The organism is Streptomyces blastmyceticus, assembly GCF_039521185.1.
GTDB lineage: Bacteria > Actinomycetota > Actinomycetes > Streptomycetales > Streptomycetaceae > Streptomyces > Streptomyces blastmyceticus.
Map to the genome: position 1 here is coordinate 1 of NZ_BAAABW010000013.1, position 57,671 is coordinate 57,671.

At 71.9% G+C, this 57,671-nt stretch carries 45 protein-coding genes; 28 read left to right on the forward strand and 17 right to left on the reverse strand.

Annotation, left to right across the window (positions count from 1 at the left end; genetic code table 11):
* Positions 1-124: 124 nt before the first annotated feature.
* Both aspA and ABD269_RS10300 read right to left on the reverse strand, forming a co-directional pair.
* A complete protein-coding gene (gene aspA / locus ABD269_RS10295) occupies positions 125-1,591 on the reverse strand; it encodes an aspartate ammonia-lyase (RefSeq protein ID WP_344117474.1) in 1,467 nt (488 codons plus the stop codon).
* 43 nt (positions 1,592-1,634) lie between these two features.
* Positions 1,635-2,642 (reverse strand): asparaginase, encoded by a 1,008-nt coding sequence (locus ABD269_RS10300; protein WP_344117475.1) that lies wholly within the window; start codon positions 2,640-2,642, stop codon positions 1,635-1,637.
* Between the two features lie 213 nt (positions 2,643-2,855).
* On the opposite strand from ABD269_RS10300, the gene ABD269_RS10305 reads away from it, so the two are divergent.
* Entirely contained in the window at positions 2,856-3,311 is a 456-nt protein-coding gene (locus ABD269_RS10305) for an Lrp/AsnC family transcriptional regulator (protein WP_344117476.1), read from the forward strand.
* 57 nt (positions 3,312-3,368) lie between these two features.
* Here ABD269_RS10305 and ABD269_RS10310 read toward each other — a convergent pair whose 3' ends face one another.
* Positions 3,369-3,899, reverse strand: coding sequence for a PadR family transcriptional regulator (locus ABD269_RS10310; protein WP_344117477.1), 531 nt, complete (start codon positions 3,897-3,899; stop codon positions 3,369-3,371).
* A 255-nt stretch (positions 3,900-4,154) separates the two neighbouring features.
* Here ABD269_RS10310 and ABD269_RS10315 point away from each other — a divergent pair, with 255 nt between their 5' ends.
* The 20 genes from ABD269_RS10315 (at position 4,155) to ABD269_RS10410 (ending at position 40,000) form a co-directional block, all read left to right on the forward strand.
* The gene (locus tag ABD269_RS10315) at positions 4,155-4,301 is read left to right on the forward strand and encodes a hypothetical protein (RefSeq protein ID WP_344117478.1); all 147 of its coding nucleotides are present in this window, start codon (positions 4,155-4,157) and stop codon (positions 4,299-4,301) included.
* 152 nt (positions 4,302-4,453) lie between these two features.
* The gene (locus ABD269_RS10320; RefSeq protein ID WP_344117479.1) at positions 4,454-5,824 is read left to right on the forward strand and encodes an aminopeptidase P family protein; all 1,371 of its coding nucleotides are present in this window, start codon (positions 4,454-4,456) and stop codon (positions 5,822-5,824) included.
* Positions 5,825-5,900: 76 nt separating this feature from the next.
* Positions 5,901-7,043, forward strand: a complete 1,143-nt coding sequence (locus tag ABD269_RS10325; protein ID WP_344117480.1) for an NAD(P)/FAD-dependent oxidoreductase — start codon at positions 5,901-5,903, stop codon at positions 7,041-7,043.
* Between the two features lie 36 nt (positions 7,044-7,079).
* The gene (locus ABD269_RS10330) at positions 7,080-7,394 is read left to right on the forward strand and encodes a (2Fe-2S)-binding protein (protein ID WP_344117481.1); all 315 of its coding nucleotides are present in this window, start codon (positions 7,080-7,082) and stop codon (positions 7,392-7,394) included.
* Complete coding sequence (locus ABD269_RS10335) at positions 7,375-8,826, forward strand: FAD-dependent oxidoreductase (RefSeq protein ID WP_344117482.1); 1,452 nt, start codon at positions 7,375-7,377, stop codon at positions 8,824-8,826. The genes ABD269_RS10330 and ABD269_RS10335 overlap by 20 nt, the downstream gene beginning before the upstream one ends.
* Before the next feature lie 31 nt (positions 8,827-8,857).
* Entirely contained in the window at positions 8,858-9,766 is a 909-nt protein-coding gene (locus ABD269_RS10340) for a dihydrodipicolinate synthase family protein (RefSeq protein WP_344117483.1), read from the forward strand.
* Between the two features lie 47 nt (positions 9,767-9,813).
* Entirely contained in the window at positions 9,814-10,818 is a 1,005-nt protein-coding gene (locus ABD269_RS10345; protein ID WP_344117484.1) for a proline racemase family protein, read from the forward strand.
* Positions 10,815-12,185 (forward strand): aldehyde dehydrogenase family protein, encoded by a 1,371-nt coding sequence (locus tag ABD269_RS10350; RefSeq protein WP_344117485.1) that lies wholly within the window; start codon positions 10,815-10,817, stop codon positions 12,183-12,185. The genes ABD269_RS10345 and ABD269_RS10350 overlap by 4 nt, the downstream gene beginning before the upstream one ends.
* Positions 12,186-12,317: 132 nt before the next feature.
* Positions 12,318-12,995, forward strand: coding sequence for a GntR family transcriptional regulator (locus ABD269_RS10355; RefSeq protein WP_344117486.1), 678 nt, complete (start codon positions 12,318-12,320; stop codon positions 12,993-12,995).
* 264 nt (positions 12,996-13,259) lie between these two features.
* Positions 13,260-14,822: a Na+/H+ antiporter gene (locus ABD269_RS10360; RefSeq protein ID WP_344117487.1), complete on the forward strand. Its 1,563-nt coding sequence runs from the start codon at positions 13,260-13,262 to the stop codon at positions 14,820-14,822.
* 190 nt (positions 14,823-15,012) lie between these two features.
* Positions 15,013-16,212 (forward strand): winged helix DNA-binding domain-containing protein, encoded by a 1,200-nt coding sequence (locus ABD269_RS10365; protein WP_344117488.1) that lies wholly within the window; start codon positions 15,013-15,015, stop codon positions 16,210-16,212.
* A 279-nt stretch (positions 16,213-16,491) separates the two neighbouring features.
* On the forward strand, positions 16,492-17,940 hold the full coding sequence (locus tag ABD269_RS10370; protein ID WP_344117489.1) for a glycosyltransferase family 39 protein: 1,449 nt from the start codon (positions 16,492-16,494) through the stop codon (positions 17,938-17,940).
* Between the two features lie 286 nt (positions 17,941-18,226).
* On the forward strand, positions 18,227-20,767 hold the full coding sequence (locus ABD269_RS10375; RefSeq protein ID WP_344117490.1) for an ATP-binding protein: 2,541 nt from the start codon (positions 18,227-18,229) through the stop codon (positions 20,765-20,767).
* 61 nt (positions 20,768-20,828) lie between these two features.
* Complete coding sequence (locus tag ABD269_RS10380) at positions 20,829-22,370, forward strand: amidase family protein (protein WP_344117491.1); 1,542 nt, start codon at positions 20,829-20,831, stop codon at positions 22,368-22,370.
* A gap of 253 nt (positions 22,371-22,623) precedes the next feature.
* The gene (locus tag ABD269_RS10385) at positions 22,624-23,364 is read left to right on the forward strand and encodes an acetoacetate decarboxylase (RefSeq protein ID WP_344117492.1); all 741 of its coding nucleotides are present in this window, start codon (positions 22,624-22,626) and stop codon (positions 23,362-23,364) included.
* A gap of 291 nt (positions 23,365-23,655) precedes the next feature.
* Positions 23,656-24,591: an alpha/beta fold hydrolase gene (locus tag ABD269_RS10390; RefSeq protein ID WP_344117493.1), complete on the forward strand. Its 936-nt coding sequence runs from the start codon at positions 23,656-23,658 to the stop codon at positions 24,589-24,591.
* A gap of 230 nt (positions 24,592-24,821) precedes the next feature.
* Complete coding sequence (locus ABD269_RS10395; protein WP_344117494.1) at positions 24,822-26,063, forward strand: cytochrome P450; 1,242 nt, start codon at positions 24,822-24,824, stop codon at positions 26,061-26,063.
* Complete coding sequence (locus ABD269_RS10400) at positions 26,060-27,700, forward strand: PfaD family polyunsaturated fatty acid/polyketide biosynthesis protein (RefSeq protein ID WP_344117495.1); 1,641 nt, start codon at positions 26,060-26,062, stop codon at positions 27,698-27,700. The genes ABD269_RS10395 and ABD269_RS10400 overlap by 4 nt, the downstream gene beginning before the upstream one ends.
* Positions 27,701-27,771: 71 nt before the next feature.
* Positions 27,772-33,873, forward strand: coding sequence for an SDR family oxidoreductase (locus tag ABD269_RS10405; protein ID WP_344117496.1), 6,102 nt, complete (start codon positions 27,772-27,774; stop codon positions 33,871-33,873).
* Positions 33,863-40,000: a beta-ketoacyl synthase N-terminal-like domain-containing protein gene (locus tag ABD269_RS10410; RefSeq protein WP_344117497.1), complete on the forward strand. Its 6,138-nt coding sequence runs from the start codon at positions 33,863-33,865 to the stop codon at positions 39,998-40,000. The genes ABD269_RS10405 and ABD269_RS10410 overlap by 11 nt, the downstream gene beginning before the upstream one ends.
* 496 nt (positions 40,001-40,496) lie before the next feature.
* Here the strand turns inward: ABD269_RS10410 and ABD269_RS10415 are convergent, their stop codons facing one another.
* From ABD269_RS10415 to ABD269_RS10425, 3 genes are all read right to left on the reverse strand, one after another.
* Positions 40,497-41,003, reverse strand: coding sequence for a carboxymuconolactone decarboxylase family protein (locus ABD269_RS10415; RefSeq protein WP_344117498.1), 507 nt, complete (start codon positions 41,001-41,003; stop codon positions 40,497-40,499).
* A 96-nt stretch (positions 41,004-41,099) separates the two neighbouring features.
* Positions 41,100-41,507: a septal ring lytic transglycosylase RlpA family protein gene (locus tag ABD269_RS10420; RefSeq protein WP_344117499.1), complete on the reverse strand. Its 408-nt coding sequence runs from the start codon at positions 41,505-41,507 to the stop codon at positions 41,100-41,102.
* Between the two features lie 226 nt (positions 41,508-41,733).
* Positions 41,734-42,822, reverse strand: coding sequence for a serine hydrolase domain-containing protein (locus ABD269_RS10425; RefSeq protein ID WP_425572868.1), 1,089 nt, complete (start codon positions 42,820-42,822; stop codon positions 41,734-41,736).
* Positions 42,823-43,080: 258 nt separating this feature from the next.
* Between ABD269_RS10425 and ABD269_RS10430 the strand changes: the two genes are divergently transcribed.
* Both ABD269_RS10430 and ABD269_RS10435 read left to right on the forward strand, forming a co-directional pair.
* Positions 43,081-43,716 (forward strand): hypothetical protein, encoded by a 636-nt coding sequence (locus ABD269_RS10430; RefSeq protein ID WP_344117501.1) that lies wholly within the window; start codon positions 43,081-43,083, stop codon positions 43,714-43,716.
* Positions 43,709-44,326, forward strand: a complete 618-nt coding sequence (locus tag ABD269_RS10435; protein ID WP_344117502.1) for a Fic family protein — start codon at positions 43,709-43,711, stop codon at positions 44,324-44,326. The genes ABD269_RS10430 and ABD269_RS10435 overlap by 8 nt, the downstream gene beginning before the upstream one ends.
* Positions 44,327-44,357: 31 nt before the next feature.
* Here the strand turns inward: ABD269_RS10435 and ABD269_RS10440 are convergent, their stop codons facing one another.
* The 5 genes from ABD269_RS10440 to nadE all read right to left on the reverse strand — a co-directional run bounded on the left by ABD269_RS10440 (position 44,358) and on the right by nadE (position 48,228).
* The gene (locus ABD269_RS10440) at positions 44,358-44,702 is read right to left on the reverse strand and encodes a hypothetical protein (RefSeq protein WP_344117503.1); all 345 of its coding nucleotides are present in this window, start codon (positions 44,700-44,702) and stop codon (positions 44,358-44,360) included.
* Positions 44,699-45,313 (reverse strand): RNA polymerase sigma factor, encoded by a 615-nt coding sequence (locus ABD269_RS10445; RefSeq protein WP_344117504.1) that lies wholly within the window; start codon positions 45,311-45,313, stop codon positions 44,699-44,701. Before ABD269_RS10445 ends, ABD269_RS10440 begins: the two co-directional genes overlap by 4 nt.
* 75 nt (positions 45,314-45,388) lie before the next feature.
* Positions 45,389-45,700 (reverse strand): hypothetical protein, encoded by a 312-nt coding sequence (locus ABD269_RS10450; protein WP_344117505.1) that lies wholly within the window; start codon positions 45,698-45,700, stop codon positions 45,389-45,391.
* 147 nt (positions 45,701-45,847) lie between these two features.
* Complete coding sequence (locus tag ABD269_RS10455; protein WP_344117506.1) at positions 45,848-47,272, reverse strand: alpha/beta hydrolase family protein; 1,425 nt, start codon at positions 47,270-47,272, stop codon at positions 45,848-45,850.
* Between the two features lie 125 nt (positions 47,273-47,397).
* Positions 47,398-48,228 (reverse strand): ammonia-dependent NAD(+) synthetase, encoded by an 831-nt coding sequence (gene nadE, locus ABD269_RS10460; protein WP_344117507.1) that lies wholly within the window; start codon positions 48,226-48,228, stop codon positions 47,398-47,400.
* Between the two features lie 376 nt (positions 48,229-48,604).
* On the opposite strand from nadE, the gene ABD269_RS10465 reads away from it, so the two are divergent.
* Positions 48,605-48,766, forward strand: a complete 162-nt coding sequence (locus ABD269_RS10465) for a hypothetical protein (RefSeq protein WP_344117508.1) — start codon at positions 48,605-48,607, stop codon at positions 48,764-48,766.
* 22 nt (positions 48,767-48,788) lie between these two features.
* Here ABD269_RS10465 and ABD269_RS10470 read toward each other — a convergent pair whose 3' ends face one another.
* Together ABD269_RS10470 and ABD269_RS10475 are read right to left on the reverse strand one after the other, a co-directional pair.
* On the reverse strand, positions 48,789-49,451 hold the full coding sequence (locus ABD269_RS10470) for a response regulator transcription factor (protein WP_344117509.1): 663 nt from the start codon (positions 49,449-49,451) through the stop codon (positions 48,789-48,791).
* Positions 49,403-51,346, reverse strand: a complete 1,944-nt coding sequence (locus ABD269_RS10475; protein ID WP_344117510.1) for a sensor histidine kinase — start codon at positions 51,344-51,346, stop codon at positions 49,403-49,405. The genes ABD269_RS10470 and ABD269_RS10475 overlap by 49 nt, the downstream gene beginning before the upstream one ends.
* Positions 51,347-51,585: 239 nt before the next feature.
* Between ABD269_RS10475 and ABD269_RS10480 the strand changes: the two genes are divergently transcribed.
* Together ABD269_RS10480 and ABD269_RS10485 are read left to right on the forward strand one after the other, a co-directional pair.
* The gene (locus tag ABD269_RS10480) at positions 51,586-52,251 is read left to right on the forward strand and encodes a VC0807 family protein (RefSeq protein WP_344117511.1); all 666 of its coding nucleotides are present in this window, start codon (positions 51,586-51,588) and stop codon (positions 52,249-52,251) included.
* A complete protein-coding gene (locus ABD269_RS10485) occupies positions 52,248-52,988 on the forward strand; it encodes an SDR family NAD(P)-dependent oxidoreductase (protein ID WP_344117512.1) in 741 nt (246 codons plus the stop codon). Before ABD269_RS10480 ends, ABD269_RS10485 begins: the two co-directional genes overlap by 4 nt.
* 27 nt (positions 52,989-53,015) lie before the next feature.
* On the opposite strand, the gene ABD269_RS10490 is transcribed toward ABD269_RS10485, so the two are convergent.
* The 4 genes from ABD269_RS10490 to ABD269_RS10505 all read right to left on the reverse strand — a co-directional run bounded on the left by ABD269_RS10490 (position 53,016) and on the right by ABD269_RS10505 (position 56,688).
* Complete coding sequence (locus ABD269_RS10490) at positions 53,016-53,327, reverse strand: putative quinol monooxygenase (protein ID WP_344117513.1); 312 nt, start codon at positions 53,325-53,327, stop codon at positions 53,016-53,018.
* Positions 53,328-53,483: 156 nt separating this feature from the next.
* A complete protein-coding gene (locus ABD269_RS10495) occupies positions 53,484-54,551 on the reverse strand; it encodes a FecCD family ABC transporter permease (protein WP_344117515.1) in 1,068 nt (355 codons plus the stop codon).
* The gene (locus ABD269_RS10500) at positions 54,548-55,522 is read right to left on the reverse strand and encodes a FecCD family ABC transporter permease (RefSeq protein ID WP_344117867.1); all 975 of its coding nucleotides are present in this window, start codon (positions 55,520-55,522) and stop codon (positions 54,548-54,550) included. Before ABD269_RS10500 ends, ABD269_RS10495 begins: the two co-directional genes overlap by 4 nt.
* 77 nt (positions 55,523-55,599) lie before the next feature.
* Complete coding sequence (locus ABD269_RS10505) at positions 55,600-56,688, reverse strand: iron-siderophore ABC transporter substrate-binding protein (protein WP_344117516.1); 1,089 nt, start codon at positions 56,686-56,688, stop codon at positions 55,600-55,602.
* A gap of 171 nt (positions 56,689-56,859) precedes the next feature.
* Here ABD269_RS10505 and ABD269_RS10510 point away from each other — a divergent pair, with 171 nt between their 5' ends.
* Both ABD269_RS10510 and ABD269_RS10515 read left to right on the forward strand, forming a co-directional pair.
* Positions 56,860-57,306 (forward strand): SRPBCC domain-containing protein, encoded by a 447-nt coding sequence (locus ABD269_RS10510; RefSeq protein ID WP_344117517.1) that lies wholly within the window; start codon positions 56,860-56,862, stop codon positions 57,304-57,306.
* Complete coding sequence (locus tag ABD269_RS10515) at positions 57,303-57,653, forward strand: ArsR/SmtB family transcription factor (RefSeq protein WP_344117518.1); 351 nt, start codon at positions 57,303-57,305, stop codon at positions 57,651-57,653. The genes ABD269_RS10510 and ABD269_RS10515 overlap by 4 nt, the downstream gene beginning before the upstream one ends.
* The last annotated feature ends 18 nt before the right edge of the window (positions 57,654-57,671 follow it).

A 57,671-nucleotide genomic window follows, 5' to 3' on the forward strand; every position in this document is an offset into this window, starting at 1 on the left:
GGTCCCGCTCGCGGGGACCTCCAGCCGGACCGTCATCGAGTACGAGACGCTTGGCGCCGTTGCCATCGGGGTGCTTCTTCTTTCTGGTGTGCGGTGTTGGATCGCTGCTGGGGCGGGTGTTCCGTCAGGAGCCGTTCGTGGTCGTCACCCGGGCGTGCGGGCGGGCGAGGCTGTCCGGGTGGAGGACCTGCCGGAGCCGCTCCGGGGTGAGCAGGCCCTTGGCCAGGACGAGGTCCTGCACCGAGGCGCCGGTGGTCAGCGCCTCCTGGGCGACGGCGGTGGCCTGCTCGTAGCCGATGTGCGGGTTGAGCGCGGTGGCCAGGCCGATCGACTCCCCGACGAGCTGGGCCAGATGATCGCGGTTGGCGGTGATGCCGTTGACGCACCGCTCGGCGAGGGTCAGACAGCCGGCCCGCAGATGCGTGAGGCTCTTGAGCAGGCTGTGCGCGATGACCGGCTCGAAGGCGTTGAGCTGGAGCTGGCCGGCCTCGGCGGCGAAGGTGACGGTCACGTCGTTGCCGATGACCTCGAAGGCGATCTGGTTGACCACCTCGGGGATCACCGGGTTCACCTTGCCGGGCATGATGCTCGAACCCGCCTGCACGGGCGGCAGGTTGATCTCGGCGAGGCCGGCGCGGGGGCCGCACGAGAGCAGGCGCAGGTCGTTGCAGGTCTTGGAGAGCTTGACGGCGATCCGCTTGAGCACGCCGGAGAGCTGGACGAACGCGCCCACGTCCTGGGTGGCCTCGACGAGGTCACCGGCGACGGTGAGCGGGATGCCGGTGATCCCGCCCAGGTGGGCGCAGGCCACCTCGGCGTACCTCGGGTGGCTGTTGAGGCCGGTGCCGATGGCTGTGCCGCCGAGGTTGATCTCGCGCAGCAGCGCGCGGGCCTCCTCCAGGCGCGCCCGGTCCTCGGCCAGCATGACGGCGTACGTCGCGAACTCCTGGCCCAGCGTCATGGGCACCGCGTCCTGGAGCTGCGTGCGGCCCATCTTGAGGACGTCCGTGAACTCCTCCGCCTTGGCCGCGAACGCCTGCCGCAGCACCTCCATGGCCTCCAGCAGGCGGCCTGCGGCGAGTTGCAGGGAGAGACTGACGGCGGTGGGGTAGACGTCGTTGGTGCTCTGCCCGGCGTTGACGTCCTCCAGCGGGTGCAGGTGCCGGTAGTCGCCCTTGTCGTGGCCGAGGAGTTCCAGCGCCCGGTTGGCGACGACCTCGTTGGCGTTCATGTTGGTGGAGGTGCCCGCGCCGCCCTGGATGACGTCGACGACGAACTGGTCGTGGAGCCGCCCGGCGCGGATCTCTTCGCAGGCCCGCACGATGGCATCCGCCTTGCGGCCGTCCAGCAGCCCCAGGTCGCGGTTGGCCTGGGCGGCGGCCTGCTTGACGGAGGCCAGGGCGACGACGAGGTCGGGATAGGCGGCGATCGGGGTGCCGGTGACGGGGAAGTTCTCCACGGCCCGCAGGGTGTGCACGCCGTAGTACGCGGCCGCGGGGACGTCCCGGTCACCGAGCAGGTCGTGCTCGGTACGGACCGGCGGGTGGTCGTGGGCCGGGGCGGGGGCGGGGGCGGGAACGGGGGCCGACATGGGAATCCGATCAGGTGCGTGGGGGGAGAGGGGGAGGGGAGTGTCAGGCCCGTGCGCCCGGCGCATCGGCCACGGGGCCGCCGAGCACGTGCCGCAGTGTGCGGGCGCGTTCGGCCGGGTCGGTGGAGGCGAGGGCCGCGGAGAGCACGGCGATCCGCGCCTGGCCGGCGCGCAGGGTGCCGGTCAGGACCGCTCCGGCGGCGGCGAGGTCCACCGCGCCGCCGTGGGTGTAGATCTCCGCGACCGGCCCGGTGGGCACACGCGTGGTCACGGCGACGAGCACACCGCGGGATATCGCGGCCTCGACGGCGGCGCTGATCTCGGGGGTGGCGTTTCCCGCTCCCGTGGCCACCAGGACGATGCCCTGGGCGCCCGCCTCGACGGCGGTGTCGAGGAACAGCGGATCCCCGTCGCAGTGGTGCATGACGACGTCGACCCGGGGCAGCGGCTCGGCGGCCGACGGCAGGGGGAGCGGTGCCGGGCGCTCGGGGCGGCGGTGGATGACGACTCCGTCGGCTCCCACGTCCGCGACCCGGCTGCCGGAGGGGTCGGCGAAGGCGTCGGCGGCCAGCGTCTGCACCTTCACCGTGCCGCGCGCGGCGTGCACCTGCCCGTCGAAGACCACCAGGACGCCGAGGTCGCGCACCGAAGCCGCGGTCAGCAGCGCGTCGTGGAGGTTGCGCGGCCCGTCACCGTCCGGCGCCTCGAGCGGGCGCTGGGCGCCGGTGAACACCACCGGCCGGGGGTCGTCGTGATGGAGGTCGAGGAGGAAGGCGGACTCTTCCAGCGTGTCCGTGCCGTGCGTGACGACGATGCCGTCCACACCGGGATCGGCCAGGACCTCGCGCACGGTGCGCAGGAGCGCCAGCTGGTGTGCGGTGGTGAGCCGGGCACTGTTCACGCTCATCAGGTCGACGACCCGCACGGATACGCCCTCGGGCAGGACGGCCGTGGCCATCACGTCCGTACCCCGGGCCTCCGCGGCGAATCCGGAACCCTGCCAGCGGCTGGCGATCGTCCCGCCCGTGCTGATGACGACGATCTGTCCCACGTCTGCTCGCTCCTCTGCCAGATGATCACTGCCGTGCGCGGCGACGTGTCGCACGGCGGGCGCCTCCCGCGCGTTGCGCTGCGGTCCGAGGCATGCCCCTCGTACGCCGGTTCCTGCGGCGGTCGGGGCGGGAGCAACCATAGGACGAATCGCGCGCAATCGGGTCGCCAGATCGGGCGTGCCCGACCCCGAAGCGTGGTGGATAATTGCGCCGTGGACCAGATCGACAGAAATATCTTGCGCGAGCTCCAGGATGACGGCCGGCTGACCATCCAGGAGCTGGCCCACCGGGTCGGCCTCACGTCCTCACCGTGCATGCGCCGCGTCCGCCAGCTCGAACAGGACGGCGTCATCCAGGGCTACCGGGCGATCATCGACCCCGAAGCCGTCGGGAGGAGCTTCGAGGTCCTGGTCTCCGTCGAGGTCAAACGCGACCGGGAGGCAGTCGAGGCCTTCGAGGCGGCGTTGAAGGACATACCTGACGTCATCGAGGCATACCGCCTCTTCGGCAGCCCCGGCTGTCTGCTGCGCATCGCGGTCGCCGACATCACCGCCTACGAGCGGCTGTGGATCGAGCACCTCACCACGCTGTCCGGCATCACCGAGGTCAACTCGCAGATCATCATGAAACGGATCAAGGAGCCGCGGGGCCTGCCGGTCGACGGCTGAGGACCCGTGGCCCGCGCCCGTCCCGCGGAGGGCGGGCGGTGGCGTGGGGCGCCTGGGCTATTCAGACCCCGTTCCGTTCGGTGCGTGGGCACCGGATGCGAGCGCATCGAGTTCTCGCCGGTTCCAGGTGAAGGATCCGTCCGCGAGCTCGGCGGTGACGGCGGTGACCCATTGCAGTTCGGCGTGGGTGACCGCACGCACGTACTCCGTCTCCAGGAGGGCCACGCGCGGGAGCCGGTGTTCCCCGGCCTGGATGGCGAGGTCCGTGTCCAGGGCGGCGATCTGTTCCTGGAGCCGTCCACGCCGCTCGCTGAGCAGTTCAGGGGCCGTTTCGGGCGGGAGCATGAGCACGAAAGAGAGCGCGGCGGGAAATTCGGGGAACTCGTTGCGGGGCGCGGCCAGGATCTCGGCGAGCCATTGGCGGGTGGCGGACCGGCCGGCATCGGTGACGCGGTAGACGGTCCGCTCGGGGTAGCGCTCGTCGCGCTCGGTGTCGCCTGCCACTATCAGGCCCGCGTCCTCCAACCGGCTGATCATGCGGTAGAGGCTGGTGCGCTGGCCGACGTTGACGACCTGGTCCTTGCCCATTCCTTGATCAGCCGCTGGATCCCGTACGGGTGCATGGGCCCGGCTTCGAGGATGCCGAGGATCGCCAGGGCGAGCGGGGACGACGTCCGCCGCGCCCGCCGTGAGGGCACCGGCCCCACCTCCGCCTATGTGGTCGAATCGCGGCGCCCGGCAGGGCGGACGCGCGAGCCTGCTCGACCGGTGCCCTCGTCTACAAGGTCGACTCCTCCGTGCCGACCGGCAAGGGCCCCGTCCGGGCCATGGACGCCAACCCCGATGCCACCCCCGAGAGCGGCTGCCGGCCGCTGGATGAACGCCCCTTACAAGGCCGGCCGGTCGTTCACCGACTCCGCCGCCGGCGTCCGCATCGACGTGCTGCGCTCCGGCGCCTACGGCGACACCGTGCGCGTCACCAAGTCGTAGGCCCGGCCGGGCGGTTCATGTCACGGACCCTCTGCGGATCCGGGGCACGGGCGAACGCGCGGCTGGAATGTGACCCGTAGCATAGTAATGTGAAATTGCACTGACGGAGCATCAGTCGCGCTCCTATCCACTTGTGTCCGAGGAGGAGTCCCGTGAAGGAGACCGCAGTTGAGGACATCCGGACGGTAAGTCACGACCTGCCGGTATCGGCGGAGTTCGAGGCGTTCATGGCGGACGGCTGGGCCGTGACGCCGCTGCCCGGTGACCTCCGGCTGCCGGTGGCCGACCTCGCCGCCGCGCGCCGGGCGAAGCTGTCCGCGCGCTTCCCCGGTGAACGGCTGATCGTGCCCGCGGGCGAGTTCAAGGTCCGCTCAAACGACTGCGATTACCGCTTCCGCCCCCACAGTGCCTACGTGTGGCTGACCGGGCTGACCGGTGAGGAGCAGGCCGGTCACGTGCTGGTCCTGGAGCCGGACGGCCCGCACCGGCACGAAGCGGTGCTGTACGTCCGGCCGCGCTCGCCGCGCACCGGCGCGGAGTTCTACCGGGACCGCCGCTACGGCGAGTTCTGGGTCGGTCGGCGCCCGGACCTCGCCGAGGCCGAGCGCATGACCGGTATCCGCTGCGCGCACATCGATGAACATGGGCAGCTCCCGCCCGGCCGCGACGCCTCCCGCGACGCCGAACTGGCCATGACCTTGAGCGAGTTGCGGCTGGTCAAGGACGCCTGGGAGGTCGGCCAGCTGCAGCTGGCCGTGGATCACACGACCGCCGGCTTCGAGGACGTCGTACGGGCGCTGCCGCGCGCCCTGGCCCACCCGCGCGGCGAGCGCTGGATCGAGGGCGTCTTCGGTCTGCGGGCCCGCGCGGAGGGCAACGGCACCGGCTACGAGACCATCGCCGCCTCCGGGGCGCACGCGTGCGTCCTGCACTGGATACGCAACGACGGCCGCCTGGACGCCAGCGAACTCCTCCTGCTGGACGCCGGAGTGGAGACCGACACCCTGTACACCGCCGACATCACCCGCACCCTCCCGCTGTCGGGCCGCTTCTCGCCCGTCCAGCGGCAGGTCTACGAACTCGTCCTCGCCGCCCAGGACGCGGGCATGGCCGCTCTCAAGCCGGGGGCGAGCTTCCGCGACTTCCACCGGGCCGGCATGCGGGTCATCGCCGAGGGGCTCTCCGAGTGGGGCGTCCTGAGCAGTGCCGAGGGCGACTTCCACCGCCGGTACACCCTGTGCAGCAGCGGGCACATGCTCGGCCTCGACGTCCACGACTGCGCGCAGGCGCGGGCGGACGTCTACCTCGACGGCGTCCTGGAGGAGGGGCAGGTGCTCACCGTCGAGCCCGGGCTCTACCTCCAGCCCGACGACGAGACGCTGCCGGCCGAACTCCGAGGCATCGGTGTGCGGATCGAGGACGACCTGGTCATCACCGCCGACGGGGCGCGCCTGATGTCGGGGGCGCTGCCGCGCACACCCGACGCGATCGAGGCGTGGATGGGTGAACTCCTCGCCGGGTAGGCGGAAGTTGGGGGCGGCCAAGTCTGGACCAGCTCTTGGCACGGCAAGTGCAATGTGAAATATTACTGACGTGCCCATGAGTAACCCCTCGGACGTCATCGTCGTCGGAGCGGGCGTGATCGGCGCCGCCTGCGCCTGCTACGCCGCCCGCTCCGGCCTCACTGTCACCGTGGTCGACCGCGGCCCCGTCGCCGCCGGGACCACCGGCGCCGGTGAAGGCAATCTCCTGGTCTCCGACAAGGAACCCGGCCCCGAGCTCGAACTGGCTCTGCTATCCGTGGAGTTGTGGCGGGAGCTGGCCCAGGAGCTCCCGGCATCGATCGAGTACGAGGCCAAGGGCGGACTCGTCGTCGCCTCCGACGCCACCGGCATGTCCACGCTGCGGAAGTTCGCCGAGGCCCAGACCGGGGCCGGCGTCACGGCCGAGGAGATCCCGCCCGACCGACTGCACGAGCTGGAACCGCACCTCGCCCCCGGTCTCGGGGGCGGCTTCCACTACCCGCAGGACGCCCAGGTCCAGCCCGCCCTCGCCACCGCACACCTGCTGCGCGCCTCGGGCGCCCGGATACGCACCGGCGAGGAGGTCACCGCCATCCTCACCGGCCCGCAAGGGAAGGTGCGGGGCGTCCGTACCGCGGCCGGTGACCTGCACGCCCCCTACGTGGTCAACGCGGCCGGCACCTGGGGCGGCGAGGTGGCCCGGCTCGCCGGAGCCCACCTGCCCGTGCTGCCCCGCCGCGGCTTCGTGCTCGTCACCGAACCGCTGCCGCGCCTCGTGCGGCACAAGGTCTATGCCTCGGACTACGTCTCCGACGTCGCCAGCGGCTCGGCGGCGCTGCAGGCCTCCGTGGTGGTCGAGGGCACCTCGGCCGGCCCGGTGCTCATCGGCGGCAGCCGCGAACGGGTCGGCTTCGACCGCACCCTGTCGGTGGAGGCGCTCCGCCGCCTCGCCGCCCAGGCCACGACACTGTTCCCGGTGCTGGCCGGGGTGCGGGTCATGCGGACGTACGCGGGATTCCGTCCGTACCTGCCCGACCACCTGCCCGCCATCGGCACCGACCCCCACATTCCCGGGCTGCTGCACGCCTGCGGGCACGAGGGCGCGGGCATCGGACTCGCCCCGGCCACCGGCCTCGTCGTCGCCCGGCTGCTGACGGGCGATCAACCGCCGCTCGACGTCGGCCCGTTCCGCCCCGGCCGCTTCGCCCCGGCAGCCTGACCCCCGCTTCCCGCCGCTCCCGAGAGGAGGCCCGCAGTGGCCCGTACCCCCGCCGACCTGGTCGAGGCGGAGCCCGGCCCGCCCTTCGAGATCACCTTCGACGGCCGTACGGTCACCGCCCTGCCCGGCCAGTCCATCGCCGCCGCACTGTGGGGCGCGGGCATCCTCGCCTGGCGCACCACCCGCAACGGCGGCCGCCCGCGCGGGGCGTTCTGCGGCATCGGCCAGTGCTACGACTGCCTCGCCACCGTCAACGGCGAACCCAACCGCCGGGCCTGCCTCGTACCCGCCCGGCCCGGCGACACGATCACCACCCAGGAGGGACACGGCCATGCCGGACTCGCCGTCTGAGCCGTACGACCTCGCGGTGATCGGCGCCGGACCCGCCGGACTCGCCGGAGCCGTCACCGCCGACGAACTCGGCCTGTCCGTCGCCCTCCTGGACGCCGCCGGACAGACCGGCGGCCAGTACTTCCGCCACCCCGCCCCCGGCCTGGGCGCCGCCCGGCCACAAGCCCTGCACCACGACTGGTCCGCCTTCGCCGAACTCCGCCGCCGCCTCCGGGCGAGCGACATCACACACCTCGCCCACCACCACGTGTGGACCATCCAGCAGCACGACGACGGGCCGTGGACCGTGCACGCCCTCACCGGTGCCGACGAGGGGGACACCCCGGTCCGCGTACGGGCCCGCGCGCTCCTCCTCGCGACCGGCGCGTACGAGCGGCAACTCCCCTTCCCCGGCTGGACCCTGCCCGGCGTCGTCGGCGCCGGCGGCGCCCAGGCCATGCTCAAGTCCGGGCTCGTCCTGCCCGGACAGCGGGTCGTCGTCGCCGGCAGCGGGCCGCTCCTGCTCGCCGTCGCCTCCTCGCTCACGACCGCCGGAGCCCACGTCCCCGCGGTGGTCGAGGCATCCGGCTACCTCGGCTACGCCCGCCGCCCGCTCACCCTCGCCGCCAACCCGCACAAGCTTCTCGAAGCCGCCGTCCACGGCACCGCACTGCTGCGCCACCGCATACCGCTGCGCACCCGCAGCGCGGTCACCGAGGTGCACGGCACCGACCGCGTCGAGGCCGTCACCGTCTCCCGGCTCGACCGCGACTGGCGGCCCCTGCCCGGCACGGGCCGCCGCATCGCCTGCGACGCCCTCGCCGTCGGGCACGGACTCCTGCCGCAGACCGAGCTCGCCACCGGCCTCGGGTGTGCGACACGGCGCACACCCGACGGCACGCACGCACTCGCCCTGGACGACCTCCAGGAGACCTCGGTGCCCGGCCTGTGGGCCGCGGGGGAGACCGGTGGCATCGGAGGCTGGCAACTTGCCTGTGCAGAAGGTGAGTTGGCGGGCATCGCGGCGGTCGCCCGGCTGCGCGGACGGCCCGCCCTCACCGGCAGTCGACGCGTACGGGACCTGGCCCGGCGCCGCGACCGCATGCGCGCCTTCGCCGACACCATGGCCGCCGCCCACGCGCCCGGCCCCGGCTGGACCGGCTGGCTCACCGACGACACCGACGTGTGCCGCTGCGAGGAGGTCACCGCCGGTGACATCCGCGAGGCGGTCACCGGCCTCGGCGCCCGCGACGCCCGGACCGTCAAGCTCCTCACCCGGGCCGGCATGGGCTGGTGCCAGGGCCGGATGTGCGGAGCGGCCGTGGCCTGCCTCGCAGCCGCCGGTACGGCACAGGGGACCGTACCGCCGTCCGCGGAACGCCGCCCGCTCGCCGTACCCGTACCGCTCGGAGCTCTGGCAGACCAGCCCGCGGAGAACGACCGCACGTCCTGACTCCCACTCGCACCGCAGAAAGGCCTATGGCATGACCACCGACTCCTGGACCACCGACCGCCCCTGGCGCGGCATCATGGTCGCCACCGCGCTCCCGCTGCGCGAGGACCTCTCCGTCGACCACGACGCCTACGCCGAACACGTCCGCTGGCTCCTCGACAACGGCTGCGACGGCGTCGTCCCCAACGGCTCCCTCGGCGAATACCAGACCCTCACCCCGCAGGAGCGCGCCCAACTGGTGCGCACCGCCGTCGAGGCGGCAGGCGACGGGGCGCGGGTGATGCCCGGCGTCTCCGCCTACGGCAGCGCCGAGGCCCGCCGCTGGGCCGAGCAGGCCGCCGAGGCGGGCTGCGGCTCCGTCCTGCTGCTGCCCCCCAACGCCTACCGCGCCGACGAGCGGTCGGTCCGCGCCCACTACGCGGAGGTCGCGCGGGCCGGGATACCCGTCGTCGCCTACAACAACCCCATCGACACCAAGGTCGACCTGCCCCCCGGCCTGCTGGCCCGGATGCACGCCGACGGCGGCATCGTCGCCGTGAAGGAGTTCAGCGGCGACGTCCGGCGCGCCTACGAGATCGCCGAACTCGCCCCCGAACTCGACCTGCTGATCGGCGCCGACGACGTCCTCCTGGAGCTCGCCGCCGCCGGAGCCGTCGGCTGGGTCGCGGGCTACCCCAACGCCTTCCCCGCCACCTGCGCCGAGCTCTACCGCGCCGCCGTCGCCGGGGACCCGCAGACGGCACTGCCCCTCTACCGGTCGCTGCACCCCCTGCTGCGCTGGGACTCCAGGACCGAGTTCGTGCAGTCCATCAAACTCTCCATGGACATCGTCGGCCGCCACGGCGGACCCACCCGCCCCCCGCGCCTCGCGCTCACGGGCGAGACCGAGGCCGCGGTGCGCGCCGCCACCGAGAAGGCCGTCGCCGACGGACACCACTGACCACTCGACGGCACCCGCTGATACGGCATCTGCATGAAAGGACGTCCGTGCGCACTCGTCATGTCTTCCATGCCGTCGACTCGCACACCGAGGGCATGCCCACACGCGTCATCACCGGCGGCGTCGGCGTGATACCCGGCGCCACCATGGCCGAGCGCCGGCTCCACTTCATCGAGCACCTGGACCACCTCCGCACGCTCCTGATGTACGAGCCGCGCGGCCACGCCTCCATGAGCGGCGCGATCCTCCAGCCACCCACCCGGCCCGACGCCGACTACGGAGTCCTCTACATCGAGGTCTCCGGACTGCTGCCCATGTGCGGGCACGGCACCATCGGCGTCGCGACCGTCCTCGTGGAGACCGGCATGGTGCCGGTCACCGAGCCGGTCACCACCGTGCGCCTGGACACCCCGGCCGGGATGATCAGCGTCGACGTCCAGGTCGAGGACGGAGCGGCCAAGGCCGTCACGCTCACCAACGTGCCCGCCTTCAGCGTCGGCCTCGACCGCAAGACCGACGTCCCCGGCCACGGCACGGTCACCTACGACCTCGCCTTCGGCGGCAACTTCTACGCCTTCGCCGAACTCGACGCCCTGGGACTGCCCTTCGACCGGGCCCGCAAGGACGACCTGCTCGTCGCCGGGCTCGCCATCATGGACGCGATCAACGCCTCGCCCGACCGGCCCGTCCACCCCGAACACCCCGAGATCAGCGGACTCAAGCACGTCTACCTCGCCGCCCCCGGCTCCGACGCCCACCACTCACGGCACGCCATGGCCATCCACCCCGGCTGGTTCGACCGTTCCCCCTGCGGCACGGGAACCTCCGCACGCATGGCCCAGCTGCACGCCCGCGGCGCGCTCCCGCTCGACCGCGACTTCGTCAACGAGTCCTTCATCGGCACCCGGTTCACCGGCCGCCTCGTGGGGGAGACGCGGGTCGCCGGGGTGCCGGCGGTCGTGCCCGCCATCACCGGACGCGCCTGGATCACCGGCACCGCCCAGTACTTCCTCGACCCGGACGACCCCTTCCCCGGAGGCTTCCTCCTGTGACCGCCGACCAGACCACCTTCATCTCGTGCAACCCGGCCGACCCGTCCGACATCGTCGCCGAGGTGCCCGCGCCAGGCGCCTCCGCCGCCGTCGCGTCCGTCGAGCGGGCCCGCGCCGCCCAGCCCGGCTGGCTGCTCACCGGCGCCGCCGCCCGCTCCTCCGCGCTCTCCGCCGTCGCCACGGCCGTCGAGGCCGCAGCCGAGGAGCTCGCCGCCCTGGCCGTACGCGAGGTGGGCAAACCACTCGCCGAGGCGCGGGCCGAAGTGGCGCGCACGGCCGCGATCTGGCGGTACTACGCCCAGGCCCCCTACGAGCCGTCAGGCGCGGTGCACGAGACGGCGGGCGGCCCCGGACTGCTGCTGACCCGGCGCCGCCCGCACGGCGCCGCCGGCCTGATCACCTCCTGGAACTTCCCCTTCGCCATCCCGTCCTGGAAGGCCGCACCCGCACTCGCGGTCGGCAACACGGTCGTCCTCAAACCCGCACCCGAGGCCACCGCGTGCGCCCTGCGCCTCACCGAACTCGTCCAGCAGGCCCTGCCCGCCGACGTGTTCACCGTCGTGCCCGGCGGAGCGACCGAGGGCAACGCCGTCCTCTCGGCCGCCGACGTCGTCTCCTTCACCGGCTCCACCGCCGTCGGCGCCGCGGTCGCCCGCGCCGCCACTGCCCGGGGCATCCCGGTGCAGGCCGAGACGGGCGGGCTCAACGCCGCGATCGTCCTGCCCGACGCCGACATCGAGCGCGCCGCCGCCCACATCGCCGCGGCCGTCGCCGGATACGCCGGGCAGAAGTGCACCGCCACCAGCCGCGTCATCGCCGTCGGCGCGGCCCTCGACCCCCTGCGCGAGGCACTCGCCGAAGCGCTGCGCACCCTGCCCGTTGGCGATCCCGCAGACCCCGCCACCGTATGCGGGCCCCTTATCTCGGACCGGGCCCGTGCCCGGTGCGAGGAGGCTCTGGGCGGCGCCTCCGTCCTCGCCGCCGGCGCCGCTCCGGAAGGCCCCGGCTGGTACGTGGCCCCCATGGTGGTCGAGAAGGTGCCGACCGGTCACCGGCTGCTCACCGAGGAGGTCTTCGCCCCCGTGGCCGCGCTGCTGCCCGCGGACGATCTGCCGCACGCCGTACGGATCAGCAACGCGGTCCCGTACGGGCTGGTCACCTCGGTCCACACCGCCGGACTCGAGGCGGCGCTGCACGGTCTCGACCGTCTCGACACCGGGATGATCCGCGTCAACGCCCCTTCCACCGGCGTCGACTTCCACCTGCCGTTCGGCGGCACGAAGGCCTCCGGTCACGGGCCGCGCGAACAGGGGCGCGCGGCACTGGACTTCTACACCTCCAGCCGTACCTACACCCTGGCTCCCTGAGAACGATGTGACATTGTACGCTCGTTGGTCCGTCCAGGTACGGACCAGCCGGGCAGCGCGGCTGCGCACGTGCCGAGGACGCGGCTGCCGGACCCGGCCGCCGCACCGGCGACGCAAAGGACACGGGACACCATGGGCCACCTCAAGCAGCGCAACCTCATCACCGCCACCGAGCGGCTGCGCGACCAGGTCGCCCACGCCCTGCGGGCCGCGCTCATCTCCGGCGAACTCCGCCCCGGCCAGGTCTACTCCGCACCCCAGCTCGCCGAGGACTTCGGCATCTCCGCGACCCCGGTGCGCGAGGCCATGCTCGACCTCGCCCGCGAGGGCCTGGTCGAACCGGTCCGCAACAAGGGATTCAGGGTGACCGAGGTCAACGAACGCGACCTGGACCAGTACACCGAGATCCGCACACTGATCGAGGTCCCCACGACCGGCCGGGTCGCGCGCACCGCCACCCGGGAGGACCTCGAAGCACTCCGCCCGGTCGCCGAGGAGATCGTGCGCGCCGCGCGCGACCACGACCTCATCGGGTACCTGGAGGCCGACCGGCAGTTCCATCTCACCCTGCTGGCCCTCTCCGGCAACGAACGCCTCGTCGAGACCGTCGGCGACCTGCGCAAGCGCTCGCGCCTGTACGGGCTGACCGCCCTCGATCAGCGCGGCGAGCTCATCCCCTCCGCCGAGGAACACCTCGAACTCCTGGACCTGATGCTCGCGGGCGACGCCAAGGGCGCCGAGAAGTGCATGGCACGCCACCTCGGCCATGTGCGCTCCCTGTGGGCGAAGGGCGGCGGACGGGAGTCGTGACACGGTAGGGCTGCCGGGCGCGGGCGCCCTCGCCGTCCGGGCATGCGTGTTCGCCTGGCCGAGTTCCGCTGACCGGGCGGCCACCTGGGCTGAACTGCGGGAAGACGGGCGCGGGTTCCGGCCCGGCGGGGACGCGGAGTCACGTCCAGGCCGTAGCCGGACTTCGTCGGCGTCGGGTAAGTTCCCCATTGGAGTGCCGGGAAGACTGGTCGGCGGCAAGGCTTCCTCAGCCGCGCCCCGGCACACTCTCGGGGGAACGACCACATGACCGGCCTGACTGCTGTGCTCTTTCTCGTGGCCCTGGCCACCGCGGTGGCCACCGGGGCGCGGCACTGGCGTATCCCGGCCCCTTCGCTCCTGGTCGTCGCGGGAGTCGCGGTAGGGACGCTGCCCTGGGTGCCGGACGTCCACGTCGAACCCGAAGTGATCAGCGTGCTGGTGCTGCCGCCCCTGCTGTACGCCTCCGCCGAGGAGATCTCCTGGCGGGATCTGTGCAAGGTGTGGCGGCCGGTCACCGTCCTCGCCTTCGGCCTGGTGCTGGCCTCCGCGGCGGCGGTGTGCATGGTGGCCTCGCTGGTGACCCCGCTGGCCGGGTCCATGGCTTTCGTGCTCGGCGCGGTGCTCGCCAGTACCGATCCGGTCGCGGTGACCGCGCTGGGCCGCCGGCTGGCCCTGCCGCCGCGGGTGCAGGTCATGGTGCAGGCGGAGAGCCTGTTCAACGACGCCACGAGCCTGGTGCTGTTCAAAGTGGCGGTGGGGTCGGCGGTGATCGGCGGCGCGGTCTCCCCGCCGGCCGCGGTGGGGAAGTTCGTGGTGCTGGGCGGCGGTGGCGCACTCGTCGGCGCCGCCGTCGCCGGCATGGTGGTGCTGATACGGAAGCGGACCGAGGACCCGGTGCTCGAGACCGTGATCGCTCTGGTCACCCCGTACGCGGCCTACGTACTGGCCGAAGACCTGCACACCTCCGGGGTGACAGCGGTCGTCCTCGCGGGCGTACTTCTCGGGAGTACCGGCCACAAGCTGGCCAACGCCCCGATACGCCTGCAGGTGCACGCCGTCTACGCCACGGTCGTTTTCCTGCTGGAGAGCGTCGTCTTCGCTCTCATAGGCCTGGAGCTGCCGTCCCTGGTCCGCGCACTCGCACCGGACGAACGAGGCTGGCCGCTCGGCGTCCTCGCGGTGGCCGCCACCGTCATCGCCGTACGGCTGCTGTGGATCTTCCCGCTCTCGGCAGTGATGCAGCATCGGCGTGGCGAGGGCCGGATCTCCTGGCGTGTACCCGCGGTGGCCTCATGGGCCGGTACCCGTGGTGTCATGCCGCTGGCCGCCGCGCTGTCCATCCCGCTGGTGACGAGCGGTGGCGAGTCGCTGCCGCACTGCTCGCTGGTCCTCACCCTCACGACCGGTGTCGTCGCGCTCACCCTCGTCGTACAGGGCTTCACCCTGGCACCCCTGGTCCGCCGATCCGGCATCGCCCTGGAGCCCGAACACACCGCACGCGAAGAGGCCCGCGCCCGTGGCAGCCTCGCCCGCGCGGCCCTGCTCCACCTCGACGAGCTCGTCGATCTCGAAGCGGTCCCCACCGCGGTGGCCGACCAGCTGCGCCGCGACTTGGAGAACCGCCTCTGCGCCGACGACGAAGCGGGCGCGGACGCGGCCACGGACCCGCCTTCCGCCGTCGCCGACCACCGGGTCATGCGGCGCGCCCTGATCGGCGTCGAGTCCCATGAACTGCAGCGCCTCTACGACACCCATGAGATCAGCGACACCACTAGGCGCCGCATCCAACGGGCACTGGACCTGGAAGACCTGGGGCTGGCGGACTGAGGGGTGTCGGGTCCCTTTCCGCGGTGAACTGTTCAAAATTACAGTACATTCGTACTCTTTTGTCGGCCCGGGGGATCCGGAGATATAAAGGGGGCAATGTCCGTATTGCGAAAACCTGCGAGGCGTTAGTACGGTACTAATGTACTGAACATCACCGCACGCACCCGCCATCCCCTGGAAGCACCGTTCGATGACCGTCCTGCGCCGTATCCCTCCCGCCGAACGCCGCCTGCGCCTCGCCGCCCGGCACCTGCTCACCCCGGCTCGCCGGGCGGTCGCGCCGCAGGAGGTGGCCGAGGCCCTCATAGGCCTGCATGCCACCGACCCCGCCACGGTCTTCCTCTCGGCCGCCGCCCGCATGCACGCTCCCACCGCCGCGGCCGTCGACCATGCCCTGTACGACGCGACGCCTCCGCTCGCCCGTATCCGGTGCATGCGCCGCACCATGTTCGTCACCCCCCACCACCTCGCGCCCGCCCTCTACGCCGCCACCGCCAAGGACGCCCACCGCAACCGCGGCGATGCCGTCGAGCAACTGCGCGCCACCGTCGGCTGGAGCCCCACCCGTTACGCGGCCGTCGAGGACGCCACTCTCGCCGCCCTGACCGCGCGGGGCCGAGCCACCGCGGTCGAACTCGCCGCCGACATACCCGACTTGCGTGAGGACTACGCTGTCAACGCCGGCAAGCGGTATGAGACGCGCCAGCGCGTGTCTGCCCCGATCCTGGGCACCCTCGCCGCCGAAGGGCGCATCCGCCGTACCCGCCCGGCCGGTTCATGGACCTCCGCCCAGTTCCGCTGGGAGCCGGCCGAACCCTTCCCCGCGATCCCCGTGGGCGAGGCCAAGACCACGCTGGCCCGCCACTACCTGGCCGCGTTCGGGCCTGTCACCGCGGCCGACCTGAAGTGGTGGACGGGCTGGACCCTCACCGACACCCGCAAGGCCGTCGCGGCCACCGGCGCCGAGGCCGTCGAGCTCGACGAAGGCACCGGCTACCTCCTCCCCGAGGACAATCAGCCCCCTGCCGGGACCGACCACGAACCCTGGGTGGCGCTGCTGCCCGGTCTGGACCCCACCGCCATGGGATGGCGCCACCGCGACTGGTACCTCGACCCGGCCCACGCAGCGGCCCTGTTCGACCGCAACGGCAACATCGGCCCGACCGTCTGGGCCGACGGCCGTATCGTCGGTGCCTGGGCCCAGCGCTCCGACGGCCGCATCAACCACCGGCTCCTGACCGACCCCGGCCGCCACTCCCGCGTCCTCATCAACAACGCCATCCAGCGCCTGACGATCTTCCTCGACGGCACCCGCGTCACCCCCTGCTACCGCACCCCCCTCGAACGCCGACTCGCGGCCACGGACGCCTCCGTCGGCCACCTCGGCTGAGACACCGGAGCCCGCCGGCGCGAGGTGTGTCCCCGCGGTCCTTCTGAGGCGTTCCCCACCACCCTGGGTCGACTCGCCGCCCTCTGCACCACCATCCTTTCCCCCCGCCGCCCGGGCTTCCCGGCCTGCCCTGCCCCGGTGCTGCCCCTCTTGTGGCAGTGCCGGAAAGAAGACACCACCATGCCCCCCTCCCTCCGCCCCACCACGCCTGCCATGCCTCGTACGCTCGCCAGCCCCGTTCCGATGGGACGGTCCATACTTCGGGCCATTCATTCGCTGTTGCCCAGCCTGGAACGGGCGGCCGTATGGGCGCCGTTGATCGTCGGACTCGGCCTGGGGCTCTGGGGGATCACGGGCCCGTCCGCGTGGACCGACGAGATCGTCACCCTCGACGTGGCGCACCGGTCCTGGCCACAGCTGATGGAGCTGCTGGGGCACGTGGACGCGGTGCACGGCCTGCACTACGTACTGATGTACCTGGTCGGACAGGCCGTGGGGGTCGGCGAGTTCACGATGCGGCTGCCCTCTGCAGTGGCGGTGGCCGTCGCGGCAGCGGGCCTCTCGTGGCTGGGTCGGCTGCTCGGCGGGCCGCGCCTCGGCCTGTACGCGGGGCTGCTGCTCGCCGTGCTGCCCACCGCGTCGCGGTACGCGCAGGAGGCCCGCTCGTTCGCCTTCGTCATGGCCGTGGCGGTACTGGCCACCGGCGCCCTGATCAAAGCCCTGTCGGGCCATGCCCGTTGGTCGGCCGGCTACGCCGTGCTGATAGCCCTGCTGGGCTGGTTCAACGTGATGGGACTGCTGTTGGTGGCCGCCCACGCGGTCACGGTGGCCCTGCGGCGTCCCGCCCGCCGCCGCGTACTCATACGCCTGCTGTCGGCCCAGGCTGCGGGCATCGCCGCCGTCATTCCGCTGCTGGTCCTCGGCTTCTCCCAGCGATCCGCTGTCGGCGAGGCTCCACCGATCACCGCCACAACTCCGTACAACTACCTCACCTGGCTGCTCACCCCCGGCCAGGACACTCTCCCCAACGCCCTGAAACTCCTCCTCACCCTCACCGCCCTCGCCGCCGTGGCCCTCCTCATAGCCCGGCGGCGCAAGGCCCCGCCCCTTCTCCTCGCCGTCGGCGTGCCCTGGCTGGCCGTACCCCCGCTGCTCCTCCTGGGCCTCTCCCTCGACCAGCCCCTCTTCGCCTACCGCTACCTGCTGTTCTGCCTGCCGGCCCTGGCATTGCTCCTCGCGGCGGCCGCCACCGTCCTCCCGTGGCCCAAGCAGCTCCTGCTCGCACTCCTGCTGACTGTCCCGATTGCCGTATCCCACCTCGCCATACGTCAGCAGGACAGCCGTCACTGGGACACCACCGCCGTGCTCACCACACTGCAGGGCCGTGCCGCCTCCGGTGACGGCGTTCTCTTCAGCGGCGGACGGTGCGACCTGATCCCCTCCGCCTACCCGGAGGACTTCGCCCACCTCCCCGACCTGGGCACGACCCGGACGGCCGCCGAGCGCGGCACCCTGGACAACCAGCCCGCCGACCAGGCCCTTCTGGACCAGCGCCTGGCCCGCGCGCCCCGCGTCTGGCACATCACCTGCCGGCACATCTCCTCCGGCTCCCGCCAGGCCGCCGCCCGCACAGCGGCGTCCCAGGAACAGGCCCTCACCCGCGCCGGCCTGTCCCCGGGCTACCACCGCAGCGCCCGCGATCTGGAAATCACCCTCTGCCAACGCTGAGCCGCCCGCCCCGGGTTGTCGCTCGAAGTCACAGACGGGCCAGTCGGATTCCGGGATCAGAACAAGGCATCGAATGCCATAAAGAAGGCGTCAAGGTAGTGGGACGGTGCGTCAGGATCGCGCCAAGAATTCTCGTCGGGCGCGCTGTTCGCGCTTTGCTGTGAGCGCTGGCCATCGGCCGGTTCAAGCCAACCCCCTCACTCCCGGTCCCGCATACCCCACGTCCACCCATCAGGGCCGGGCGGACGTGTCTCCCCACTTCCTCACTCGACGGGGTGTTCTCCTCATGGCGGATTCGCTCGGTGATCCAGGCGCGCGTCCCGGCAGGCTCAAGGTCTTCCTCGGGGCGGCACCCGGGGTCGGCAAGACCTACCGGATGCTCGACGAAGGGCGGCGGCGCACGGCCCGGGGCAAGGAAGTGGTAGTGGCCTTCGCCGAGGGCCACAGCCGTCCGCGCACCGACGCGCTCCTCGAAGGGCTCGACGTCATGCCCCGCACGACACGCACCCACCGGGGTCTGGAGCTCACCGAACTCGATCTCGACGCGGTGCTGGAGCGGCGCCCCGAGGTCGCGCTCGTCGACGAGCTCGCGCACACCAACGTCCCCGGCGGCCGCAACGCCAAGCGCTGGCAGGACGTGGAGGAACTGCTCGCCGCCGGAATCGACGTGGTCACCACCGTCAACATCCAGCACCTGGAGTCCCTCAACGACGTCGTCGAGAAGATCACCGGGGTGCAGCAGCGCGAGACCGTGCCCGACAAATTCGTGCGCAGGGCCCATGAGATCGAACTCGTCGACATGCCGCCCGAAGGCCTGCGGCGGCGCATGGCGCACGGCAACATCTACCCGCCCGAGAAGATCGACGCGGCCCTCTCGCACTACTTCCGGATCGGGAACCTCACCGCGCTGCGGGAGCTGGCCCTGCTGTGGGTGGCGGGCAGGGTCGACGAGGCCCTGCAGAGCTACCGGTACGAGCACGGGATAGGGGGTGTCTGGGAAACCCGCGAGCGCGTCGTGGTCGCCATCACCGGCGGCCCCGAGAGCGAGGCCCTCATCCGCCGTGCCGCCCGCATCGTGGCCCGTTCCTCCGGCGGTGACCTGCTCGCCGTCCACATCGCCCGGAGCGACGGCCTGGTCGACGCCTCGCCCGCCGCCCTGGCCGGACAGCGACAGCTCGTGGAGAGCCTCGGCGGTACCTACCACTCCGTCGTCGGGGACCATGTGCCCACGGCGCTGATGGAGTTCGCCCGTGCCGAGAACGCCACGCAACTGGTCATCGGAACCCGTGTCCGCGGCTGGCTGCTCGGCTCGCTGACCATCCGCGGAGCGGGCGAGACCATCGTCGAGCTCTCCGGCGACATCGACGTGCACATGGTCACCCACGAACGCGCCAAGCGAGGACGGGTGCCGGCCACCCCGCCCAACCGCCTGCCACTCACCCGCCGGGTGGCGGGACCCGTGGCCGGTCTCGCCCTGCCCGTGCTTCTGACGATGTTGCTGCGCGGCCTCTCCGGTCACCTCGACCTCAACCTCACCAGCGACACCCTGCTGTTCCTGCTGACCGTGCTGGGGGTCGCCTGTATCGGTGGTGTCGTCTCTGCGTTGCTCGCCGCGGTGACGGCTTCCCTGCTGATGAACTACTACTTCATCCCGCCCATCGACCGGTTCACCATCGACGAGGCCAACAACGTCCTCGCACTGATCGCCTTCGCGATAGTGGCCGCCACGGTCGCCGCCGTCGTGGACCGCTCCCTGCGCCTGGGCCGCCAGGCCGCCGCCGCTGCCGCGGAGGCCGAAACCCTGTCCTCACTCGCGAGCAGCATCCTGCGCGGTGACAAGGCCGTGCCCGCGCTGCTGGAACGCACCCGCGAAACGTTCGGCATGGAGAGCGTCGAACTCTCCCACGACAAAGGGCGAATGGGGCACCGGGCGATGGGCGACGGCGACACGGATTCACCCTACGAGACCAGGGTCCCGATCGGTACGGACAGCGTGCTGGTGCTGCGCGGCCGCCGGCTGCCCGCCTCCGAGCACCGCGTACTCACCGCCTTCGCCGCCCATCTCACCGCTGCCGTCGAGCGTGCCAGGCTCGCCGAGGTCGCGGCCGAGGTCGAACCGGTCAAGGCAGCCGACCGGATGCGCACCGCGCTCCTCGCCGCCGTCAGCCACGACCTGCGCACCCCGCTGGCCGGCTGCTGGGCCGCCGTGAGCTCACTGCGCAGCCGGGACGTCGACTTCTCGCGGGAGGACCGCGAAGAACTCCTCGCCACCGCGGAGGAGTCCCTCGCCAAGCTCAACCGCCTCGTGGACAACCTGCTCGACATGAGCAGGCTCCAGGCCGGCGCGCTGAACCTGCGGCTGGAACCCACGGCGCTCGCCGAAGTGCTGCCGCTCGCCCTCGACGCCCTGCCCGAACCGGCCGTACCCGTCGTCACCCAGCACCTGGAGAGCACGCCCCAGGTACTCGCGGACCCGCCGCTGCTGGAACGCGTCCTTGCCAACCTTGTGGCCAACGCGGTGCGGAACGCGCCTCCCGGGCGCCCGGTGACGGTCAGCGCCAGCACCCTGGCCCTGTACGTCGAAGTGCGGGTCATCGACCGCGGCCCGGGGCTTCGGTCGGCCGACAAGGAACGGGCGTTCCTGCCCTTCCAGCGCCTCAGTGACACCGACAACACCACCGGTCTCGGACTCGGGCTCGCTCTCTCCCGGGGCCTCACCGAGGCCATGGGCGGCACCCTCACCCCCGAGGACACCCCCGGAGGCGGCCTCACCATGGTCGTCTCCCTGCCCGCGGCACCGGCCCCCGCGACGGAGGCCCTCGCATGAGGGCCCGGGGCACGGCACGCACTCTTGCGCCGGGCCGTCGGCATGTAGTCCGCTGACGCTCATGGGGAAGAGGAGCGTTGCCGTACTGATCGCCGCCCTGGTCGCGGGGTCCGTGTTCACAGGCGCACCGAATTCGGGTGCGGAATCCGCTGAGACCGGCGTCCGCGGTGCGCCGCCGGGGCCGGGAGTCGACCTCGACACGGTGACGATCCCGGAGCTGCAGGCGCGCATGGCGGACGGTTCGCTGACCTCCTCGGCGCTGACCGCCGCGTACCTGTGGCGGATCAGGACGATCGACCCCAGGATCAACGCGGTGCTGCGCACCGACCCGACGGCCCTGCGGCAGGCGGCCGCGAGCGACGCCAGACACCGGCACGGTGGCACCCGTGGCCCGCTCGACGGCATCCCCGTCCTGCTCAAGGACAACGTGAACACCCGCGACATGCCGACGACGGCCGGGTCGCTGGCGCTGGCCGGGAGCCCGCCGGACACCGACGCCGTCTTGGTGACCCGGCTGCGGGACGCGGGGGCGGTCATCCTGGGCAAGACCAACCTGTCCGAGTGGGCGAACTTCCGTGCGGCGAAGCCGACATCAGGGTGGTCGGCGGTGGGCGGGCAGACCAGGAATCCGTACGTACTGGACCGGAATCCGTGCGGGTCGTCCTCCGGTTCGGCCGCCGCGCTCGCCGCGTCGTTGTCGCAGGTGGCGATCGGCACCGAGACGGACGGCTCGATCGTGTGCCCGGCGGGGATGAACGGGGTCGTCGGCCACAAGCCCAGCCTCGGGCTGGTAAGCCGGGCCGGGGTGGTCCCGATCTCCGCCGAGCAGGACACCGCGGGGCCCCTGGCACGCAACGTCACCGACGCCGCGCTCACCTTCGCGGTGCTCAGCGGTGGTGACACCCCGCGACCCGGCGGGCTGCGCGGCAGACGGATCGGCCTGTGGCGGCTGCCCCCGCTCGGGCCGGAGGTGGACGCGGTGATGACCCGTACGGCGCAGAGACTGCGCACTGCGGGAGCCGAGGTCGTCGAGGTGACGCCCCCGTACCAGAAGCGGCTCGCCGAACTCGAGTTTCCCGCGCTGCTGAGCGAGTTCCACCGGGACGTCGACGCCTACCTCGCCACCCGTCACGGGCCGCGGAACCTCGCCGGGCTGATCGAGTTCAACCGCACCCACCCGGCGGAACGGACCTGCTTCGCCGGTCAGGAACTGTTCGAACGGGCGCTCGCCGCGCCTCCCGTCACCGACCCGCAATACCGGGCCATGCGCGCCGAGTTGAAGGACCTCTCCCGGCGCTCCATCGATGAGACCATGGCCGCCCACCACCTGGACGCCATCGCCTCGCCGACGAACCCGCCCGCCTGGACGACCGACTGCGTGCGGGGCGACAACGACGTGATCCCGTCCTCCACGCCGGCGGCCGTGGCCGGATACCCGTCGCTGTCGGTGCCCGCCGGTTTCGTGAACGAGCTGCCCGTCGGCCTGCTCCTGATGGCCGGTGATCGCCAGGACACCGGGCTGCTGTCGCTGGGGGCCGCGGTGGAACACCGGCTGGACGCCTGGCGAGCACCGCGCTATCTGCCGTCGGTGGGAGCGAGCTGAATCATCGGTGGCACCGGTGCGTGTGTGGTAGCCGGGGATGTCACCGCGGTGCACGGGGCGGCTTGCCGTGCGTCGGCCTCGCTGATTTCTCACGGCAGGACCCGGAGTGGACGATCGGGGGACGAGGGGCCGGCCGATGTGGGGGCCGATCGGGGGACGGCCTCTGCACGGGCAGAGGCCTGTACTGGTGGGAGAACCTCTGGCAGGCACCATGGACCGGGCCGCCAGCCACCGGAAAGGACAGGAGCCGGACGTGACCCCCGACGAACTGATGAGCCGCTCCGCCACCCCGTTGTCCTCGCCCGCGTGGCCACCGGGGCCGTTCGTGTCCTACGGCGTCGATTCCCTCGACATCGTCTACCGCTCCGACCCGGAGGCGCTGCGCCGCCTGGTCCCCGAGCCGCTGGCGGTGGCCGAGCCGCTGGTGCGCTTCTCGGTGACACGGATGCCGGACACCACCGGACTGGGCGACCACGCCGCGGCGGGCCAGGCCGTCGCGGTGGAGCTCGGCGGCGAGCGCGGTTACTACCTGGAATCGATGTACCTCGACAGCTTTCCCGCGCTCGCGCTCGGCCGCGAGACGGCCGGCTTCCCCAAGAAGCCCGGCTGCCCACGGCTCTACCACGACAGCGACACGCTCGTCGGCACCCTCGATTACGGATCACTGCGGATCGCTGTCGCCACGATGGGCTACAAGCACGCCCCTCTCGACCTGGACGCGGCCGAAGCCGAGGTCCGTACTCCGACCTTCATGGTCAAGATGGACCGTGGCCACGACGGCACGCTCACCGGCTGCCGGCTCGTCCGCCTGCCGGTCCAGGACGTCACGGTGACGGGGGCCTGGTCCGGGCCTGCCCGGCTGCAGTTGTCGGCGCACGCCATGGCCCCGATCGCCGACCTGCCCGTCCGGGAAGTCGTCGCCGCCCGGCACCTGGCTTTCACCGGCATGCGGTACGGGAAGGCGGAGGTGGCCCATGACTACCTCACACCGTGAGAATCGGTCAGGTGAAATTCGCACGGCTGCCTGAATTCCCGGAATGGGCGGGCGATCGGCGCCGCCTCACGCCGAGACGGCCGGGGAATGCTCGCGAATTCCGAGTGCCCCGGCGCGCCCCCGGGCTCCTCGATGCCCCCTTTACGTGAGTGCTTCCGCGCGCCTACTCTGCGAGAAACCCTTCTCTCGTCGATCCGTTTTCCCGGCTTCCTTCCGCATTGACAGGACGGGGATCCGAATGCCGCGGCACTGGTGCGGGACAGGGAAAGCCCCCACGGTGGTGGTCGCGCCGTGAGTCCCGAGCCGCCCCTGTCCGCCGAGCAGGCGCGGCGTCTGCCGGACTACCCGTTCCAGGGCCGCTGGTTCAACCACGGTGCCGCGCATCAGCATTACCTGGACGAGGGTGAGGGCAAGCCGGTGCTGATGGTGCACGGCAACCCCACGTGGAGCTATATGTGGCGCAGGCTCGTCCTCGGCCTGCGGGGGCGGTATCGCTGCATCGCCCCAGACCACCTGGGCATGGGCCTGTCCGACCGGGCCCGTGACCTGCCCGGTTCCCTGCTCGCCGAGAGCCGGGCGCAGGATCTGGGGCGTCTGGTGGAGCACCTCGTCGCCGAGCGGCGGGCGCCCGCCCGTGGCTGGACGCTCGTGGTGCACGACTGGGGCGGCCCCGTGGCCCTGTGGTGGGCCCATCTGCGCCCTGGTGTCGTCGACCGGCTCGTCGTGCTGAACACCGCCGCTTTTCCCTGGCCACCGGGGTACCGGCCGCCGCGGAGCCTGCTCGCCCTGAGGCAGCCGTCCGTCGGCCGTATCGCGCACGCATCCAACGCCGTTGTCCACATGGCCCTGTCCCGGGGTGTGTGCCGCCCCCTGCCGCCCGCGGTGCGAGCCGCCTATGCCGCCCCCTATCGACGGAAACGCGACCGGTCGACGCTGGTGCGCTTCGTCCAGGACATCCCCCTGAGTCCCGCCGACGCCGGCTGGCCGCATGCCCAGCGCCTGGGTGAGGCCCTGGTGTACTTCACCCAGGTGCCCGTGTTCCTGGGGTGGGGAATGCGCGATCCCCTCTACGACGACCTGGTCCTCGCGGAATGGACGCGGCGGCTGCCCGGGGCCGCGCTTCATCTGTACCCGTACGCCGGGCATTACGTGCTCGAGGACATGGCCTGGCAACTGGTGGAGGACATCCGGGATTTCCTCGCGGTCACCGATCACTGCCCGAGTTGAGGGCCCGCCCGGCAGGGGACACCGTATCCGCCGCCGTATCCGCTGTGTGCTTCCGGCGTGCAGCCCGTGCAGTAGCTCGCGCGCATCAGAGACGAGAACACGGGGCAGCCTCTTCACAAGGCTGGCCGGAAAGGGGAGGTTCAGCCATGGCCCAAGAAGTCACCCTAGCCAATTGGTCGGATGTCGCGCGATTGTTCGCCCTCGGTCTGGTTCCCAACCTTGCTCAAGGGGTGATCATCCGCCGTCCCCTTGCGGTCCGGCTGGCGGCCGGACTGGATACCAACGCCTGGGCCTGCCGCTCCCTGGACCGGCTGCGCGAGCGCTACGGCCCGGGACCGGTGCTGGTCGGCGTCCCCGGCAGGCAAAGCCTCGTCCTCCTCTCGGTCGAGGACGTCCGCCGGGTGCTGGGTGAGACCGGCGCGTCGTTCACAGCCGCCAACAAGGAGAAATCGGCCGCCCTTTCCCACTTCGAGCCGGACGGCGTGCTGATCACTCCGGGTGCCGCCCGTGCCCAGCGGCGCAGGTTCAACGAGGCTGCGCTCGACTACCCCGCGGCCGAGCACCGGTTTCACGAGGTCTTCCGGGAAGCCATCCGGGAAGAGGCCCGGCCGCTACTGGCCGGCGGCACGCTCACCTGGAAGCGGTTCCACGCCGCGTACCAACGCATCGTGCGCCGGATCGTGTTCGGCGACGCCGCCCGTGACGACGAGCGCATCACCGAGCTCCGGGACAAGCTGCGCGGCGATGGCAACTGGTTCATGCTGCACCGCAAAAGGCACTCCCTGCGCAGAGAGCTGTTCGTCCGCACGCAGCGGTATCTCGACCTGCCCGAGCCGGGCGGCCTCGCCCGCGCGGTGTGCGACACCCCGGCCGCGGCCGATGTCAAGCCCGTGGCCCAGATGCAGCACTGGTTCTTCGCTTTCGACGCCGCCCCGATCGGGGCCTACCTCGCGCTCGGCCTCCTCGCCGGCCGCCCGGCGGAGGCGGCCAGGGCCCGGGCTGATCGTGCCTACCTCCAGGCCTGCGTCCTGGAGTCGCAGCGGCTGTGGCCTACGTCCCTGGCCCTCCTGCGCGACACCACCGTCGAGACGCACTGGCCGGGTGGCGTGACGCTCCCCGCGGGCACGGCGGTGATCTTCTGCAGTTCGTACTTCCACCGTGACGCCCGGCGCCTGTCCTACGCCGACCGGTTCGAGCCCGAAGTGTGGCTCGACGGGCGGGCCGAGGCGGACTGGTCGATCGCACCGTTCAGCCGCGGTTCCGCCGAGTGCCCCGGCAGGAACCTCGTGCTCTTCACCAGTGCCACCCTCCTGACCGAACTGCTGCGTTGCGACTGGCGACTGTCCTCGTCGCACCGGCTCGGCCCCGGCCGTCCCCTGCCCCGCACCGTCGACCACACGTCGCTGCGACTGACGGCAGGGGGATCGCCGACCGCAGTCCCCGCTCCGCCCGTCGCGCAGGACACGGCATGACGACCGTCGGCCCGTTCCGGGCCGCTCCCGCTGCCGTCCCCCTCGCGCGGTGGTACGCGGGCGACCGTCCCGCCACCTGGTCACCGGAAGGAATTCTGGAGGTGGCGGCCCGCGTCAGGGAAACCGTCCACCTCGTGGGCGCCCCGGCCGCGCCGGGCGTCGGAGTCGCCGTCGGCGGTTCCACGGCCCCGGCCGTCGGCGGACAGCAAGGGCTGCCTCTGCTGGGCACCTTGCCACCGCTCTACCCGGAGTGGCTCGGCGACCGTTCCTTCGGCGAGGCACACGGTGTGCGATTCCCCTACGTCGCCGGGGAGATGGCCAACGGCATCGCCACCGTGGCCATGGTGTCCGCCATGGCCCGGGCCGGCATGCTCGGCTTCTTCGGCGCGGCCGGACTGGATCCGGTACGCGTGGAACAGGCGGTGGCCGACCTGGCCGCCGGGCTCGCGGGGCACACCAACTGGGGCATCAACCTGATCCACTCACCGGGTGAGCCCGCACTGGAGGAACGGGTCGTCGACATCGCGTTGCGCCACCGCGTGCCGGCCGTCTCCGCCTCGGCGTTCATGGGACTCACCCCCGCGGTGGTCCGTGTCGCCGCCAGTGGGCTGCGCCGTGGCCCGCAGGGCCGGATCCTGCGCGGCACGCGCCTGTTCGCCAAGGTGTCGCGGCCCGAGGTCGCGGGGCCGTTCATGTCGCCCGCCCCGGCCCATCTGCTGCGCGCTCTCCTGGACCGGGGACAGCTGACCGCGTCCGAGGCCGAGCTGGCGGCCCGGGTGCCGGTCGCGGAGGACGTCACCGTCGAGGCGGACAGCGGCGGGCACACCGACAACCGGCCGCTGGCGGTCCTCCTGCCGGCCATGCTGGCTCTGCGGGACGAACTCGCCGTCGCGCACGGCTACGACCGCGGCATCAGGGTCGGGGCGGCGGGCGGGCTGGGCACGCCCACCGCGGTGGCCGCGGCCTTCGCGCTGGGCGCGGCGTACGTGGTCACCGGCTCCGTCAACCAGGCCACGCGGGAGGCGGGCCTGTCGGCCGACGCCAAGAAGATGCTTGCGCAGGCCGACGTCGCCGACGTGACCATGGCGCCGGCTGCCGACATGTTCGAGCTGGGGGTGAAGCTCCAGGTCCTCAGCCGGGGCACGTTCTTCGCCCCGCGCTCGGCACGGCTCTACGAGCTCTACAGGGACTACGAGAGCTGGGACGACGTCCCTCCCTCGCAACGGGCCAAGGTCGAACAGGACGTCCTGCGCACCTCTTTCGGGACCGTGTGGGACGAGACCCGGAGGTTCTGGGAAGAACGGGACCCCTCCCAGGTGACACGGGCCGAGCGCGACGCCCGGCACCGCATGGCCCTTGTCTTCCGCTGGTACCTGGGCATGTCGAGTCGCTGGGCGGTCTCGGGGCGGACCGAGCGTCGCGCCGACTACCAGATCTGGTGCGGGCCGGCCATGGGCGCCTTCAACCGCTGGGCGGCCCACAGCTTCCTGGCCGAACCCGGCCGACGCGACGTGGTCCAGATCGCACTGAACTTCCTCGAGGGCGCGGCCGTCATCACCCGGGCCCACCAACTGCGCAGCTACGGCGTCCCCGTCCCCGCGGCCGCCTTCGTCCCCCGGCCCCGACGGCTCGCCTAGCCCTGCCCGGCGCAGCAGAGCCCGCCGTGTGCCCCGACTGTCCGCCCCGCTCCGCAACGGAAGGACATGCCATGCCAGATGAGCCACTTCCGGGCGGCAGGGTGCCTGTCGCGGTCGTCGGCCTCGGCGCCCTGCTGCCGGACGCCCGCGACGTCGAGCAGAGCTGGCGGCTGATCCTCGGCCGCCGCGACCTCATGCGGGACATCCCCCCGACCCGATGGCTGATCGACGACTACTACCACCCCGTACCGGGCACACCGGAGAAGGTCTACACCCGGCGAGGAGCGTTCCTCCCCAAGGTGGACTTCGACCCCTTGGCCTATGGCATCCCACCGCAGACCCTCGCCTCGACGGACACCGCCCAACTGCTGGCGCTGCTGGTGGCCGACCAGGTCCTGCGGGATGCCGCCGACGGCCGTGCCGTCCGCCCGTCCGGCGACCGGGTCGCCGTGATCCTCGGCGCGGCCGCACTGAACCTGCTCGTGGAGTCCAACGCCCGCTCCCAGCGCCCGGTCTGGCTCAAGGCCCTGCGCGAGCACGGCCTGCCGGAGGCGGAGGCCCAGGCGGTGAGCGACCGGATCGCGTCGCACTACCGCGACCAGGACGAGGACACCTTTCCCGGTCTGCTCGGAAACGTCGTCGCCGGGCGCATCGCGAGCCACTTCGACCTGCACGGCACGAACCACACCACGGACGCGGCATGCGCGAGCTCGCTGGCCGCCCTGTCCACGGCACTGGACGAGCTCTCCCTCGGCCGCGCCGACCTGGTGATCGGCGGGGGCGTCGACGTGTCGAACGACATCGGCATGTTCGGCTGCTTCACCGCCACCCCGGCGCTGTCCCCGACACAGGAATGCCGCCCCTTCTCGGAGGACGCCGACGGAACCATGCTCGGCGAGGCGGTCGTGATGTTCGCGCTCAAACGGCTGGCGGACGCCGAACGCGACGGGGACGGCGTGTACGCGGTCATCCGCGGCCTGGGCAGCTCCTCGGACGGACGCGGCGCCGCGATCTACGCACCGAGGGCGCAAGGACAGGTCATGGCCCTGCGCCGGGCCTACGAGGAGGCGGGCTACCCACCCGACAGCGTGGAACTCGTCGAGGCCCACGGAACCGGCACCAAGGCGGGTGACCTGGCCGAGTTCACCGCCCTGCGGGAGGTTTTCGAGACGCCCGGCCGCGCCGACCGGCAATGGTGCGCGCTGGGATCGATCAAGTCCCAGATCGGTCACACCAAATGCGCGGCAGGGGCGGCCGGACTGCTCAAGGCCGTCCTCGCCCTGCACCACAAGGTACTGCCGCCGACCATCAAGGCCGAGCGCCCCCATTCCGGCCTGGAGATGGAGAACAGCCCGTTCTATCTCAACAGCGTCACCCGCCCCTGGGTCCGCGCGGCCGCCGGGGCGCCACGGCGTGCGGCCGTCTCCAGCTTCGGATTCGGCGGCAGCAACTTCCACGTCACGCTCGAGGAACACCTGCCGTCCGGGAACGGCCGGGACGGCGCCGAAGCCCGGCCCCGGCTGCGCGCCGCCCCGACCGAATTCTTCCTCCTCGGCGCCGACACCACCGACGGCCTGCGCGAGAGCGTCGAGGAGCTGCGGCGGGCAGCGGACGCCGGCAGCGCGTCCGCGGAGCGCGGATTCGCCTCCCTGGCCCGCCGCAGCCAGGAAGCCTTCCGGCCCGGCGCCGACCGGCGCCTCGCGGTGATCGCCGCCGATGCCCCGGCACTCGCCGAGCGCCTCGGCCGGGCCGCGGACGCGCTGCGTGCGGGGGAGAGCCCCTCCTCGCCGCAACTGCGCTTCGGCAAGGGACCGGCCGAGCCGGGCCGTCTCGCCTTCCTGTTCCCCGGCCAGGGGTCCCAGTACGTGGGCATGGGCGGCGACTTGGCGGCACACCACCCCAAGGCACTGGCGGCCTGGGACGCGCACGGCGGCCCCGGGCACGACGGGACGCCTCTGCACCGCGTGGTCTTCCCGCCTCCCGTGCCCCGGCGACAACGCGCCGCGCAACAGAAGCTGCTCACCGCCACCGAGTGGGCACAGCCGGCCATCGCCGCGCACAGCGTCGCGCTCCTGGCCCTGCTGGACGACTTCGGCCTCCAACCGGACTGCGTCGCAGGCCACAGCCTCGGCGAGCTCACCGCCCTGCACGCGGCAGGCGCCTACGACGCGGAAACGCTCATGCACCTGGCCCGCTGCCGGGGCGAGGCGATGCGCGCCGTCGCAGCGGTGACCCCGGGCGCGATGCTGGTGGTCCAGGCGGGGGAGCACGAGACCCGTGACGCCCTGGAGAAGGCCGGTGTACCGGACGTGTGGATCGCCAACCTCAACACCCCCCGGCAGACGGTCGTCTCCGGCACGGCCGAAGCGATCGCGGCGGTGGCCGGCCGGATGGCCGCGTCCGGCATCGCCACCATGCCGCTGGCCACGTCAGCCGCCTTCCACAGCCCCCTCGTCGCGGCCGCCGGTGAACCCTTCGCCGAGACCCTGGCCGACGCCGACGTCGCGGCACCCCACCTGGAGGTCTTCTCCAACACCGATGCCGCCCCCTACCCCGACGACCCCGAGCGGATCCGTACCCGTCTGGCCCGTCACCTGGCTGAACCCGTGCGGTTCGTGGACCAGATCGAGGCCATGTACGCGGCAGGGGTACGGACCTTCGTCGAGACGGGACCGGACTCCACCCTCACCGGCCTCGTGAACCGGATCCTCGGCGACCGCCCCCACCTGGCCATCCCCCTCGACCGCCGTGGCACTCACGGGGTGACGGCGTTCCAGGAGGCCCTGGCCCGCCTCGCCGTCCATGGAATCGCTCTGGACTTCGTGCCTTACTGGCGGCACTACGCCCTGCCCCGGCCCCCGGAGGAGAAGCGACGGCGCGGCATGACCGTACAGATCGACGGCGGCAACCTCGGGCGGCGCTACCCGCCGCAGGCGGCAGCCGGGTCGGAGGGGGCGGCCTGGCTGACACGCCCGCCCGCATCCGCCCGGGCCGACTTGGCGGCGATGTTTCCCGGGTCCGGTATCACGGCTCCGACACGGACAGTGCCTCCCGCACGGCCTGCTTCGGCGGTTCCGTCTGAACCGTTGGCACCGGCCGTACCACCCGGGCCGTCCGTACCCTCTGCGCCACCCCCACAGCCGATGCCACCCGCACCGACCGTGCCTCCACCCCTGATGCCCGCGCCGGCCGGATACGGCTACCCCGCGGCTGCCGGGCAGGACGGCCGGGCGGCCGAGATCGAGGAGGCCCAGCGCCAGACCGTCGACGCCCATGCCGTCTATCTGCGGTCGGTGAGCGAGGCCCACATGGCCTTTCTGAAGATGTCCGAGATGTCTTTCGCGGCTCTCGTCGGCTCTCCCGATGCCGTGATGCCGCAACAGACCGGTGACGTCGGCCATGTGCCCGACGCCGCGGCACCAGTCCTCTGGCAGCCGGACAACGTCATGGCTCCGGCGCCCATCACAGCCGACCTCGTGCCCACCCCCGCACCGGCTCCTGCGGACTTCGACCTCGCCCGGCTCGAGGAGACCTTGCTGGAGGTGGTGGCCGAACGGACGGGTTATCCGGTCGAGATGCTCGATCTGGACATGGAGCTGGAGTCCGAGCTGGGCATCGACTCCATCAAACGCGTGGAAATCCTCTCTCTGCTGCGCCAGCGCGTGGGGGAGTTGCCCGAGGCTCAGGGAGATCCCGGAGAACTGGTCTCCCTACGGACGCTCCGGCAGGTCGTCGACAAACTGAGGTCCCTGGCCGACGGCCCAGAGCCGGCCCTGCCGCAGGCACAGGAGGGCCGTCCCGCCCTGACGACAGGACAGGCTTCCTCCACCCTCGGGCGATTCACGCTGCGCACCGTGCCCGTACCGCCGAGCGGGCTGGGAATGCCAGGGCTGGGAGAAGCCCCGCTGCACGTGGTCGACGGAGGATCCGGCCTCGCCACCCTCGTGGCCGAGCGCCTGAACGCGCGGGGAGTACCGGCCGAAACGGTCGAGGTTCTCACCCCGCAGGCGCGGGCGGTACTGCTGCTGGGCGGTCTCGCCGAGGACCTTACCCGCGATGCCATGCTGGACGTCCAGCGCGAGGCCTTCACCGCGGCGCGCCTGGTGGCCCCGCGCTTCGCGGAAGAGGGCGGCGTGTTCGTCACCGTGCAGGACACCGGGGGCGACTTCGGTGTGGGGGGAAGTCACGGTGAGCGGGCCTGGCTCGGCGGCCTGGTGGCCCTTGTCCGAACGCTCGCCGGGGAATGGCCCGAGGCCGTGCTCAAGGCCGTCGACTGCGCCCGTTCCGGGCGTTCGCCGCAGGCCGTGGCCGACGCCGTCGTCGACGAACTGCTGTACGGGGGGCCACTGCTGGAAGTGGGCCTGCCCTCGGACGGCAGCAGGGTGACCACGCTGGCCGTCCCGGCCACCGTGTCCCCGGTGCCGGGTTCCGAGACGGACGGCCCGGGTCCCGACGACGTCCTCGTCGTCACGGGAGGGGCTCGCGGCGTGACTGCTGCCGCGGTGACTGCACTCGCCCGGGCCCGCAAGCCGCACCTCGCCCTGCTGGGCCGCACCGAACTGGCGGAAGAACCCCCGGGACTGCCGCCCGAGGCGGACGAACCCGGCCTCGTACGGGCCCTCGCCGAGCGGAACACGGCCGACGCGCCTGCCGCCCTCGCCCAGCAGGCCCGCCGCATTCTCGCGGTCCGCGAGATCAGGGCGACCCTCACCGCGATCGAGGAGGCCGGCGCACCTGTGCGCTACATCCCGGCCGATGCCCGCGACCCCGAGGCCGTACGCGCCGCGCTGGACTCCCTCCGCGCCGAGTGGGGACCGGTGACCGGCATCGTCCACGGCGCGGGCGTGCTGGCGGACAAGCGCATCGCCGACAAGACCGACGAGCAGTTCGACGAGGTATTCGGCACCAAGACCACCGGGCTGCGCACCCTTCTGGACGCCACGGCTGCCGACCCCCTGCGCAGCATCTGCCTGTTCTCGTCCGTGGCGGGCTGTTTCGGCAACCCGGGGCAGAGCGACTACGCGATGGCCAACGAGACACTCGGCCACGTGGCCGCCTCCGAGGCGGCCGCCCGCCCCGGCTGCCGGGTCAGTGCCCTGGCTTGGGGCCCCTGGCAGGGCGGCATGGTCACCCCGGCACTGGCGGACCACTTCGCGTCGTCCGGGGTGCCCTTGCTGGGCGTCCCGGTCGGCGCCCAGGCCTTCGTCGAGGAAATGACCCACTCGGGCGCGGACAGTCGTGTCGTCCTCATGGCCGTGCCCGCCCCGGGCCCCGCACACGAGGAACGCCCCACCGCACTGCCGTCACCCGGTCGGCGACACCCCCAGCCTGCCCGGGCCCGAACCACCCCGGCGACCCATCCGCAGCTGGCCCACCACAGCATCCACGGCAGGACGGTCCTGCCCCTGACCCAGACCATGGAATGGATCCTCGCAGCCGCCCACAACTGGATCCCCGGGTCCGCCGCCCTGGCGCTGCGGGACGTCCGGGTGCTGCAACCCGTCACCTGGGACGGAACAGGTAGTCAGGACAAGGAGTTCACCCTCTGCGGCACGAGCCGGGCCCACAGGCACGACTCGCTGGACGTGGAAGTGCGCTGGGCCACGGACCGACTGCACTGCAGCGCACGCGCGGAGGCCGACGACAGTCCGACGGGCGAAACCCGGATCGCTGCCACGGACGAGCCTGCCGACCTGCCGCCCTGGGAGCAGGGCGAGATCTACGGTGACCACCTGCTCTTCCACGGCCCGATGATGCGCGCACTCACAAGCATCGAAGGGATGGGACCGGCCGGCGCCCGGGGCACCCTCGTCGGCGCGACCGCACTGGGCTGGCCCGGTGACACCTGGCAGACCGACCCGGCCGCCCTCGACGGCGCTCTGCAACTCGCCGCACTCTGGGCACGCGAAGCCCTCGGAAACACGGCCTTCCCGATGGCCGTCGGCACATTCCGCCCCTACCGTCGGGGCCCCGCACAGGCGCCCCTCACCTGCACCGTCCTGCCCGTTCGTGCCGAGGGCACCTGCGCTCGGTGCCACCTCCGACTGACATACCAGGACGGCACCCCGTTCGCCGACCTGCTCGACGTCGAGCTGATCCAACGACCCGACAAACCACCAACGTCCCAGGGAGAGGACAAGGGTGGCGGGAGGCGAGGCACGGATGCCCTTTGAACCCATCGCCGTAGTGGGGCGGGGCTGCGTCCTGCCGGACGCGCTGGCCCCGGAGGCCTTCTGGCGGAACGTCATTGCCCGCCGTGTCAGCCTCGGCCCGGTCCCGCAGGACCGCTGGGGGGTGCCCACGACCTCCGCGCCGCCCGACAACCCGGGGCGCGCCAACACCGGCATCGGCGGGGTCGTCCGCGGCTTCGAGGATGTCTTCGACCCCACCGGATATGCCCTCGCCCCCTCGGAGATCCTCAGGCTGGACCCCCTCTTCCAGTGGGTCCTGTACGCCGGACGGCAGGCCCTCGCCGAGGCCGGGCACCCCGCCGCCGCAACGCTCCGTGCCGGCCTGGTGCTCGGCAATCTCTCCTACCCCTCGACCGCCGCCGTCCGCCACACCGAGCACGTGTGGCTCTCGGCCCAGGAACCCCCGGTACGCGACGCCCTGTTGGCATCGGTACCGCCCCGTCCGCACGCCTTCAACCGCTTCTCCTCCGGACTGCCGTCCCTGCTCGCCGCCCGCGCATTGGGGCTGGAGGGCGGCGCGTACGCCTTGGACGCGGCGTGTGCCACGTCGTTGTACGCGATCAAGCTCGCCTGTGACCGGCTCCATGACGGGTCGGCGGACCTGATGCTGGCGGGCGCGGTGAGCCGTTGCGACATCCCGCTCATCCACGGTGGTTTCGCGGTGATGGGCGCACTCAGCCCGACCGGGCGCAGCCGGCCGTTCCACCGGGAGGCCGACGGCCTGGTCCCGGCCGAGGGCGCCGCCCTGATCGCGCTCATGCGGCTCCCCGACGCCCTGGCCCAGGGCCGGCAAGTGCTCGCGGTCGTGCGCGGCATCGGGCTGGGCAACGACGGCCGCTCCTCGGGGTTGATCGCCCCTGACGCCGCTGGCCAGGAACGCGCCATGCGCGCGGCCTACGTCTCGGCGGGGGTGCCGCCGGAGTCCGTAGGGCTGCTGGAATGCCATGCCACCGGGACGACGGTCGGCGACGCCGTCGAGGTCCGCTCGACCGGGCGCGTCTTCTCCTCCCACCGCGCCCTGCCGGTCGGGTCGGTGAAGGCCAACGTCGGTCATCTGCTGACCGCGGCGGGTGCGGCGGCGGTGCTCAAAGCGATCGCCGCGCTCGGAGCGGGCGTGCTGCCGGCGCCCCCGCACGACGGCACCTCCACGGCGCTGGAGGGCGGGCCCCTCCGGTTGCTCACGGAACACGAGGACTGGCCCGGACCGCGCCGGGCCGCGGTGAGCGCGTTCGGGTTCGGCGGCACCAACGCCCACCTCGTCCTCGATGCCTGGGATGCACACGCCGCGCCGCCCCCTCCCGTTCCGGCCGTGCGGGCGCAGGAGGTTCCCGTCGCCGTGGTCGCGCTCGCCGTGCGGGTCGGGCGGGACGGCGGCACCGAGGACTTCGTCACCGCGGTGTGCACGGGGCGGTCGGCCCGGGAGCAGCGCGACACCGTCGAACTCGCCCTGGAGGGACTGCGGTTCCCGCCCGTGGACCTGCGGGAGGCCCTGCCCCAGCAGCTGCTGGTCCTCGACGCCGCGCGCGAGGCGGCCCGCGGGGTGACCCTGCCGTCGTTGCGCACGGCCGTTGTCGTCGGGGCCGGCGTCGATCCGCAAGTGGGCCGATACGCCGCGCGGCAGCGCATCGGCTTCCTCTGGGAGCGCTCCGGACTGCCCCTGCCGCCCGGCCCGCCGACCGGGCTCCCGGACGCCTTCTCCCCTCCGGGCACCGCGGCCGGGGTGTTGGGCGCGATGATGAACATCGTCGCCAACCGCATCAACAGCCAACTCGACCTGGGCGGACCAGGCTTCACCGTATCGGCCGAGGAGAATTCCGGCACCGCGGCCCTCGGCCTGGCCGCCCGCTTCCTGCGGGCGGACGAGGCGGACGCCGTGATCGTCGGAGCGGCCGACCTCACGCACGACCCCGTGCACCGGGCGGCCCTGCGGGACCTCGGCGTGGACCGGGAACCGGGAGACGCCGCGGTCGTCCTCGTCCTCAAACGCCTGCCGGACGCGCAGCGGGCGGGGGAACCGGTCCTGGCGCTCCTGGACGAAACCGGCGGCGGCCCGCCGGACTTGCGGGTGAGCACAGTTCCCTCGAACGGTGCGACGGACTGCTGCGACAACTCCGCGCTGTTCGGCACCCCCCACGCCGCCGGCGGCCTGCTGGCCGTCGCGACCGCCGTCACCGCCCTGCGTTACGACGTCCGACCGCGGCCGGGGCGGTTCGCCGACCTCGCGGCAGGGCTGCGCACGGCCGAGGCCGTCGTCCCGGTCCTGGAGAGCACGCAACGGCGCGTCCGGCTGCGCGCCGCCCCCCTGGTCGCCGCGCCCGCCCGGCGCGATGGCCAGGTCGCCTTCGTGTACACCAACGGCTCGGCCGCCTACCCGAATATGGGCAGGGAGCTGACGCTCGCCCTTCCGGATCTCGCCGAAGCCGCCCGACGGCGCTGCGACACCGATGGCACCCCCTGGCCCCCACCGGACTTCGCGGACACCGATGTGCTCGGAAGGATCTGGGCCACCACCCGGCTCGCCGCCCTGCACACGATCATCACCCGGTACGTGCTCGGCCTGCGACCCGACGCGGCCATCGGCTACTCCTCGGGGGAAACCTCCGCGCTGGTCGCCCTGGAAGCATGGCCCGACGCCGCGGCCCTGGCCGAGGACGCCCGGCGCAGCACGCTGTTCACCCACGAGGTGGCGGGTGAGTTCCGGGCGATCCGCCGGGCCTGGCAGGACAAGGGCATCACCGGGCGCCGCTGGCGCAACTACCTTGTCACCGCACAGGCGGAGCGGGTACGGGAGATTGTCGCCGACGAGCCGGCCGTGCACCTGATGGCGATCAACGCCCCCGGTGTCTGCGTCATCGGCGGCGAGGAGCGCGCCTGTGCCGCCGTCGTGCGGCACCACTTCCCCCACGACTCGATCCGGCTCGACTACGACATCGCCGCTCACGCCCCGGAACTTGAGATGGTCCGCGAAGCGTGGCACGGGTTGCACCATCGGCCCACCGCGCCGGTCCCGGGCGTCCGCTTCTACCGGGGCGACACCGCCGAACCGTACCTCCCGACCCAGGAGAGCGCAGCCGACGCTGTCACCGGACAGGCCATGGGGACCGTCGATTTCCCGGCGGTGATCGAACGGGCCTATGCCGACGGCGTCCGCGTCTTCATCGAGCACGGCCCCCGCTCCCTGTGCACCGAATGGATCAGCCGCATCCTCGACGGGCGGGAACACCTGGCGGTGGCGCTCGACGAACCCGGCGGGCGTGCCGAGCACCGGCTGCGCCGGTCGGTGGAGCGCCTGGCGGCAGCCGGGCTCTGCGACCCCGCACCGCTGCTGCGCCGGCTCGGCCCGGTGGACACCGACGCGCCGTCGGCGGGGCGGGTGTTGCGTGTGCCCGCACATCCCCCCGCCGTCCGGCTGCCCGTGCCGCACCGTCTCGTCACCGTGCTGGATCCGGCACCGGCCTTTTCTCCGGCGAGCCAGGAAGCCCCCTCGGTCGCGCCGCCGACCGTCCCGCCGGTGGATGCCCGCGCCGCAGCCATCGCGCGGCACCGGACCAGGGCCACCGCTCTGCACACGCAGTACCTCACGGAGCAGGCCACCCTGCACCAGCGCTACCTCCACGGACGGCGGCTGATGACGGGCGGCCCGACGCCTACCGCGCTCGACCGTCCCGGCACACCACCCCCGACTCGGCAACCCGGGCTGCCCGGACCGAAGTTCGACCGGGCCCAGCTGGAACAGCTCGCGGACGGTCCCGTCTCCGCCCTCCTCGGGCCGCTGTTCGAGCCCCAGGACGGCTACCGGCGCCAGACCAGGCTCCCCGGGCCGCCGCTCCTGCTCATCGACCGTGTCACGGGGATCGATGCCCAACCGGGGTCGATGGGGACAGGCACCATCTGGACCGAGACCGACCTCACTCCCGACCGCTGGTTCCTCGACGCCACCGGGCGCATCCCGGGCGCCCTCCTGATGGAAGCCGGACAAGCCGACCTGCTCCTGATCAGCTGGCTCGGCATCGATCTGCTCAACCGGGGCGAACGCGTCTACCGCCTCCTCGGCTGCGAAGCCACCTACCACGGCACCGCGCCCGGCCTGGGACAGACCCTGCGCTACGCGATCCACATCGACGGCCACGCCGAACACCTCGGCACCCGGCTCTTCTTCTTCCGCTACGACTGCTTCGTCGGTGACCAGCTCATCGCCAGCATCCGCAATGGACAGGCGGGATTCTTCACCGACGCCGAGCTCGCCGCGGCCGACGGCATCCGATGGACCCCGGGCGAGGCCATCTCCCCGGACCTGCCCTTCGACCCCTTCGACCCTCCCCCCACCGCCCGGCGGTTCGACGCCGAGGCCGTCCGGGCCTTCGCCGACGGAAGGCCCTACGACTGCTTCGGGCCCGCCTGGAACGCCACCCGCTCCCACGTGAGAACACCTCGCATCGACAGCGGCCGACTCCTGCTCATCGACGAAGTCACCGCCTTCGAACCGACCGGAGGGGCGAAAGGCCGCGGATACCTTCGGGCGGAAACCCGCATCCATCCCGACTCCTGGTACTTCGAGGGTCACTTCAAGAACGACCCCGTCCTGCCCGGCACCCTGATGATGCACGGTGCCCAGCAGGCCGTGGCCTTCCACCTGGCCGCGCTCGGACTGACCATCCACCACGACGGAGCACGCTTCGAGGCGGTACCCGGCATCACCGGCCGGTCCCGCTGCCGCGGCCAGGCCACCCCCACCAGCCGGCACATCGTCTACGAGGTCCACGTCGGCGGCCTGCGCGCCGGACCCGAGCCCGAACTCCACGCCGAGGTCATGGTCAGCGTGGACGGCGTACACGCCTTCCACGGCCAGAACCTGGCACTGCGCCTGGTGCGCGACGCCCCGCTGGAGCATTGGCGGCACCTGGGACCACACCGCGAACAGACCACCGGCGTACACCTCGAACCCCGGCAGCTCGCCGGCCTCGCAGGCCACCGCGAACCCCGCCCGGTGGCCACGGAGAACGGCTTCGCCTTCGGCTACCCCTCCCTGCTCGCCTGCGCGTGGGGAAGCCCCAGCCAGGCATTCGGTCCCCCGGCCTCCGTCCTGGACAAGGCCGCTTCCGTCATCCGCCTGCCGGGCCCGCCCTACCACTTCATGAGCCGGATCGCGTCCATCGACGCGCCCCTGGACGACCCACGGCCGGGCAGCACGATCGTCGCCGAGTACGACGTACCGCAGGAGGCCTGGTACTTCGAGCAGAACGCCACCCCCGTGATGCCCTACGCCGTCCTGATGGAAGTGGCACTGCAGCCCTGCGGCTGGCTCGCCGTCCGCACCGCCGACCGTTCCATCGCCGCCGGCCCCCGGCTCGTCTTCCGCAACCTCGACGGCACTTGCAGGCTGCACGCCAACGTACGGCCGGGCGCACGAACGCTGCGCACCAGAGTCGAGCTGACCGGCTCTGCCCGACACGGGGACACCACGATCGTCTCTTTCACCGTCGACTGCACCGCCGACGGGGCGCCCCTGATGACCCTGACCTCGACCTTCGGCTTCTTTCCGCAGACCGCGCTCGCCCAGCAGACCGGGATTCCCCCCGAGGCCGAGGAACGCGCTCAGTGGAGCCGGTCCAGTGACTACCGCGCCGACCTCACGGTGGACCGCGACCCCGGTGGCCCTCGACTGCCCGGTCGGATGCTGCGGATGCTGGACCGCGTCACCGGCTACTGGCCCGGCGCCGGACCGGCCGGACTGGGCAGACTGCGAGCGGAGAAGCCGGTCGATGCCGGCGCGTGGTTCTTCAAGGCCCACTTCTTCATGGACCCGGTCCAGCCCGGTTCCCTGGGCGTGGAGGCCATGGCCCAACTCCTGCAGTTCCACCTCCTGAACACGGCCTCCGGCACCCCGGCCGCGAGTGCCACCCTCGAACCGCTGACGGCGGGGGAGTTCACCTGGCGCTACCGCGGCCAGGTCGTGCCCACCGACGGCCTGGTCACCGTAGGCATCGACATCGTCGAGGAGGGCGAGGACGCACAGGGACGGTACGCGCTGGCCGACGGCTGGCTCTGGGTGGACGACCGCCGCATCTACCGGGTACGACGGCTGGGCGTGCGCCTGGGATCTGTGTGAGGGACGTCGGGCCTGTCAGGACACGGGACCGAGCGAGGCTCCTCGGACGAGGCGAGGTGCGTGAAAGCACCAGCGCGACGACCAGAAGCCTCGCCTGGTCACGTCCTGCCTGACCAGACATTCACCCTGGAGACACAGAACGAACGAGGTTTAGCCCGGGCAGGTCCCATCGACGCCGGCGCCCACGGCAACAGAGCCGTTCTGCAGCAGCCTGCACACGTCACCGAAGAGCGACGCGGGGGCTGCCTGCGCTGGTGCGGCTGCGACGACTCCCAGAACGGCGAGAACCGTACTTGCTGCGAGTGCCAGGATGGTTCGGTGAGTGCGACTCACGGTGACGCCTCCAATGCGGTTGGCTGCCGTAAGCCTTTCCCGCTCGCTGCATAAAGTTGCTTGCGGGATGGGGCGCCAGGGTGCGTATTGGGTTGTGAACAATGACTGTTTCGGGTGAGGCCTTGACCGCAACCCACTACGCGCCCCAGGGCGCGGGGACCTCCTACTTCCAGGGATCGGTGAACGACCGGCCGGGGACCGGCTTGGCGATGAGCGCGATGGGGATGAAGAAGTTGACCTGCCCGATCGCGATCATCAAAGTGGCGAGCGCCTTGTCGTCATAGTGCTCGGCCACCTGTGCGTACAGCTCGTCGGAGACCCTCTGGCCGTGTGCGGACGGCTGGAGCACGGCTTCCACCAGCGCCAGCGCGGCACGCTCGGCACCGGTGAAGTACGGTGCGTCCTGCCAGGACGCGACCGCCGTGATCCGGTCCTCCGACTCCCCGGCCTTGCGCAGGAAACCCGTGTGCAGAACGGTCAAGTAGGTGCTGCCGACGATCTGGCCGGCCCGCAGCTGCACCAGACTGATCGTGGCCCGCGGCACCGACCGGTTTCCGGCGGCCTTGAACAGTGCCGCCGACACCTCCGCCAGCTCGGGCACCAGCTCCAGCGGGTCATCGGCCATCCGCGGCGCCATCGGAACCTCGGCAGTGATCGAACGCGCTTCCATCGTCATCTCCCTATGGGCTTGCATGTTGCTGTCACCGCAATGACGGATGGCGGCGGGGAAGTGTGACCGTTGCAAGCGACCGGCATGCCACGGGCGTCAGTCGTCGAGGACTTCGAGGGTCACGGCGACGAGCCCCCGGTCGGTGTCCGCGATCCGGCTGAACGCGCCCTTGGTCAGATCGATGCAGCGGCCCGTGTCCGTCGGGCCCCGGTCGTTGACTCTCACGGTGACCGATTCCCCGTTGTCGGTGTTGGTGACGCGGACCTCGGTGCCGAACGGCAGCTCACGGCTGGCCGCGGCCATCGCCTCGGGGTCGAACGGCTCCCCGCTCGCGGTGGGCCAGTTGTCGGGGATCTCGCCAGGGGCCCCGTACCAGGAGGCGGTGCAGCTCTGCGTGTCACTGCTGCTGTTCGCGTGTGCCGGGACGGCGACGACGGACGCCAGGCCCACGGCCAGCGCGACGGTGGCAAGAGCGCGGCTGAGCTTTTTCTTGCGCTGCGGCACGGAATTCACCCATCTCGAAGTGTCGCGAAAGCGGATCGGTTGGGCCGCTGTGGAGCAGCCTGATCAGCCGAGCACGGCCGGGAGGTCATTGATGCAGCCGTTGTTGGCGAGATCGGACAGGATATTGCCCGTCGCCTCGGCACGTCCGGCTCCCCGCCCCGGTGGAGGTGGCTTTCACTACGTCGGGCGTCGCCGCCGAGGCGAGATTCCGGGCGCCGCCACGGGTTCAGCGGCACAGGGCGGCGTCCACGGCCTCCTCCAAGTGCCGCGCGGCCGCGCCGGTCGGGACGGCGGTCACCGCGATGTCGACGGCGCGGCCGTCCTCGGTGGCGCCGCCACGGGTCCGGTATCCCGGAATGGTTCCGCCGTGACCCCAGTAAACGCCGCCGCACGACAGCGGCCTGCTCTCCAGGCCCAAGCCATAGCGGATGCCGGGGCCCAGAGCGTCGGCGGGGACGGTGGCGCGCATCTGCGCGAGCTGCGCGGGGGCGAGGAGGCGGCCTGCGAGGAGCGCGCCGTAGAACTGGTTGAGGTCGGTGTTGGTGGAGACCATCGCACCGGCGGCCCAGGCCGAGGACGGGTCCATCTCGGTGAAATCACGCAAGGGCCCGCCCGGCTTCTCCGGGAAATAGCCCTGGGGGTGGGGGCCTTGGATGGTCATGTCCCCGGGGGAGGGGAAGTAGGTGTGGCGCAGTCCGATGCGGCTGATGACGCGCCGGGTGATCTCCTCACTGACCGGCCGCCCCGTGACCTTCTGGATGATCAGGCCGGCGACCAGGTAGTTCGTGTTGCTGTACGCCCATTTCGTGCCCGGGGAGAACTCGGCCTTGCGCGCGAGGGCCAGGTCGAGGAGTTCGCGGGGTTCGAAGTACTGGCGTCGCGTGGCGACGAGATCGAGAGCCTCGGCGAAGTCGGGCAGGCCACTGGTGTGCTGGAGCAGTTGGTGGACGGTGACGGTGCGTCCGTCGATACCGTCCCCGCGCAGAAGTCCCGGCAGGTAGGTGTCGACGGGGGCCTCGAGGCCGACCTTTCCTTCACCGACCAGCTGCAGCATGACCACGGCGGTGAACGCCTTGGTGTTGCTGCCGATGCGGACCTGTCCGTCGACGGGCACCTTGGCCTTGGTGTCCAGATCGGCGACACCCGCCGTGTAGGTACGGGTCCGTCCGTCGCGGTCCTTGACGCTTGCCAGCGCGGCGGGAAGCCCGTCGTCGCGCACCAACGCGTTCAGGCTCCGCTGGACGGCGTCCGGCGCGGAGCCGGCGACCGCCGGGGGCGCCGCGAGTGCACCGATCACTATGATGCCGGCGGCCACGGCGACTGCCGTCGAGACCGCACCGCGCCGGTGGCTACGCCGCCTGGAGGAAGGGGACTTGTCCCCTGCACGCTCATACACGAAGAACTCCTGTGGGGTGGGTGGGAAGCAACTGGTCTGTGGACCCAGCATCTCCGGGCAAGATTGCGAAAGGGATCCCGTTGTCCGCCCACTGTGGGTAGGGCTGGCCCCCTGTGCCGATGGGACCGGCCTGCGCACTGTCGCCCCTCCGACCCGTGTCATGACACCCTGACCTGCGTGGATGAGAAACTATTTCTGCGAAACCAGGGGTGGCCGGACCTCGATCCGACGGGCCGTCCGTTCGACGCGGATGCCGTGTACGACATCGTGGCCGCGGTCGCGATTCCCGAGGACGACAGCCTGGGGTCGAGGGGCTACCGCTACGAGGAGGCGGTGACCCGTGCCCTCGTCGACCGTTTCGGCCTCTGGGTCGTGGGCTGGCACGACTCGACGCATGACGGCGGCCCTGTCGCTGCCTGGTGTTGCCCTTCTGATTCGGTCACGACCGGGGAGGAGACCACCGACCGGGTCGTAGAGGCTTTGGGGGAGTGGCGGGGATGGCTTGAGGAGCTGGCCGAGAAGTTCGCATTGCTCTCTCCGGCCCCCGGCGCCCTGCCCGAGGACCGGCGCTGGGCGTGGGAGCGGGCGGTCGCCCGGCTGGTGACACTCGTGCTGGACCGTACCTCCTGCGAAGCCGGCTGGTACCGGCACTGCCAACTGGTGCTCCGCTGGTACCTGGAGCGCAACGGCGTCGAGTCGGCACGGGCGGAGAAGTGGGTGGAGGACGCCATCGCAGGCCGGTTCGAGAGCTGGCACGAGCCACGCCTGCCGGTGATCAACGATGTGGCCGAGCAGATAGCCGACCGTGCATAGCGCCGACTCCCTGCTGATCTGGCAGGACGTACGGGAACAGGTCGACTGGGCCGGCGCCTGCCCTCTGTTGCCCGGCCCGGTGTGCGGAGAGCGCGATGGGATCGCCGACCGCGCCGCCGCGTCAGGCCCCACCCGCGGCGAGGACCGCGCCCGGCGGCTGGGCGCGGCCTGGCAGCAGGCCCGTACCGACGCGCGCGCCGGCCGCGCGCTCGACTTCGCACGGCTCCGCGCCTGGCAGGAGACCGTACTCGGACTTCCCCGCGTCGCCTTCCGTACGGGCCCGGCATACGCCAAGGGAGGCCGTGAACGGTACGGGATCCACGCCGACACCCCGCAACGCTTCTCGGCGTGCATGGCCCAGAGCCGCGACCGGGGCCTCCCCCTCCCCGCGCGTGCAGCCCGCCTCTACCTCGACGTCGCGTTCTTCCACCCTTTCGACGACGGCAACGGCCGCGCCGCGCTGCTGGCGCTGGGCCACCTCCTGGCCACCGAGGACATCGTCCTTCCCTGGGTCGCTCCCATCACCGTCGCCCGCTACGCAGACGACCCGGCCGGAGCCGCCGAACTGGCCCGCGTGGTCCACCTGCTCATCGCCCGCGGGCCTTCGTAGGGCCGGCCACCCGCCGCGATCCGCACGTGATCTATGGCTGGTGGATCACATGGGGGTCCGCAGCGGACGGGTCGACCGGGCGCGTAGGTGTGGACGGTGATGGTTCGCTGATGCCCGGGGTGCCGGCGGGTGACACCGGAGCCGGGTCCCGCGGGTTGCTCGGCAGCAGCACCAGCAGACACACGGCCACCACGGCAGCAGCCACACCGAGCGCGGCGAAGGCAACCCTGCGCACCCGGCGCACTCCCCAAGTGCGTCCCTGCGGGGGTGCGTCGCGGCGCAGGTCGCGGTGCGTGACGAGCGCGGCGCGGGCGGCCAGCGCGGCGCGCAGCCGGTCCTCGGTCGCAAACCGGCGGTCTTCGGTATCCGGCTTCATCGGCCCGCCCCCAGCTTCTTCTCCAGGGCATCCAGCGCGCGGCTCGCGGTGGACTTCACCGCGCCGCGCGACAGCCCGAGCGCATGCGCGATCTGCGCCTCGGTCAGCTCCGACCAGTAGCGCAGCACCAGCACCTCCCGTTGACGCTGTGTCAATTGTCCTATGGCATCGAGAACTTGACGGTGCTCCTCGGCGAGCAGCAGCCCTTCATCGACAGGCGGCCCGTAACCTTGATGGGGTGGGGTGTAGGCGCGTGCGGTGCGACGTCTGCGCAGCACGGAGCGGGACGCGTTGACCACGGCGGTGTGCAGGTAGGCCCCGGGGTCCTGGAGTCCGTCCAGCGAGGTGCCGTGTGTGCGGCAGATGGCGGCGAAGGCGTCCTGGACGACGTCCTCGGCGGTGTGCAGATCGTCCACCAGGAACAGCGCGAGCCGCACCATGTCGAGTCGCCGTGCCCGGTACAGATCGGTGAGTGTGGGCGGCGGCTCGTCGTCGTACGGCGTACCAAGTGCCCGCAGGCGATGTCCCCGTACCGGCGCATCCCCGGTCCGGGGCATGCGGGAGAGCAGGCGGGACCACCAGGGCGGCGCTGCGGGAATGGCGTACTGCATGGGCCTCGATCCGTTGCGGGAGGGGCGGGCCGGCCTGCGGAAAGACCGGCCCGCCCCGTGGTGCTGTCGCTGCTGTTACTTCTGGACTCCGCTGCCCGGGTGGATCACCCGGGGCGCATTTCCGGCCGGGGCGGTCCCGGTGCCGGGCTTGCCCGCGTCGACGACCTTCGGGGTATCGGCGGGCTTTGAGACGTCGGGCTTCGACGCGGCCTGCGGGGTTGCCGCGTCCCCGGTCGTGGTGACCTTCGGTGCGGCGGGGGCCGGATTCGCGCTCGAGTCGGCGACGGCCTGTGCGGCGAAGCCGCCGCCCAGCAGCAGCGCGACCCCGGTGACGGCACCCAGGACCCGGGGGCGGGGACGGTAGTTCCACTTGGCGTGCAAAGACATGAGGTTCTCCCGAGCAAGTGACGGAAACACGGTCTGGAACAACAGCTGAAGGGCGCCTTCAACTCATCAGACGTGCGGCACCCCCCGAGGTTGCGGCCGCATCCGAGAAACTTCTCGTCCATCAACTCGGCTCACGGTCGACGCTCGTCATGGGAGCAGCAGCCCCCAGGAGAGCGCCCAGGGGATGAAGAGCAGCCCGCCGGCGAGGAGTATCGCGAGCCGGACGGCGCCGCCGCCGTCCCGCCTTCGCCACCAGAGGGCGGCGGTCGCCACCGTGGCGGCCACCGTGGTCGCGGCGAGGACCTGCAGGCCCAGCCAGGGCAGGGTGCGGCCGCCGAGCAGTGGGCCGAGCGTATACCCGCCGGTGTCGGCCACCAGAAACACCAGATAGAGGAGGCTGAGACCGGTGCCGGCCAGGCCGGTGGCGGCGAGCAGCCGGGCCGGGGCCCTCACCGCGGGTGCGGTGCGGCGGCCCATGAGACGGCGGGTGGCCGCTGTCGCCGGATAGGACGCGAACGCGGCCAGCAGGGCCGTCGCCGCGGCGATCTCGAGGCCTACATTGATCGGCGCCAGTGGGCGGCTCGCGGTGAGCTGGTGCGGAGTAGGGGAGGAAGTGCCGAGCCCGGGCGGCGGGGTGTGGCTGGGGTCGTTGATCCAGCCGGCCACCAGGTCGGCCGCGCCCGGGATCTGCGTGGGGGTGTGGGGGAAGCCGTCGTCGGTCGGTGTGTGCAGGTCGTGGTTGCCGGGCAGGAATCGGACGGTCACCTGGCGGTTGCCGCCCTGGGCGAGCGCCGCGGAGATCAGCCGGGTGCTCTCGGCCGGCACCGCCTGCCGGTCCCGGTCGCCCCACAGCAGCAGCACCGGCTGGCGGAGCCGACGCCAGGCGGGCAGCGGGTCGTAGTCGGCCGCCGGGTACAGCCCCGCCGACGACACCAGCCGCAGGGCACGGTTCACGGCGCCGGGCATGGAGCCGGACAGGCCCGCATGCCGGAACAACTGCTCGTCGGTCCAGCCGGTCTGCCGGGCGGGAGGCAGCCCGGCAGCGCCGATCGTCACGACGAACCGGACGTCCTGCGACTTCGCGGCGGCCAGAGACACCGCCCAGGCCCCCTCGCTCAGCCCCCACAGGCCGCTGCGGGCAGGGTCGACGCCAGGCTGCCGGTCCAGGGCACGCAGAGCGGCCAGCGCGTCGTCGCCCAGCTGCGCGTAGTCGTGGTGGAAGGTCGAGTAGCCGACGGTCCGCTTGTCGTAGACGAGGGTGACGACGCCGCGCCGGGCATAGCTCTCGGCCTCCGGGCGCAGGGCAGTGGTGGCGGGGGTCGCGTGCGCGGCGCTGGTGGAACCACCGACCATCACCAAACCGGGCCTACGGGTCGCCTCGGCAGGGGAGTTCGAGGGGGCGAAGACGGTGCCGTGCAAGGTGATCCCGCCGGAACCGGTGAAGGAGACGGAGCGGGTCGTGACCGGTGCGGGAGCCGGTGGGGCGGCGGCCGCGGTGCCCGTCAGCAGTGCGATTGCCGCAACAGCCGTGGCTGACGCAGCTGCGACGGATCGAAGTATTCGAGGGCGCATCCCTCTACTCTGCTGCGCACCATGCGCCTGTCCCATCCGGTCAACCCCCCTGCAGGAGCGGGGGTTTGCCGCGCATGGCCCGGGGGATTGCCCCCGGGTCATGCAAGGACACCAGGAAGAGACTGTTAGGGGGCGGCGGGCAGCTGTCGCTTGTGGTCGGTGAGGCGGTAGCGGCGGACGATCGTCTCAAAGGCCCGCTCGTCCACCGGTTTGCCCTCCAGGAAGTCGTCGATGTCGTCGTAGGTGACACCGAGCGCGTCCTCGTCGGCCTTGCCCGGGTCGAGGGTCTCCAGGTCGGCCGTCGGGATCTTCCACACCAGCTCGGCGGGCGCGCCCAGCGCGTCCGCGACGGCGCGCACCCGGCGCTTGGTCAGGCCGGTCAGCGGGACCAGGTCGGCCGCGCCGTCGCCGAACTTGGTGAAGAAGCCGGAGACCGCCTCGGCGGCGTGGTCGGTACCGACGACCAGGCCGTTGTGCGCCCCGGCCACCGCGTACTGGGCGATCATGCGCTGCCGGGCCTTGATGTTGCCGTGCACGAAGTCCTGGTGGTGGGCGTCGCGGAAGCTCACGTCTGCGGCCAGCGAGGCCGCGAGCGCGGCGTCGCTCGCGGGCTTGATGTCCACGGTCAGCACGTGGTCGGCCCGGATGAAGGAGAGCGCGAGCTGGGCGTCGTGCTCGTCGGCCTGGACCCCGTAGGGCAGCCGCATCGCGTAGAACCGCGCCTCGTGCCCGGCGGCCCGGGCCCGCTCGACGGCGAGCTGGCACAGCCGGCCGCTGGTGGTGGAGTCGACGCCGCCGCTGATGCCGAGCACGAGGGAGCGCAGACCGCTGGAGGTCAGCCGCTCGGCGAGGAACGCCACCCGGCGTTCGATCTCCCGCTCGGCCTCGAAGGTCTCGGCGACCTGGAGCTCCCGGGCGATCTCCTGCTGCAGGGCGATGGACGCCGACGCGCTCACGTCTGCTCCTTGTTCCGGTTCACGATGTGCTGTCGCGACCACCCTACCTGGTGCTCGATTCATCACGTTATGGGCATGTATCGGCATTGCGGTTGGTGGGTTGGGGAGTGGGAGCCTGCCCCACGCCTGTGGGAGGGCGAGCCGCACGTGCCCACGAGATCCAGGCGGACCTGCCGACACTGCTGGACAGCGTGCGGGCACCGGACTGCGTCCGGGACCTCGTGGCGCACTAGCGACGCACGTCCCCGGGCGTCGCGTGAGCCGGAACACGAAGCTCACCAGTTTGATGGGCAGCACTGAGTCGGGCACTTTCCGCATGCCGCGCGCTGATGCCCGCCCCTGGCTCGCTTCGCTTTCCGGTGACCGTAGTCGGCCAGTGGGCGGAGCGGGTCCCGACGGTGTGGCGGAGCGGGAGGAAGGACTCGCTCTCGGCATCGACAAGCCGCCGGGCAGCCTCCACGCCGACGTGGTGAACGTGGACATCCGTTGGGAAGGCCAGGACACTGCGGTCGTCACCTTCAAGACGCTCGACTTCTAGGCCTGCCTCAACCTGCCGGGTCTCAACGCTGGTGACCGCGTTGGCCGTTCAAGTATGCCAGTACGGCCAGCACCCTCCGGTTCGTGTCGTCGGACAAGCCGAGGCCGAGCTTGCCGAAGATGCTCGCCGTGTGCTTCCCGACCGCGCCCTGGCTGACGAACAGTCGGGATGCGATCGCGGTGTTGGAGCATCCCTCGGCCATCAGTGTCAGCACATCGCGTTCCCTCGGTGAGAGCGTGGCGAGCGGTGCGTTGCGCGCGTTGCCGGCCAGTAGTTTGGCGATCACCTCGGGGTCCATCGCGGTGCCGCCGGCGGCGACCCGGCGCACCGCGTCGATGAACTGCTCCGCGTTGAACACCCGGTCCTTGAGCAGATAGCCGATCGCACCGGCGCCGTCGGCCAGCAGTTCGCGGGCGTAGAGCTGCTCGACGTGCTGGGACAGCACCAGCACCGGCAGCCCCGGTTTCCGGCGGCGGGCGAAGAGTGCCGCTTGCAGACCCTCGTCGGTGAACGTCGGCGGCAGGCGCACGTCGACGATCGCGACGTCGGGCTCTTCGCCGATCAGCGCCCGTTGCAGTTCCGGTCCGCTCGCCACCGCCGCCACGATCTCGAAACCGTGCGCGGACAGCAGATGTGTCATGCCGTCCCGGAGGAGGTAGAGGTCCTCGGCGAGGACAACACGCACGGCAGCTCCATCGTCACCGTCGTCGGACCGCCTTGCGGACTGCTGATGGCAAGCCTACCGTCGAACGTCCCCAACCGGCTCTCGATCCCGCGCAGTCCGCTCCCCATGCCGGGGTCGGCGCCGCCTCCGCCGTCGTCCAGCACGGTGATGCGCAGGAGACCGCCGGTGTGCAGCAGCTCGATCCGGACGCGGTCGGCTCCGGAGTGCCGGGTCGCGTTCGTCAGTACCTCGGCGACCGCGAAGTACGCGGCCGATTCGACGGGCGGCTCGGCGCGGCCGTCCAGGTCCGCGTCCACCCGCACGTCCAGGGGGTTGTCCAGGGCGAGCGCCCGGATCGCGTCGACCAGGCCGCGCTCGGCGAGGACCGGAGGGTGAATACCGCGGATCAGGCCGCGCAGTTCGGCCAGGGCGTGCGCCGAGCTGTCCCTGATCTGCTCGACCAGCCTCTTGGCCTGCTCGGGATCCTTGTCGATCAGCGCCCCGACCGCGCCGAGCGAAATCCCTATCGCGACCAGCCGCGCCTGCGCCCCGTCGTGCAGGTCGCGCTCGATCCGGCGCACCTCGGCCGCCTGGGCGTCGGTGGCGGCCGCCCTCGTCTCGGTGAGCCGCTCGACCCGCGCGGCGAGTTGCTCCCGCTCGACGAGCAGCCTGGCCCCGGCCGTCGGCCGCAACAGCAGCGGCAGCCACCGGCTGTGCAGGCGCAGCAGGACCGGCGCGGTGCTCAGCCCGGCGAAGAGCAGCACCACGCCGCCCGCCAGGGCCGTCCAGACCGATCCGAACAGCTCGCCGTACCACGGTGAGTGGCTGTTGCCGAGCGGAACTTCGGCGGCGGGCAGCCCGAGTCCCCAGACGCCGTAGCCGATCATCGCGACGGGCAGCAGGAGAGGGACAGTGCCCACAATCGGCTGGCAGGCCAGCCACAGCAGGTCCCGCCAGGTGGCCGGGTCGTACCCCAACGACCGCGCCCGGCTGCTGAAACCGGCCCACCACGCCGACGGCGTCGCGGGCCGTTCGTCCTCCGGACCTGTGCCGCCCCCGTCGAGAACCGGCAGGTACGGCTCGGGCAGGTCGAGGCCGGACCATTCGCGGCCCTTGTGCCGGAACAGGTTCGGCAGCCACCGGGCCCATACCGCCACTCGCATCGCGATGAGGGGGCCGGTGAGTACGAACGCCAGCAGGCACACCGCCAACTGTGCTGCTGCCAAAGGCGAGAGGACGCCCAGCACGAGGCAGCGGAACGTCGACAGCAGTCCCTCCCCGAGCCAGTGCCGCCGGGCCCGGCCCCGCGCCAGCGCGGTGGCGGACGCCGGTCCCAGCAGCAGCTTCGTCCACGCGCCGTGCAGCCACAACGCCCTCGGCGCGATCACCGGGCCGAGCACGATGCCCGCCGCGCCGGTGACCCAGCCGAGCGGATCCCCTCCGTGGGCCCCGTACACCAGCGCACCCCAGAATCCCCCGCAGATCAGGGCGGCCGGCACGATCGCCAGCGCACCGCCGACCAGTGGGTCGGCCAGCAGCCAGGCCACGTCCCGCCAGGTCGCCGGGTCCTCCCACAGCCAGCGGGAGCGGCGCTCGAAGCCCGACATCCGCGCCGTCAGGAACAGGCGGCGGCCGTCGAGCGATCGGTGGATCCCGTCCGGCCCGGGTATCGGCGGTGCCGGTCTCGGGCGGTACGGGAGCGGAACCGGCACGCCGCACCACTCGCCGGCCAGCCTCCGCGCCAGGTTCGCCAGCCGACGGCTGCGCTCGGCGACGGGCGGGAAGAGGAGGACGAGGCCGACGCAGGCCGCGGCGATCGCGGCCAAGTGGGCCGCGAACAGCACCAGTTCGACCGGCCCCAGCGCGAACAGTGCAAGCCCCCGCACGATCGCCCGCGCATTGCCCCTGCCGCCCACGGCCCGCATCCCGCTGCGCCTCTCTGCCCGCCGGAGTTCCAGTCTCGCCCATCGCGCGGACCGGCGCAGTGCCCTTGGCCACCGGTCCGGGGTGGGGCTGGCACCACCCCGGGTCGGGCCATAGACGCATACCTCCGGCCCTCGCACGCTCCTAACTTCGGTAACAGCAAGGGACGTTTACGGCTTTTCGAAGTGACGAGGTGACAGCGATGACCCCACCGACGAGCACACACGCAGTGGTGGAAGACCCACCCACGAGCAGCAAGCCGGTCAACCCGCGACGCGACGCCGCCATCAATCTCGCCGTCAACGTCGCCGCACCGCTCGCCCTGTTCTACGGCCTGCGCGCGGTGGGAGTCGATCAGTGGCTGGCGCTGATGCTGGGAGTGATCCCGCCGGGCGTCCGGGCGGTGCGCACAGTGGTCGGGCAGCGGAAGGTGGACGCGCTCGCGCTGTTCACGCTGACCTTCCTCCTGCTGTCCGTCGCCGTGTCCTTCCTGACCGGCAGCCCGAGGTTCCTGCTGGCCAGGGACGGCTGGATGACCGGGGTCGCCGGGGCCTGGATCCTCGCGACACTCCTGCGGACGCCGTTCATCCAGCAGTGCGTGCTGTCCTTCATGACCGGTGCCGCGCGTGAACGCGCAGCGGCCAACTGGCAGATCTCGCCGACCTACCGGCACGTCATGCGGGTGGCGACCGCGATCTGGGGCGTCGGGCTCGTGCTGGACGCCGGGGTCCGGGTCGTGCTGGCGTACGCACTTCCGGTGGACCGGGTGCCGCTCGTCAACGGACTGCAGTACGCGGTGCTGTATGTGACTCTCGAGGTGGGCAGCCGGGCCTACCTGCGTCGCCGGAGTGTACGGGCCAGGGTGGAGGCCGAGTCGGGGCAGAGGTTCGGCGCATGACGAACGTGGTGTTGGTGACCGGTGGGGCAAGCGGCATCGGCGCGGCGGTGGTCAGGCGGTTCGCCCGGGCCGGTGCGCGCGTGGTGATCGCGGATGTGGACGAGCGTGCCGGCGCGGCCGTCGCCGAGGTGACCGGCGGGCTGTTCGTACCCACCGACGTCACCCGCGAACAGGACAACCAGGCCGCCGTCCGGGCTGCCGTGACGGCGTTCGGCGGCCTGGACGTGGTGCACCTCAACGCCGGGGTCGGCGGCGCGGGCGGGGCAGGCGAGGACTTCGACCTCCAGCGCTACCGGCAGACCCTGGCCGTCAACATCGACGGCACCATGTTCGGCATCCGCGCGGCGCTGCCGGTGCTGGCCCCGGCGGGCAGGGGCGCGATCGTGGTGACCTCCAGCCTCGCCGGACTGGCACCGGCCCCGTTCGACCCGGTCTACTCGGCGAGCAAGCACGCCGTCATCGGCCTGGTCCGCTCGCTCGCCCTCGCCTGGACGGAGTCCGGTGTCACGATCAATGCCGTGTGCCCGGGCTTCGTCGACACCCCGATGATCGCGAGCGTGCGCGACGCGATCGTCGGGCGCGGCCTCGCCGTCGCCGATCCCGCGCAGGTCGCCGAGGCGGTCGAGGCGATCGTGGCGGGCGGCGAAACCGGCCGGGCCTGGATGGTGCAGGCCGGACGGCCGCCGGAGCCGGTGGAGTTCCCTCGGGTCGACCTCAGCCGTGATGGTGCTGTGTGAAACGGCTGTGACCGGCAGTCGGGAGGCTCACCCGGCTACCCCGTCGTGCGCGCTACGAAGGCGCGCGCTGGGATGTACTTCACGCTCGATGCGCGGCATGATCTCCGGGATGTAGATCTTCTGGATGGCGTCGCCGGCGTCGTGAGCCTCCCAGTGGGCGCGGCTGGACCAGTGCTCGACGAGGACGAATCGGCCTGGTTCCTCGTGTGACTGATAGGCCTCCCAGCTGACGCAGCCGTCCTCTGCCAGACACAAAGGGCGCATCCGGGCCAATGCGTCGGCAACCAGGGCGATATCAGGGCTCTCGGAGACCCGGATGATGACGATGAGGTCGAACAAGGTGGCTCCTCAGGGGCGGGCTGAGCCTCCGTCGCCAGTGCGGAGGCCCGGATAGCCAGTGAGAATAAACGATCTTGCATCACTCTTGCCGACCTGCGGCCTCACGGAACCGTGTGCTCCGACCACGGTTCCGTGAAGGCCATGGCAAACTCCCGGTCAGCGCCCGGAGCCCGACCGTCCGAGCAGCCAGAGCAGATACGGCCCGCCGACCAGCGCGGTCAGGGCCCCGACCGGGATCTCCAGTGGTGTGAGCAGCGTGCGGGCCGCGAGGTCGGCGGCAACCACGATGACCGATCCCGTCAACGCGGAGCACAGCAGCGGCAGCTGTGGCGTGCGTGCGACGCGCTTGGCCAGTTGGGGGCTGGTGAGCGCGACGAAGCCGATCGGGCCCGCGGCGCCGGTGGCGCTCGCCGCGAGGACCACGCCGAGTACGGTCAGGCCCAGCTGAGTTCGTCGGACGCGGACGCCGAGCGCGGCGGCGGTGTCCGGGTCGAGGCCGAGCGGGCGGAGTGCGCGGCTCGCCCAGAACAGTGCGGGCAGGCAGAGCAGCAGGACGCAGCCGAGTGGCCCCGCCTGGGCCCAGCCCCGTCCGTTGAGGCTTCCCGTCAGCCACAGCTTGAGCTGCTCGGCGGCGTCCAGCTCGGAATCGGTGAGGTAGAGGTGGACGACAGCGGAGAGCGCGACACCGATTCCCACCCCGGCCAGCACGAACCGGCTCGGCTGCATGCCGCGCCGCCAGGCCAGCGCGTACACCAGACTCGCGGCGGCCAGCCCGCCCACCACCGACACCGCCGGCAGCGCACCCGGCGAGGCGACCGTCCCGGTGGCCAGGGCCAGTACGGTCGCGGCCGCCGCGCCATGCCCGACGCCGATCACATCAGGACTGGCGAGCGGATTGCGGGTCACGCTCTGCACGAGCGCCCCGGCGGCCCCGAGCGCGGCGCCCACCAGTGCCCCGAGCACGATGCGCGGCACGCGCAGCTCACCGACGACGAGCGCGTACGGGCCGGCGCCGCCGCGCAGCACATGCCAGACGTCGTACGGCGTCACGACGGTCTGCCCGAGGCACGCGGAAGCGAGCATGAGAGCCGCGAGCACGGCAAGAAGCACGCAGGAAACGATGGCCGAACGCCGGTGCAGCAGGAGGGAGACGGGGCGTCGGGCGAGCCGGAGGCGCAGGGTGGTGAGCCCCGCCGAGCGAGGGTAGGCCGTCGTGGCGGTCATGCCGGCATCCCCTTGCGGCGTATGAGAACGATCAGTACGGGCGCCCCGACGAGCGCCGTCATCACCCCGGCCGGGACCTCCGCCGGAGCCCGGACCACCCGGCCCGCCACGTCCGCGGCGAGCAGCACGGCCGCGCCGAGCAGGGCGGAGAGGGGAAGCAGCCGGCGATGGGCGCCGCCTACCAGGCGCCGGGCCAGGTGCGGGGCTGCGAGGCCGATGAACGCGATTGGTCCGGCGGCGGAGACCGCCGCGGCCGTGAGCACGGTCGAGCCCAGCGCCGTACAACCCCGTACGAGGTGGACGCGGTGGCCGAGTGCGCGGGCCGTGTCGTCGCCGAGGGCGAGCGCGTCGAGGCTGCGCGCGCAGGCCAGGACCAGGAGCGCGCCCCCGATCAGGAACGGCAGCATCCGTACGACGGTCTGCGCGTCGCGCCCGCTCAGTGAGCCCGCCTGCCAGAACCGGAACTGGTCGAGAGCCGAGGAACTCGATGTCAGGACGACGGTGGTGGCCCCGGTCGTCATCGCCGCGAACGCCGTTCCGGCGAGCGCCAGCTTGACGGGCGTGGCACCGCCCCGCCCGCGCGAGGCGATCGCGTAGACGACGCACGCGGCGACACAGGCCCCGGCGAAGGCGTACCAGACATAGCCGTCGAAGCTGCTCGCCAGGCCGAAGGCGATGGCGAGCACCACCCCGGCCGCCGCACCCTGGCTGAGCCCGAGAATCCCCGGATCGGCGAGCGGGTTGCGGCTCACGGCCTGCAGGGCCGCCCCGGCGACGCCGAGCGCGGCGCCCGCCGCGAGGCCGGTTTCCGTGCGCGGTACGCGCAGCGACCGCACCACCATCACGTTCGGGTCCGTCGAACTCCCGCCGTGCAGCAGGGCGTCGAGGACGGCGGAGAGCGGGACGGGGCGGGTGCCGACGGTGAGGCTGAGCGCGATTGCCACCGCGGTGAGGGCGAGGGCGACGACGATCCAGCCGACGTGTGAGGCGGCCGTACGCCGGGGTGGAGGAGCCGCCGTCGGCTTGGCTGTTGGGGAGGTTCGGAAGTTCACTTGCCGAGGTTCTCGGCCAGTTCACCGATGACCAGGCGCGCCGCGGCCGGGCCGGCGTTGAGGTACCACGGGTCGTCGTCGACCCGCACGGCGTGCCCGGAGCTGACCGCCTTCATCGACTGCCACAGCGGCCCGGTGACCACCTTCCCGGCATCGGTCTTCGCCTCCTTGCCCTGCACCGAGTAGAAGATCCAGTCCCCGTCGGCGCCGTCGATGCTCTCCGCCCCGATGTCCTGCGAGATCGCCTTGAACTGCTGAGACTTGGGGCGCGCGAGTCCCATGTCGGCGGCGATGGACCCGGTGAACGAGGACACACCGAACATCCGCGTGCGGTCGGGTGTGAAGCGCACCATGGACACCGTCGTGTCCGCTCCCTTGGCTTCCTTGATCTTCTTGCCGCGCGCCGCGGCGTCGCCGGTGAGGTCGTCGAGGAGCTTCTGCGCCTGCTCGCCCTTGCCGACGGCGGCGCCGACGAGGAGCAGGTCCCGCTTCCAGTTGATGCCCTGGCCCTTCGTCACCACGGTGGGCGCGATCTTCGCCAGCTTCGGGTACAGCTCGCCGAGCGAGTCGTTGGCCAGGATCAGATCCGGCTTCGCGGCGGACAGGGACTCCAGGTTGGGCGCGGTCCGCGTGCCGACGTCGGTCATCTCGGCGAGCTGCTGCTTGTACTGCGGGAAGGCGTCGCGCAGATAGTCGGGCACGAGCCCGGCGTTCTGGGCCCGGGTGGAGGCGGTGGGGACGAGCCCCAGGGACAGGAGGTCGTCCAGCTGTCCGGTGCTCAGCACGGCGATGCGCGCGGGCGCGGCGTCGATCTTCGTCTTGCCCTTGTAGTGGCCGACCGTGCGGGAGAACTGTCCGTCCTTCGCGGCGCCGGCCCCCATCCCCTCGGCGAGGGTGCTCGGCGCGGCGGACGGCCCTTCGGTCGCGCCCGCCACGTGGTTCCTGGAGCCGCCGGTGGTGCGCTCCTTCTTCGGCGAAGTGCTGTCGGCCTCCGACCCTGACGAACATCCGGCCAGCAGACCACCGACGACGGACACGGCCAGTACGGCCTTCAACCCCGACACACGCACAACGACTCCGATCACTTGCAAAGGTAAGCCTTACCTTAGTGCGTGGATGGGTGTGCGCATAAATGGGGCCTCTATTCACTAATTGGCCCGGTCGGGGTGCCTGAGTGCAACCCTGTGGTTGCACTTCCGGAATCGACGTGCAACCCTGAAGTTGCAATCGATGCTCGGCAATGAAGGAGGCGCGTCATGACCGCAGACCGGATCGAACGCGAAACGCTGATTGCGGCACCCCTGGAGCGGGTCTGGTCGCTCGTGGCCGAACCCGGGTTCTGGGTGGCCGACAAGGCAAGCCTGCCCGGCAGTGTGGCCAGGGAAGGCGAGTCGATGGTGGCCAGGAACCCCGAGTACGGCGACTTCCCCGTACGCGTGGAGAAGGTCCAGCCACCGACGTACCTGGCGTACCGCTGGGCCAGCGCCTTCCCCGGGCAGGAGCTGCGCGAGGACAACAGCACCCTCGTGGAGTTCACGCTGACCTCAGAAGGCGACAAGACGAGGCTCCGTGTCGTCGAGAGCGGCTTCGCATCGCTGGCCGGATCCGAGGAACTGCGCAGCAAGGCGGTGCGGGACAACACCGGCGGCTGGCCCCAGGAACTCGACGCCCTCAAGGCGCGCGCCGAACAGCCTTCCGTATGACGGACGAGGGCCGCGACGCCACAGAGGCGGTCAACAGCGTCTTCGCCGCACTGGCCGACCCGACGCGACGTCAGCTGCTGGATCTGCTCGCCGCACAAGGCGAGGCCACCGCGACCACGCTCGCCGAAGAACTCCCCGTCTCACGGCAGGCGGTCGTCAAACACCTCGCCGTCCTGGACGCCGCCGGACTGGTTTCCGGCAGAAAGGCCGGACGTGAGGTGCGGTACGCGGTGCGGCCCGCGTCACTCGACGCGACCGCACGGTGGATGGCCGCGCTCGCCTCCGACTGGGACCGGCGGCTGGCGAACATCAAGCGCGCCGCTGAGGGGCGGGGCCATACCGAATGAGTCACAGGGGGAGACGGA

What these genes read in the sequence shown, in the direction of transcription:
- aspA (WP_344117474.1), bottom strand. Translation starts at nt 1,591, where the DNA reads ATGTCGGCCCCCGTTCCCGCCCCCGCCCCCGCCCCGGCCCACGACCAC.
- ABD269_RS10310 (WP_344117477.1), bottom strand. Translation starts at nt 3,899, where the DNA reads ATGGGCAAGGACCAGGTCGTCAACGTCGGCCAGCGCACCAGCCTCTAC.
- ABD269_RS10315 (WP_344117478.1), top strand. Translation starts at nt 4,155, where the DNA reads ATGCCACCCCCGAGAGCGGCTGCCGGCCGCTGGATGAACGCCCCTTAC.
- ABD269_RS10325 (WP_344117480.1), top strand. Translation starts at nt 5,901, where the DNA reads ATGAGTAACCCCTCGGACGTCATCGTCGTCGGAGCGGGCGTGATCGGC.
- ABD269_RS10335 (WP_344117482.1), top strand. Translation starts at nt 7,375, where the DNA reads ATGCCGGACTCGCCGTCTGAGCCGTACGACCTCGCGGTGATCGGCGCC.
- ABD269_RS10340 (WP_344117483.1), top strand. Translation starts at nt 8,858, where the DNA reads ATGACCACCGACTCCTGGACCACCGACCGCCCCTGGCGCGGCATCATG.
- ABD269_RS10355 (WP_344117486.1), top strand. Translation starts at nt 12,318, where the DNA reads ATGGGCCACCTCAAGCAGCGCAACCTCATCACCGCCACCGAGCGGCTG.
- ABD269_RS10360 (WP_344117487.1), top strand. Translation starts at nt 13,260, where the DNA reads ATGACCGGCCTGACTGCTGTGCTCTTTCTCGTGGCCCTGGCCACCGCG.
- ABD269_RS10365 (WP_344117488.1), top strand. Translation starts at nt 15,013, where the DNA reads ATGACCGTCCTGCGCCGTATCCCTCCCGCCGAACGCCGCCTGCGCCTC.
- ABD269_RS10375 (WP_344117490.1), top strand. Translation starts at nt 18,227, where the DNA reads ATGGCGGATTCGCTCGGTGATCCAGGCGCGCGTCCCGGCAGGCTCAAG.
- ABD269_RS10380 (WP_344117491.1), top strand. Translation starts at nt 20,829, where the DNA reads ATGGGGAAGAGGAGCGTTGCCGTACTGATCGCCGCCCTGGTCGCGGGG.
- ABD269_RS10400 (WP_344117495.1), top strand. Translation starts at nt 26,060, where the DNA reads ATGACGACCGTCGGCCCGTTCCGGGCCGCTCCCGCTGCCGTCCCCCTC.
- ABD269_RS10405 (WP_344117496.1), top strand. Translation starts at nt 27,772, where the DNA reads ATGCCAGATGAGCCACTTCCGGGCGGCAGGGTGCCTGTCGCGGTCGTC.
- ABD269_RS10410 (WP_344117497.1), top strand. Translation starts at nt 33,863, where the DNA reads ATGCCCTTTGAACCCATCGCCGTAGTGGGGCGGGGCTGCGTCCTGCCG.
- ABD269_RS10415 (WP_344117498.1), bottom strand. Translation starts at nt 41,003, where the DNA reads ATGGAAGCGCGTTCGATCACTGCCGAGGTTCCGATGGCGCCGCGGATG.
- ABD269_RS10440 (WP_344117503.1), bottom strand. Translation starts at nt 44,702, where the DNA reads ATGAAGCCGGATACCGAAGACCGCCGGTTTGCGACCGAGGACCGGCTG.
- ABD269_RS10445 (WP_344117504.1), bottom strand. Translation starts at nt 45,313, where the DNA reads ATGCAGTACGCCATTCCCGCAGCGCCGCCCTGGTGGTCCCGCCTGCTC.
- ABD269_RS10450 (WP_344117505.1), bottom strand. Translation starts at nt 45,700, where the DNA reads ATGTCTTTGCACGCCAAGTGGAACTACCGTCCCCGCCCCCGGGTCCTG.
- ABD269_RS10455 (WP_344117506.1), bottom strand. Translation starts at nt 47,272, where the DNA reads ATGCGCCCTCGAATACTTCGATCCGTCGCAGCTGCGTCAGCCACGGCT.
- ABD269_RS10485 (WP_344117512.1), top strand. Translation starts at nt 52,248, where the DNA reads ATGACGAACGTGGTGTTGGTGACCGGTGGGGCAAGCGGCATCGGCGCG.
- ABD269_RS10495 (WP_344117515.1), bottom strand. Translation starts at nt 54,551, where the DNA reads ATGACCGCCACGACGGCCTACCCTCGCTCGGCGGGGCTCACCACCCTG.
- ABD269_RS10510 (WP_344117517.1), top strand. Translation starts at nt 56,860, where the DNA reads ATGACCGCAGACCGGATCGAACGCGAAACGCTGATTGCGGCACCCCTG.
- ABD269_RS10515 (WP_344117518.1), top strand. Translation starts at nt 57,303, where the DNA reads ATGACGGACGAGGGCCGCGACGCCACAGAGGCGGTCAACAGCGTCTTC.